Genomic DNA, 56,325 nt, shown 5'->3' with positions numbered 1-56,325 from the left:
GATCAGGATGTTGACGTTCGGCATCTTCACCATGCCGTTGCTGTCGGCGGCCGGATTGCCGGGATCGTACTCGTTGACGAAATCGCCACGGTCGACGCCGAGCTTCTTCACCGTTACGCGCTCCACGCCGCTGACGCGGTCGAGCTCGGAACCGAAAGTGATGGTCTTGCGGCGATAGGGGTCGGCGCCGGGGGTGTCGCCGGTCGATCTGGCGTTGGCGATGTTTTCGGAGACGATGCGCAGTCGCGTGGACTGCACTTCCAGGCCGCTGCCGGCAATCTTGCTCGCCGCACTCAAGGGATCCATGGCTTACCTCTTAACCGTCATCAGCATCATGCGATGGAAGGATTTGACGAGATTGGCGTTCAGCTCGTACTGCCGCTTGATCTCGCCGGTCTTGGTCATTTCTTCCGCAAGCGCGACCGAATTGCCCGATTCCTGCATGCCGATCTCGTTATTGACCGGGTTGTCGCGCACCGCGATATTGTCGCTGAGGGTGCTCTCGCCGAAGTGGGCAGGGTTGGTCCTCGCCATGCCGACCTGCTGGCTGGTGGCCTGCATGACCGCTTCGAAAGGGCTGACATCCTTGGCGCGGAACTTGGGTGTGTTGGCGTTGGCGATGTTGGTCGCCACGACTTCCTGCCGCACGCTCAGCCATTCCGCTTGGCGGGATGCCAGATCGAACAGTTGAATCGGTTGCATAGACTTCTCCATCTCGTATGGCCCGAACCTACGGGGCTAATCTTGCGTCAGACTTGCGGGGAGGGGAGAAGGCGATGGCAAGGGCAGGAAGGGGAGGAAAAATGGCCTGCCGGAAACCCAGAAAGGGAAGCCTCAATCGACACCGCACCCGAAGCCCCTGCGGTGAACGCTTAAATTCCGAGATCACGCCGGCCCAGGGTGGAAACTCAAAGGCATGGGGCGAGGTGCTTGCTGAAGCAGCTTTATATCTCGCCTTGGAGACAGTCCGGTGCTATCGCTACGGTAGAGGGAAATGGAGGAGAGCAATCATGGATTTGGTAATTCCCAGCGCAGCCAATCTCGGCCTGTTCGTCAGCGCCACGCTGGTGCTGCTTCTTGTGCCGGGCCCGGCAGTCCTTTACATCTTTGCGCGTTCGGTCGAGCAGGGCCGTTCTGCCGGCCTCGTTTCAATCCTTGGCATTCATACCGCCACACTTGTTCACGTCGTCGCCGCCGCTGTTGGGCTCTCGGCGCTTTTGGCATCCTCCGCGCTTGCCTTCAGCGTGGTGAAATATGCGGGCGCGGCCTACCTGATCTGGCTTGGCCTCAAGAAGCTCCTCGGGTCGTCGGACATTCCCGACGTCGAGGGCGGTTTGCCGAAGCGAAGCAGCATGCGCATCTTTCGTGAGGGCTTCATCGTCAATCTCCTCAATCCGAAGACCGCATTGTTCTTTCTGGCTTTCCTGCCGCAGTTCGTTGAGGTCGATCGTGGCCATATGGCAATGCAGATCGCCTTTCTCGGAATTCTCTACACGGTGATTGGTGTTCTGACGGATTGCACCTACGCACTTGCTGCCGGCACGGCCGGCAACTGGCTGAAGCGCAGTCCCGCCTATCTGAAGGCTGAACGCTGGGTTAGCGGCTTCGTTTACATCGGCCTTGGTCTGACGGCCGCTTTTGCGGGCAATCAGAAGAAGTAGATCGCCTGACGTCGTTTGAGACGTTTGCGGCCCCCCGGATCCGGCCCTTGGGGGGCACTTTCGTATGCCGAGTTTTCAGCGAAATTCGATGATGACCTCAGGCCCGAGGTCGATCTGACTACTTTTCCGGATAGTAGGTCTTGCCGGAAGAGGTCTCGATCAGCCATTCGCCATTGCGCTGTTCGATCTTCGTCAGCAACGCATTGTCCGGCAGGGTCGAACCGACCCTCACCATATACATGCCCGAACCGTCCTCGATCAGGGCGCGGCCGTTGGAAACATGCAGCAGACGGAAGGAGGTCTGGCCGGGGAAGGGCTGATCCTCGATCCCGGCTGCCAGATTGTTCTGTTTTTCCTTGCCGCCAGCGTTCACGGTCGCCGTCGTCAGCATGTCGGGCAGATCCGCCGGCGGCGGGGTGTCTTCCTTGTTGCGGTTGGTCATGGCCATCGGCGAGACGCTGAAGACTTCCCGCGGGCCGGTATGGGGCAGATCGCGGGTGCGGTCGCCGCCCGCCACCTTCATGCCGAATTTTTCCTCGTTGAAGAACACGTACCACGGAAAAAATGCTGCTGCAGCGGCAAGCGTGATGCCTGTCCATGCCAGAATACGGTCGGGCGTGAAGAAAATCGGCCTGGGCAGCACGTCTTCATCGTGGCTATCGTTGTTCCGCTTTTTCTTCACGGGTCAGCCTCTCGCTCTTGGGGTTACCTGCGGCTGACCGTTCTGCGCTCCGTTCCGTAAGGCGGTCGCAAGATCAGCATAGGCGTCCTGTGCCGCCGGTTCGTCCGGCAGCTGCTTCAATGTCTCGTAGATGATTGGAACCTGCTTCACCGCCATGTCGAGATCGGGGTCGGTGCCGGGCCGATAACCGCCGATGAGGCGCAGATCGCGCGTTTCCTCGAAGCGATGCACCAGCGCCTTGAGGCGCGACACCAGCTTCTCCTGATCCGGCGTCCAGGCCTTCTTGGCGAGACGCGAGATCGAGGCGAGCGGATTGATCGGCGGGTAACGGCCTTCTTCGGCAAGGCTGCGGTCGAGCACGATATGGCCATCGAGAATACCGCGGGTCGAATCCGCAATCGGGTCGTTGTGATTGTCGCCATCCACCAGAATGGAGACGATGGCGGTGATGGTGCCGGTGCCTTCCGCGCCCGGTCCCGCCCGCTCCAGAAGGCGCGGCAATTCGGTGAAGACCGAGGCGGGATAGCCGCGCGCCACCGGCGGCTCGCCCGAAGCGACCGCCACTTCGCGGATGGCATGGGCAAAGCGCGTCACGCTGTCGATGATGAGGAGGACATTGTCGCCCTGATCGCGAAAATGTTCGGCGATGGTGACGGCGGAAAGCGGCGCCATCTTGCGCAGCATCGGGCTCTCATCGCTTGTCGCAACGACGGCGATGGACTTGCTCATATTCTCGCCCATCGTGTCTTCGATGAATTCGCGCACTTCACGGCCGCGTTCGCCGACAAGCGCAATCACCACCTTGTCGAAGGCGTCTGCCTTGGCGAGCATCGACAGCAGCGTGGATTTGCCCACACCGGAACCGGCGAAAATGCCGAGGCGCTGGCCCAGGCAAAGCGGCGAGAAGATATCGATTGCCCGCACACCCGTCTTGAAAGGCGTCTCCACCCTTTTGCGCGTCATTGAGGGCGGCGCATTGTTGGAAATCGAACGGCGCTCGATGCCGGAGGCCAGCGGACCCTGGCCGTCGATAGGTTCGCCGAGCGCATTGATGGTGCGTCCGCACCAGCTGTCGTCGGGCGAGACGCGGAAGGCGCCCTTGCGGATGACGGTGTCGTGAATGCCGATCGGCTCGCCGGGCTCGATGGGGCAGACATAGCAGATATCCGGTTCCACGCGCACCACTTCACCGAGATGAATACCGGTCGCGCTGCGATGGGCGACGAATTCTCCGAGCCGCACATGCCGTGACAGGCCGGAAACCGTATAGTGCCCGGCGGCGATGGTGCGGACATGGCCTCCATGCGCCACCGAAAACTCCGGATCGGCATAATGCCCGGCAAGGCTGGCGAGCTGTGCAAGCTTCGGTGAAATGGCGTCAGCCGAGAGCATGGATTCCGGCATTGTCATTACTCAGTTCCTCAACGCGCGCCGCCAAGCGTCTTGATGCCTTCGCCGAAGGTCGATTCGGTATCGCGCATCAGCGAGGAGATGCTTTCAAAGGCGCGGTTGACCTGGATGAGCTGCGTCATCTGGGAAATGCCGTTGACGTTAGACTGTTCGAGATAACCCTGAACGACGCCGACTTCATGATTGTTGACCACCGGAACCGGCTGGGCCACCGGCTTCACGCCGCTATTGGGATGACGCAGGAACCCTTGCGAGAAATCCGCCTGGAAGATGCCGAGGGTAGCGACGATGTTTTCGTTCTGCCGGATGGCTCCGTCGAGACCGACGGTGATCGGGCCGCCATTCGGATTGAGCTGGATCGGACCGCCGCCGGCATCGAGAACGGGATAACCGTTCGAGGAGATGAGCGCGCCGTCCGGACGCATGGTGAAACGGCCGTCGCGGGTCAGAATCTGGCCGTCGGGCGTATCCAGCGAGAACCAGGCATCGCCCTTGATGGCGAAATCGAAGGAATTGCCGGTCTGTTCGAAAGCGCCCTGACGGGTGGAAAGGTAGTCGTTGCCCTGCGAAACGAAGGCCACCCGGGCATTCATGTCATTGTGGTTCTTGGCGACCATTTCGTCGAATTTCACTTCGGAGCCGCGGAAGCCGACCGTGTTCACATTCGCCATATTGTCGGAAATGGTGGTGAGACGGCGCTCCAGCGCGATCTGCGAGGACAGGGCGACGTATAGTCCGGATTGCATATCATTTGCCTCCGAGTTTCAGGGAGTTGATGGAGATCAGCAGGTCGGGGGAAATGCCGTAGCCGCTGGAGGAGCCGAAAACGGCGAGAGGGTCATAGGTCGTCGAGGGGTTTTGCATTTCCCACATGATGGTGAAACGCTCGAGCAGCTTGCCGACCTTTTCGGGATCCTGCAGATCCTTGATATCGATGGTTTTTTCGATGAGCGCCGCCTGTTTGTCGACATCGGCGGCGGCAAACTCGTCGGGAAGGTTGTAGGCCGTGCGAAACACCTGCGCGAGCGCATCGTCCGCCAGAAAGTCGAGGCCGGATGTGATGGTTGACGCCTTGCGTTCGAAATAAAGGGCGAGCCGGACGCCGTTATTGTCGTCGCCCGCCTCCTGTTCCAGCGTCTGGCGGGTGTATTTGCCGATGACGCCCGATTTGGCGGCGTCGGTGGAGGTTGCCGCGGCCCCCAGGCCGGCAAAATCCAGCGACTTCGCAAAATCCGCGTAACGGCTGTCGGAAAGCTTGTTGGCGAAGGCGTCCTTGTCCGAGGTGCCTTCCGTCAGCACCTTGCGGATGAAGGCCTTCGCATAGGCCATGTCCTCGAGCCCGTGGGCCTTCAGTGCGTAATTGTAAAGGCGCGTATCGGCCATGAAGTCGTCGATGGATTTCACATCGCCGATCTTTGCGCGATAATATTCGGTCTCGCGCGCCACGTCGGGCTGCTCCGACACCCGCTCAAGCGATTTGCCGATATCCTGACTGATCAGTCTGTAGCTGGTGTAGGTGGAAGTCACTGAACCGCCGCTCTCGTTTGATCCCGATCTCAAGGCGCACGTCCGCCTTTGCCGGCATAGTGCCGTGGCTTGCTTGTGCGAAACTGGCTGGAGGCGGGAGCGCGGGAGAGGCTTTGCGGACAGGTTCACGCAAGCCACATTTTCTAGACATGGCGGCATGGAACACTGTTCGGGCGTGGTCGATCAATGAATATTGTAATTGGACTTATAATCACCTTCGGCTGCATCATCGGCGGCTATATGGCGATGGGCGGTCATCTGGACGTGCTGATTCAGCCGTTCGAATTGATGATCATCGGCGGCGCCGGTCTCGGCGGCTTCATCATGGCGAACCCCATGAAGGTCGTGAAGGATTCGGGCAAGGCGCTCGGCGAGGCCTTCAAGCATTCGGTCCCGAAGGAGCGAAACTATCTCGACGTGCTCGGCGTGCTTTATTCGCTGATGCGCGATCTGCGCACGAAATCGCGCAACGAGATCGAGGCCCATATCGACAATCCGGAAGAATCCTCGATCTTCCAGAGCGCGCCCTCGGTTCTGAAAAACAAGGAACTGACCTCGTTCATCTGTGACTATGTCCGCCTCATCATCATCGGCAACGCCCGCAGCCACGAAATCGAGGCGCTGATGGATGAGGAAATCGAGACCATCCTGAACGACAAGCTGAAACCTTACCACGCGATCACCACCATGGGCGATTCCTTCCCCGCCATCGGTATCGTCGCGGCGGTTCTCGGCGTCATCAAGGCCATGGGCAAGATCAACGAATCGCCGGAAGTGCTGGGCGGCCTGATCGGCGCCGCACTTGTCGGCACCATGCTCGGCATCATCCTGTCCTATTCGATCTGCAATCCGCTCGCCTCGCAGGTCAAGATCGTCCGCACCAAGCAGCACCGCCTCTACATCATCGTCAAGCAGACGCTGATCGCCTACATGAACGGCTCGGTGCCGCAGGTCGCGCTCGAATACGGCCGCAAGACCATCTCCAACTACGAGCGGCCGTCGATTGACGCCGTCGAACAGGAGATGATGAACCCCGGCGGCGAAAACAAGGCGGCATGACGATGGCAAAAGCTGCAGCGCAACAAGCACCCGCCATCGACACCGCCCTGCTCGCAAAATTGACGGGAGGGTTGTCCGACCGCAAGACGATCGCCAGGATCGGCTCCGATATCGGCCATCTCTACAGCGAATTCCTGCCTGATATCTTCCACAGCGAGACCGGCATCGCGATCGACGTCGAATATGTCGGTTCCGAATCGGGACTGATGACCGATCTCATCGCCAATGTCGGGAAGAATGTCGCGGTTGCCGATTGTTCCCTGCGCAACTGGTGCCCCAATTTCATGATGACGGTCGGCAACGGCTTTGTCATCGCGCTCATGGAGCGCATGCTGGGCGCGTCGCCGGACATGATCGGCGAACCGGACGAGCGCAGCCTGTCCCATATCGAGCTCGACCTCGCGGCCATGGTTCTTGGCCGCATCGCCGGGGTTTTGCGCTCCGGTGTCAACGCGCCGGGCGGTTTTGAGGCGGCCATCGATCCGCCCTTCAATTCCAACGGTAAAAGCGCCTTCGACGAGATGATCGCCGGCCTTTACGGCGTGACCATCCGCCTGAAGATCGATATCGGCAAGGTATCGTCGGAATTCTCGCTGATCGTGCCGCAGCGACCCCTGCTCAAGACTTCCATCGTTGCCCCCAAGGCTTCAGCCCAGGCGCTGAAGAAGCAGGAGGAATGGATGGAGATGATTTCGGAGCAGGTGAAGCGATCGCAGGTCACGCTCGAGGCGCGCATCAAGCTCGAAACGCTGACGCTGCGGACGATCTCGAAGCTGGTGGCCGGCGATGTCATTCCGTTCCAGTCTCTGAAGCAGGACGATATCGGCGTCGAGGTCAGCGCCAACGGTTCCAAGCTCTATAATTGCGAATTCGGCAAGTCCGGGGACCGCTACATGGTTCGGGTGAAGAACAATGTCAGCACGGACGACGAGATCTTACGACATTTGATGGGTTAAAATCCTGCCCGGCCTTCGGGGATTTGGGCAGGCTGACGCAAGTTTCAAAGGGAATAATCAGCGCATGGCTACGAAGAAAACACCTGTGACCGATGATGCGGCGCTGCCGTCGTTTGAAGACGGCGGCGACCTCGACCAGGCTATCGGCGATCTGCGTGGCGTCCTCAAGACGGATGCGGAAGGTTCGCTCTCCGATTTCGGCGACTTCGGCGATTTCGGAAGCACGGACGAGGTTTCGACGGATACCGACCTTTCCGCTTTCGGTGGCGGAACGGCCGATTTCGGGATGGATGATTTTGCCGCCGCCCCGCAGGTTGCGGGCGTGAAGGCGCCGCTTGGCAGCGGATTGTCCGAAAACATGGAAATGATCATGGACATCCCGATCGATGTCCAGATCGTTCTCGGCACCAGCAGAATGCTCGTTTCGGGGCTGATGAGCCTTGAAGAAGGAGCGACGATCGCACTCGACCGCAAGATCGGCGAGCCGGTCGAAATCATGGTGAATGGCCGCCGTATTGCGCGCGGTGAAATAACGGTTCTGGAAGACGATGATACGCGCTTCGGCGTAAAATTGATTGAAGTACTGAGTACGCGAAAAGCCTGATCCCTGTGGGGACGGAGAGGAAAGACCATGATGGACTTCGAGGATTTCGGTAACCCCCTGGCAGGGAAACCGTTGTCTCAGGCCGACAAGGCGGCCGCGGTGCTTCTTGCCATGGGCAAGGGCGTCGCCGGCAAGCTGCTCAAATTTTTCACGCAGCACGAATTGCAGATGATCATTTCCTCGGCCCAGACCCTGCGCGTCATTCCTCCCGATGAGCTTGCCCAGATCGTAGCCGAGTTCGAAGACCTGTTCACCGAAGGAACGGGTCTGATGGACAATGCCAAGGCAATCGAAAGCATTCTCGAAGAGGGCCTGACCCCTGAAGAGGTGGATAGCCTTCTCGGGCGTCGCGCCGCCTTCCAGGCCTATGAAGCATCCATCTGGGACCGCCTGCAGGAAGCCGAGCCGGAATTCGTCGGCAAGTTCCTGCTGCGCGAACATCCGCAGACCATCGCTTATATTCTTTCCATGCTGCCCTCGTCCTTCGGTGCCAAGGTTCTCCTGACCATTCCGGAAGAGCAGCGCGCCGATATCATGAACCGCACTGTCAACATGAAGGAAGTCAGCCCCACGGCTGCCCAGATCATCGAGAAGCGTGTGGTCAACCTCATCAACGAAATCGAAGCCGAGCGTAATGCCGGCGGTTCCACGAAGGTTGCCGATCTGATGAACGAACTGGACAAGCCGCAGGTCGATACGCTGCTCAGCTCGCTCGAGACGCTCAGCAAGGAAGCCGCAAACAAGGTCAAGCCGAAGATCTTCCTCTTCGACGACCTCATGTTCATGCCGCAGCGCAGCCGCGTCCTGCTGCTCAACGATGTTTCGGCGGATGTTCTGACGATGGCGCTGCGCGGCGCCACGATGGAAATCAAGGAATGCGTGCTCTCCAGCATCAGCCCGCGCCAGCGCCGCATGATCGAATCGGACCTTGCGGTGCCGCAGGCCTCGATCAACACCCGCGAAGTGGCGATCGCACGCCGCGCCGTCGCGCAGGAAGCGATCCGGCTCGCCAATTCCGGCCAGATCCAGCTGAAGGAAGCCTCCGCGGAGGAACAACCGGCCGCCGCTTGAGCGGAAGCCGGTTGATAACCCGCCCTTGCGGCGGAAGCGGCCATTGCGATGGCCGGTCACGGACGCTAGTTTCGGGAATGACGGCCTGCCGGGATCGGCGGGCCTTTTTTTTGATCCCGGGGACGTGCCTTGGCAGACGATCAGGACAAGGACAGTAAAACAGAAGCCCCGACGGAGAAAAAACTCCGCGATGCGGCGGAAAAGGGCAATCTTCCCTTTTCCCGCGAAGTGCCGATCTTTGCCTCGTCGCTTGCCTTTTATTGTTACCTGGTCTTCTTCCTGCCCGATGGCGCCGGTCGGCTTGGCGTCACATTGAAGGACCTGTTCGGCCAGCCCGAACAGTGGGACCTCAGCACCCGGCCGGATGCCCTGTCGCTGTTGTATTTTCTCGGCACCTCGATGGCCTATCTGCTCATGCCGGCGATGATCATGTTCATCGTCTTCGGGCTTGCCTCGTCGTTTTTCCAGAACCTGCCGTCGCCGGTGCTTGAGCGCGTGCGTCCGCAATGGTCGCGCGTCTCGCCGGCGAAGGGCTTCACGCGCATCTACAGCAAGCAGGGTTTCGTGGAATTCGGCAAATCCGTATTCAAGATCATGATCGTTTCGGTCATCATGTTCTTTGCCCTGCGTGGCGATTTTTACAGTCTCATCGATCTGATGTTCTCCGATCCGCAGGTGATTTTCGTCCGGGTGGTCGAGATCGTCAAAAAGATGATGGTCGTGATTCTGCTTTCGACCGCGCTGCTTGCCGCCGTCGACGTTTTGTGGACGCGCCACCACTGGTTCAGCCAGCTGAAAATGACGAAGCATGAGGTGAAGGAAGAATACAAGCAGTCGCAGGGCGACCCCGTGGTCAAATCCCGGCAGCGCTCCATCGCCCGCGACCGTGCCCGCCGCCGCATGATCAACAATGTACCGCGCGCCACACTTGTCATCGCCAATCCGACACACTTTGCGGTGGCGCTGCGTTATGTTCGCGAAGAAGGCGACGCACCTGTTGTCGTCGCCAAAGGTCAGGACCTTATCGCATTGAAAATCCGCGAGATTGCGGAAGAAAACAATATCCCCGTTTTTGAAGACCCGCCGCTTGCACGCTCCATGTTTGCGCAAGTCTCGGTAGATAGTGTGATTCCACCAGTCTTTTACAAGGCTGTGGCTGAGCTCGTTCACCGGGTTTACGCCATGAAGTCATCGAAAATACGGGTTCAATAAAACCAATGAAAAAATCCGCCTATTCCGAACAGCGGGAAATGATCGTCGCAGAGGCGATCAACCCGATCGCCACCGAACTTCGATTGTTAGACCCGGCCGACCTGATTTCGCTGCTCCGATTCGAGTGCTACGGCAGTATCGCCGATCTCGTTTCCTCGGCTGCGGAGCTTTATTATCATCCCGGTACGATCAATTTCGGCGCCGGCGGCGAATACAAGCTCGAATGGGAAGGCGCGCCGGAGATCGTCCTCGATCTCGAACTGAAGCCGAAGGGCGCCACGGTCTATGCGCGATTGACGCTCGCCAACGAACATGCGGCGATCGAGATCAATCACGTCTCGTTTCAGAACCCTTCCGAAAATCCGGACGAAAACACCGAGTTTCTTCGGAAAAGCCTGTCGGCTGCCCGATTCGTGCCCACCCGTCAGGGCGAAGCGGCTTAACCGGATCACCCGCTGCCTATTCCGTCATGTCCGTTGCGCGCGCCGAAATCGCGGGCGCAACGGCCTCGTTCCGGTGCGTTTTAACCCGAGCTTGCCTGAAGCCTGCCGGTTTATGCGAAACCCGGCTGCGAAAGCGAGGAACGCCTTGCAAATCAGTCCCGTTGTTTGTTACCTATCGCATTAACGATTTGTTAACGAACGGCAGGTCGCGGTGGTCGGTTCAGGCCATTGCCGATGCGCATGATGCCCCTGCTCGTTGTCGGCACAGCGCCGGATTTTTTCTTAAATTTTGAGTTGGGTGGACCCCATGACCAGCATTTTGACCAATGCGGCGGCGATGGCCGCGCTGCAAACCCTGCGGATGATCGACAAGAATCTGGAAACGACGCAGGCGCGCGTGTCCTCCGGCTATCGTGTCGAGACTGCGGCGGACAATGCGGCCTACTGGTCCATTGCGACGACGATGCGCTCCGACAATAATGCGCTTTCGGCTGTGCAGGATGCTTTGGGTCTGGGCGCCGCCAAAGTCGATACCGCCTATGACGCGCTTGAAAGCACGATCGAGGTCGTCAAGCAGATCAAGGCCAAGCTCGTCGCCGCCTATGGCGTGGGCGCTGACCGCAGCAAGATTCAGGATGAAATCAAGCAGCTTCAGGAACAGCTGAAGAGCATCTCCGAATCGGCCTCCTTCTCGGGTGAAAACTGGCTGCAGGCCAGTATCAGCAACGGTGGCACGCCGCCGGTTGAAGAATCGATCACCAAAAAGGTTGTTGCATCCTTCACCCGCACAGGCTCGGGCAATGTCGGGGTCACGACCGTTGACTACACGCTCGACAGCAGCACCGTGCTTTTCGACCTCAGTGGCGGAAAGCTCGGTATTCTCGACAAAAACGCCGTTTTCGTCAGCAAGACGGAATATGAAGTCACCCAGACGTCGACGACCGCCGGCACGGCGACGGAGGCGGGTTTTGTCGTACCGAAGCTCACCGACGCAGAAATCGGCGCGCTGAATGCCGCGACGACGGATACGAATACCGATCCGAATGTCTATAGCGACGGCACCGCCAATTATCTCCGCCTTGCCGAAAATGTGTGGGTCAAGGTGACGGGGACGGATCCGTCGAGCGGCGGCACCACCGTTTCTCCCGCCTATCGCGACACCAGCAGCAACGACTGGTTTTACGATACCAGCAGCGGAGCGGCGTCCGCCGATCGTTCCCTCGGTTTTTCCGTCTCCACCCTCGATCTCGGCAATCTCGATATCGTTGCCGCGGCCATGGGCGGTTTTGCCGGCGGCGGAACGACCTATACCGACGCAGACGCCATCGACATGATGATGTCCTTCGTCGACGGGCAGCTTGAGGCGATGACCAGCACGGCTTCCAGCCTGGGTTCGCTGCAGAGCCGCATCAGCATGCAGGACAACTTCGTTTCCAGCCTGATGGATGTGATCGACAAGGGCATCGGCCGTCTCGTCGATGCTGACATGAACGAGGAATCGACCAGGCTGAAAGCGCTGCAGACGCAGCAGCAGCTCGGCATCCAGGCGCTCTCCATCGCCAACGCCAATGCGGAAAATATCCTCCAGCTCTTCAAGTAACGGGTCTGGCCGGCGTGGGCGCGCGGGGATGAATGGGCGCAGGCTTCCTGATCGAGCCCGCCTTCATCCTCGCACAAGTTTGAACACCTAACGTCGGGTCAATATGGGGCGGATCGCATGGCGTGATCCGGCCGGGAAACGTGGAAGAGACGGGCAGGGTAGCAAGGATGACGGTGGTGCCGCCAAACGGCTTAGAGCATTTCCAGGAAAAGTGGACCCCGGTTTTCCGTCCGGAAATGCGGCGAGGCTTTTGCGATTCGCGCGGGCAACGAAACATGTCTGGCCCCTTTCGCCTGTTTTGCCGGGGGCAGGCATGAGCGCGTCCATTGCACGGTTTCTCAAGGACTTCGGTGAAGCGCAACCGCAACCGGCGGCGCAGGCCTTCGGCGACCCGTTGGCCGACACAGATTTCTTGTCCGGTTTTGCCGATGGCGCTTCCGGTTTCGACGAATTTGCTCCCGTCGATGTGGAGAGCGAGAAACAGGCGGCCTATGACCGCGGCCGCGAAGATGCTACCCGCGAGATCACCGAGAAGATGCAGACGGAGCGGGAAGAGCTGATCGCTGCCCATGCGGCCGAGCTGGAGGCCCTGCGTTCGGGGCACCTCGAAGAAATCGCGGCTACCCTGTCCCATGGTCTGCGCGAGGGCATTGATGCGATCGCGGCCAATCTCAGCGAACAGACCGCCAATATCCTTGCTCCGGTCCTGACGGAAAAGTTGTCGCTCAAGGCGGTCTCGGCGCTGGCGGATGTGGTGCGGAGCGCCATGCCTGATGGAGAAGGGGTCACACTTGTCGTGAAAGGCCCGAAAGATTTGTTCGAGCGTCTGAAGACGCAGCCGGGCTTTGAAGAAGAAACGATGAAATTTACCGAGACCACCGATATCGATCTTTCCGTCGAGTTGGGTGAAAGCGTGTTCGTGACGCGCATGTCCGCCTGGGCGTCCAGTCTTCGCAAGGTGATGAAATGAGTGAAGGCGAAAATCACCACCACGGTAAAAACGAGATCATCATCGTCAAGCGCCACAAGGGCGGGCATGACGGCGCCCATGGCGGTGCGTGGAAAATCGCCTATGCCGACTTCATGACGGCGATGATGGCGTTCTTCCTCGTCATGTGGCTGGTCAATGCCGCCAATGAGGAAACCAAGGCCTCGGTCGCCAGCTACTTCAACCCGATCAAGCTGTCCGATGAGAAACCCTCGTCCAAGGGGCTGGAAAAGCCGGTGGACAAGGAAGAGGGCGTCCAGAAGAAGGACCAGTCCAACATCCAGGCGGAAAAGGTCACCAAAGGCTCCGCCGCGGCGACGGGCGAAGACCTTACCTCGCAGACCGGTGAGCAGTCGAACTTCTCCGAAGCGGACTTTTTCGAAAATCCCTATTCTGTGCTGGCGGAAATCGCCCAGCAGGTGGGCCAGCAGGCCAATGTCAGCGCCAAGGGCGAGGGCGGCGCCGCCGATTCCGGCCCGGCGACGGGCGCTAGCGGCGGTGAAGCCTATCGCGATCCGTTCGATCCTGATTTCTGGACCCAGCAGGTGAAAATCACCCGCGCCGATCAGCCGCAGAAACCGGTTGAACAGCAGCAAGTCGTCGAGAACAAGCAGGAGGATGCGGCCGAAAACGCCCAGGCGGTCGCACTAAAGGCGTCCGAGACACCGGCCGACAAGGCGGAAGACGGCAAACCGATGGAAATCGCCGCCGTTGTGCCGCAGCAGCGTCCGGATGCCGCCGAGCAGGCAGCGCTTGCGCAGCCAAAGCCGGATGAGCCGCGCCAGGCGAGCGATGCACAGCAAAAGGCCAGCGACGCCGAGTGGGAAAAGGCCGACACGCTGCGCGAGGAGATCGAGAAGCAGATATCGGGCATTACCGGCAAGCTTTCCGAAGGTCTGGTGGTGACGCCGGCCGAAGGCGGATTGCTGCTCACCATTTCCGACCAGACGGAAACGCCGATGTTCAATATCGGATCGGCCGTTCCCCGGCGTGAAATGGTTCTGGCCATGGAAAAAATCGGCAAACTGCTTCAGGAGCGCGGTGGCAGCGTGGTGATACGCGGCCATACCGACGGACGGCAGTTCAAGGGCGAGGCCAATGACAACTGGCGGCTTTCCATGGATCGCGCTCACAGCGCCTATTACATGCTGGTGCGCGGCGGCCTGTCGGAAGAGCGGGTAAAGCAGGTCTCGGGTTTTGCGGACCGCAGATTGCAGGTGCCGGCGGACCCTCTGGCGGACGCCAACCGCCGCATCGAAATTCTGCTTGAGGCCGATCGGGGGTGAGTGTGACGAAAACCTCGAAACGCTGGCTTCTTCTTGCGGCGACGCTTTGCGGTCTCGGCTCCGAGCCGGCCAGGGCGTTTTCGCAGTCGCAAGACAATCTCATGCCCTATGCCATGCTCCGCTCACTGCAATTCGTGCAGGATTCAGTCGCCATGGGCGACCATTCCGCTTCGGAAATGCAGCGGTTTCTACTCCAGACCATCGACGAGCGGCTGAAGAGCGCGCCTTCGGCGATCTTCAAGGATCCGCGCAATGTCGATGCGGCGCTCATCTATGCGATGAGTGGCGGCAATCCGGCCACGCTGGAACTGCTGGTCGCGCGCGATGTGGATGGCAATTTCGACAGCCGCGTTGCCGATATCCTGCGCAAATACCTCTCCGGCAAGGGAACGCTTGTCGCGCAGAGCATTGCGGCCATGGTGCCGGAATATCGCGGCAAGCGGATTGGCGCTTATCTGGCGCTGATCGGCGGCAATGTGACGATCCCGCGCGATCCGCTGGCGGCACTCGGTTTTTACGATATCGCCCGGCTCGAAGCGCCGGGCACCATCGTCGAGGAGGCTGCATTGCGCCGTTCGCTCGCCATCGCGGTTGAAGACGGCGATGCGGCACGCGGCGTCGATTATGCGCAGCGTTATGCGCGGCGGTTCCTGCATTCGCCCTATGCCAGCCAGTTCGCGGACCTTCTGGTCTCGCTGGTGGTCAAGCGCGCCGATTCCATCGGCGAGGAGGCGATACAGGAAACCTTCGCCATGATGGATACCGAGAGGCAGAAGGAAGCCTATCTGCGGCTTTCCCGCCTCGCGGCGATCAGCGGCAAGGATTCGCTGGCGCGCATGGCGGCTTTGAAGGCGAAGGCGCTGTCTCCTGCGCTGCCGGGTGAGCCGGAAGTACAGGCAAATCTCTATGAAAGCCTTTCCAACATCGGCACGCCCGATGTGGTGAGCGCGATCGAAACAATAGGGCAGATTCCCGAAGCGCAGCTTTCGGATCGGGACAGGGCCTTGCGGGAGGCGGCAAGGGCGATTGCCGAGCAGGTGGTTCGTCCCCCTTCCCCGCAGTCCGGTGTCGAGGCCGACACTGCGGCCATGAAGGACACCGGGCGGAATGCGCCCGAAAACGAGGCGGCCGCTGCCGATGCAAGGAGCATCTGGCGGGTCGAAACCCAGAAGGCTGACGACGAGGGCGACAACGTGCGGCAACTCGTGACGAGCGGTCGCAGCAAGCTCGATGAAATCGACAGCCTGTTGAAGAAAGGCGAGGGGGCACCATGATCGACGCAACCATCAACGCGATAATGAATGCGCCGCCATCCGATCCGCGCGCCGGCAGCGCCAATGCCAGGGACGACGCCAAGGGCGGCAGTTTCGGCGATGCCCTTTCCACGGTTCGGGACGAGCGCCCGCCACAGGCGCTGCATTCGCGGCACCAGCAGGACGAGAACCCGGCTGAAGAACAGCAGGCGCAGCCCGATGGCGAGGCGGAAAAGATGGATGTCCCGGTCAAGCGGCCCGCAACATTTCTCAATGTGATCGTCAACGAGCATGCCGGCGAAGGTCGTGCCCAGGAGACGGTGGCCGAGTTTCAGAGCGCGGTGAAAACGGCCCGCACCACGCCGGAAAATGGCAAGACCGGCAAGAAGCTCAAGGACGACGCCGACAAGGACGCCAAGGTGACGGACGATACGATCGATCCGAAGCTGGCGGAACTGCAGCTGGTGACGGCCAATACCGCCGATATGGCGACGGCCAAGACACCGCTTGAGGAAATTGCACAGGCGATTGCCGGCAAGGCCGACACGGTGAAATCGGACCGTGCTGAATCTGTCCGGGGCAAGGTCGAGCATTCGGTCAAGGACATGCCGACAGGGATCGCACCAGCCGGTAACGAGGCGGGTTCGGCTTCGGAAAATGAGGGCGATGCCTCGGCATTCCGTTTTTCGTCTCCGCGCTCAGGCGCGGCCCGGGCTCTGGACATGAGCACCGTTCAGCGTGAAGGCCGTGTCGAGTTCGATGCACGCGAAAGCACCGGCAAGGCGGCTGACACCATAACGGTTCTCGATTCGCGGCGCTTTATCGGCCTGGCGCCCTCGACCAACGCTTCGGCCCTGACCGGCCTGATCGTCAATGATCCGGAATGGGTGAGCGCCATGCAGCCCGGTTCGTCGCTCTCCAATGCGGCGGCCCAGAGCAGCACCGGCAAGGTCGTCCATACGCTGAAGCTGCACATGACGCCGATCGAGCTTGGATCGGTGACAATGTCGCTGCGTCTTGCCGGTGACGAGCTTGCCGTTCACATGACGGTGGAGAGTGTTGCGGCCTATAAAAAGCTCCAGGAAGACAGCAAGAGCATCCTCGATGGCCTCAAGGCGCAGGGTCTGACGGTCGATAACATCACCATCAGCATCGCTTCTTCCGACAAGAGTGACCAAACGGGCACACAAGGCAACAATCAGCAAAATCAGCAGGCGCAGCAGCAGGGTCAGCAGGCCGCCGCCGGGCGCAACCGTGACGAGTCCGCAGCACGGGGCGACCGGCAAGGCAATGGCGATAATTTGGGGGTGCATAATGAAGGCATGGATGGCGCTCCTGGCTCTGCCCGCTCTTCTGCTGACAATGGCGTCTACCTCTGAGAACGCGTCCGCTTCGGCAACGTCAGGTGTCTGTGAAAGAGAGATCCAGTCGGCGGCCCGCAAATATGGCGTGCCGGAGGGAATTCTCTATTCGGTGGGGCTGACCGAAACGGGCCGCAAGGGGCGGCTCGACCCCAATGCCATGAATATCGAGGGAAAACCGGTATTTGCCTCCTCCAGGGAGGAGGCTTTGGCCACTTTTGAGGCAGCGAAACGCAACGGCGCAAAGCTGATCGACCTCGGATGCATGCAGATAAATCATTATTTCCATGGCGAAAACTTCGCATCCGCGCGGGAAATGTTCGATCCGCGCCGCAATGTGGAATATGCCGCCATGTTTCTGCGCAACCTTCACAACAGACATGAAACCTGGACCATGGCGGTCGCCCGTTATCATGCCGGTCCCAACAATGACCCGGCGCAGAAGAAATATGTCTGCCGTGTCATCGCCAATCTGGTGGCGACGGGCTACGGAAAATGGACCGCCAACGCGAAAAATTTCTGCGACGGTTGACAACCTGAAATTGCTTTAAAGGGCCGCAGGACTCGTATTTCGAAATGTGGCGATAGATTGATCGAAAAAAGGCATTTCAAGCGGTTTTTTCGGAATTTTGAAATTTCTACACAAAAATTTTGTGCCATATATGGTTAATACCCACTATATATAGATCAAATCGGCACAAAATGGTTAATCAATTATTAATATCTATCGATGATTTCCTACAGTTGTCCGTGAATCGCCCGATTCGTACCAATGCCACATTGGAAAACACCACACTGATTCGGAGGCGGACGAATGATCGTAGTGGTTGATGAGCGCGAGCTCGTTAAAGACGGCTATACATCTCTATTTGGGCGTGAGGGCATTCCCTCGACCGGGTTCGATCCGGTCGAATTCGGGGAGTGGGTCTCGACGGCGGCGGAAAGCGATCTTGCGGCTGTGGAAGCCTTCCTGATCGGCCAGGGCGACCGGAGCTTTTCTTTGCCGAAGGCGATCAGGGATCGCACGACGGCCCCGGTGATCGCGGTCAGCGACCAGCCCTCGCTGGAATCGACGCTGGCGCTTTTCGACAGCGGCGTCGACGATGTCGTGCGCAAGCCGGTGCACCCCCGTGAAATCCTTGCACGTGCGGCGGCGATCCGTCGCCGATTGCAGGTCATCTCGAACTTCACCGATGCCGGGCCGATCCGGGTTTTCTCCGACGGCCGCGACCCGGAAGTGGGTGGTGAAGTGTTCCCCCTGCCGCGCCGTGAGCGCCGCATCCTCGAATATTTGATCGCCAATCGCGGACGCCGCGTTTCCAAGGCGCAGATTTTCAATGCCATCTACGGCATCTTCGATGACGACGTCGAAGAAAACGTCGTTGAAAGCCACATCAGCAAGCTGCGCAAGAAGCTGCGCAAGAAGCTTGGTTACGATCCGGTCGATTCCAAACGGTTCCTCGGCTACAGCATTGATTGGCAATGATTTTCATTGACCCGCGTGGTCTTTTTCAAACGCGGTATTTCCGACAGCTTCACGCAAGCCAAACGCTTTACCTTCTCCCTGAAAGATGACCACGAGGGTTTTTGAATGAGTATTTTCGGCACTATGCGAACCGGTGTGTCCGGCATGAATGCGCAGGCGAACAAGCTGGGCACCGTGGGCGACAACATCGCCAACGCAAGCACCACCGGCTACAAGCGCGCATCGACGTCGTTCTCCTCGCTCGTTCTGCCCTCCTCGTCGGGCAGCTACGCGTCCGGCGGCGTGCAGTCCAACGTTCGCTACAGCATTTCGGAGCAGGGCAACCTCTCCTACACCACCTCGAGCACCGACCTTGCCATTCAGGGCAACGGCTTCTTCGTGGTTCAGGATGGTGCAGGCACGCCTTACCTCACCCGCGCCGGTTCCTTTGTGAAGAACGCGGAAGGATATCTGGAGAATGCGGCGGGCTTCCAGCTGATGGGTTACCCTTACGGCGCCAACCCGCCGGCCGCGGTCGTCAACGGATTTACGGGTCTCGAGGCAATTAACGTCAACAACTTCGGACTGACGGCATCGCCTTCCACGCAGGGCAGCTTCCCGGCCAACCTTAATCGTGATGAGGCAATCGTTGCTGCGGGATCGCGTCCAAGTGACAACGTCGCGACGTCGACGGTGGGCAGCAAGACGTCGCTGACGGCGTTCGACAGCGGCGGTGCCAAGGTTCTTTACGACTTCTATTACACGCGCATTGACAACGATGCGTCTGGCAATCCGCAGTGGGAAGTGTCGGTTTATCGTCAGGATCAGTCAACGGATGGCGGCTTCCCCTATACGGCAACCGCACCGGCTACGCTCGTCAAGGAAACGGTCACCCTGACCTTCGATCCTGCGACCAACAAGCTCACCAGCGGATCGGATAGCTCGATCACGATTAACGACAGTAACAGCGGCGTGGCGCAGGCGATCGAGATCGACCTGTCGCAGATGACCCAGTTCTCCTCGAAGTTCACGCCTGGCACCGCTGTTCTGAACGGTAACGGCCCAAGCCAGATCAAGGACGTCGAAATCGGCAAGGATGGCCTGGTGACGGCGGTCTATCAGGATGGCGGTCGCCGCAACATTTACCAGCTGGCGCTGGCCACGGTGCCGAGCGTCGACAATCTCAGCCCGCAGAACGGTAACGTCTATCTGCCGAGCAACGAGTCGGGTGTCGTCACCATCGGCTTTGCGCAGACGGGTAGCTTCGGCTACATCCAGAAGGGTGCGCTGGAAGGCTCGAACGTCGATATCGCCAGCGAACTCACCGACATGATTGAATCCCAGCGTATCTACACAGCGAATTCGAAAGTCTTCCAGACTGGATCGGATTTGATGGACGTCCTGATCAATCTGAAGAGATAATACTTCTCACGAGGACAGATGAATGTCGCTCACGTCAGCAATGAATACTGCGCAGTCGATTTTCAATAATACAGGTAAGCAGACGGACGTTACCTCCAAGAACATTGCCAATGTCGGCAATGCGAACTACGTCAAGCGAACCGCCATTCTCGGCACGACCATGGCTGGAGCGAGTATCGTCTCCAACGGCCGTGCCCAGAATGAAAGTCTTCTCAGGCAGACGATTTCCAGCTCTTCTCTTGCTTCCGGCCAGAGCACGGTTCTGACCGGCCTTGAGGAAATGAAGAGCATTTTCGGCGGCAACGATTATGAGAGTTCGCCGGCCACCTACATGAAGGAACTGCTGAAGAGCCTGGACGCTTACGCTGCCAAGCCGAGCGATGCCGCTCTGGCCGCAACGGCGGTCACCTCGGCTACCGATGTCGCCAGTTCCCTGAACAAGGCCTCTAGCGAATTGCAGGCGATGCGTCTGCGCGCCGACAAGGAAATCGCCCTTCAGGTCGACAAGCTGAACGGGCTGCTTGCGAAGTTCGAGGAAGCCAATAACGAGGTCAAGGCGCAGACGGCGATCGGCGGCGATCCAAGCGACGCTCTCGATCAGCGCGAGACGCTTCTGAAGGATATTTCCTCCATCATCGGCATCAATGTCGTCAATCGTCCCAACAACGATGTGGCGCTTTATACGACGGATGGCGCGACGCTGTTCGAAATCGTGCCGCGCAGCGTCACCTTCAAGACGCAGCCGGGCTATGATGCGACGACCACGGGCAACGCAATCTATGTCGATGGCGTAGCGCTGAAGGCAGGAAGCGGCAGCAACACGACGTCTGAGGGGTCGCTTCAGGGCCTGATGCAGGTTCGTGACGATCTGGCGCCGACAATGCAGAGCCAGCTCGACGAAATCGCCCGCGGCCTCATCACCATGTTTGCGGAAAAGCCGGCCGACGCGACCAGCGGCCTGCCGGATATGCCGGGTCTCTTCACCTACGGCTCGCCGGCGGCGACGACCATTCCGGCAGACGGGATTGTCTCTCCCGGGCTCGCGGCCAGCATTACCGTCAACCCGGCGTTAATTATTTCCAAAGGTGGCAATCCGGAATTGTTGCGCGACGGCGGTATCAACGGTACCGATTACGTGATCAATACCGCAGCGTCGGGGGGAACCGGTTTCTCCGAGCTGATCCGCAGCTATGTTACTGCTTTCGACGCGCCCATGAATTTTGCCGCGTCGACACGTATCGATACGAATACCAGCATCCTGAAATACGGCACCAACTCGATGGGGTGGCTCGAACAGGAACGTTCCGGCGCGACTTCTGCGAACGAAGCGAAAAGCGCGCTTTATGAGCGCTCCGCCACGTCCTATTCGAACAATACGGCGGTCAGCCTGGACGAGGAACTGTCGCTGCTCATGGATATCGAGCAATCCTACAAGGCCGCGACCAAACTGGTGACGACCGTTGACGAAATGCTCAAGTCCCTGATGGACATGGTGAGGTAAACGATGAAAACGTCATTCATTTCATCGCTGGCGATGCAGAACAGCATGCGCAGCACCATCCTCAAGGCTCAGCTCGAGATGACCAATCTCAATACCGAGCTGACGACGGGCAAGCATGCCGATCTCGGCGTGACGCTGGGCGCCAACACCGCCCGCAGCCTCGATCTCAATCGCGATATCGACCGCATCTCTTCGCTGGTCAGCGTCAATTCGATTGCAACGCAACGCCTCAAATCTTCGCAGACGGCGCTGGACGGCATGGCGCAGGCCGCACAGGAAATTCAGAAGGTTCTTGTCCCCAATACCAGCAGCGAAGCGCCGACGCTGACGACGGTTGCCAAAACCATTTCGAATGCCTTCAACAATTTCACCAGCTTCGCCAACACGGCGGTCAATGGCGAGTTTCTGTTTTCCGGCATCAATACGGATGTGAAGCCCGTCGATGACTATTTCGCTGAAGGGTCTCCCCTGAAGGAAGCCTATGAGACCGAGCTGAACGCATTCATGGCGGCGCAGACGCCGGCGGTTGGCGATATCACCGGTCTGTCCAAGACCCAGGCCGAAGCCTTCATGACCCATATCGAGGGTGTGTTCAACGGCACCACGACGGTAACGAACCCGCCCCACAGCAGCCTGACGGCCGGCCAGAACTACGATTTCTGGACGACTTTCGGCTCCAAGGCGAGCGACACCAACATGACGAGCCGCATCAGCCAGAACGAGGTCGTGGAAACCTCCAGCAACAGCAATTCGCAGGGCATGCGTTATTTTGCACTGACGGCGATGACGTCGATGACCTTCCTCGACGAAAAGGTGGATAGCGGCGTTCGCGAAATGGTGGCGACCAAATCGGTGACCAATATCGGCACCGCCATCAGCGGCCTGAACCAGCAGCAAAGCCAGCTCGGCCTTTCCGAAAGCCGCGTTTCGAAGGCCAATGATTCGCTGGCAGCCCAGAAGAAGATCATCGAAACGCATCTGCTGGATATTGAGGGGATCGATACCTACGAGGCGAAGACCCGCCTCGATCTGCTGCAGCAGCAGATTGAAATCGCATACAGCCTCACGTCGCGTCTGCAAAAAATGAGTCTGGTGAACTACCTCTGATGAACAGGGGTGGCGGCAGATAAAGGATACATGAATGTACCAGTTTTCCTACGCCGAAATCATGGAGGATGGTGTCGCCAACGCGAAGGATCGCGAGCGGCAGGCGTTGACAAAATCGATCGACCTTCTGGTGGAGGCAAGGGATTCCTCTTCGCAGCGCCACACGATCGAAGCGCTTTTTTACACTCGAAGGGTCTGGATCCGCTTCATTGAGGATCTCAAGCAACCCGACAACCAGCTTGCCATGGAGCTCAGGGCCAATCTGATTTCCATCGCTATCTGGATATTGAAAGAGTGCGAACTGATCCGGAAACGTCAGTCGACGAATTTCCAGGGCATAATTGACGTGACAACCATCATCAGGGATGGACTGAAATGAAAAGTACACTTCGGATTTCGCTGAAATCGGGCGAAAAGATTTTTATCAACGGCGCGGTTCTGCGTGTGGATCGCAAGGTGGCGCTCGAATTCCTGAACGATGTCACGTTCCTGCTTGAAAACCACGTTCTGCAGCCCGATCAGGCGACGACGCCTCTCAGGCAGCTTTATTTCATCGCGCAGATGATCCTCATCAACCCGGAAGGGCGCGAACAGTCCACCAACATGTTCCGCAAGTCGGTCAGCATGCTGCTGAACTGCTTCCAGCATGACGAGGTTCTGGCGGAACTCAAGCGGATCGACGGGCTGGTTGCCTCGGGCAAGGCTTTCGAAGCGCTGAAGGCCATTCGCGGTCTCTACCCGATCGAGGAAAAAATCCTCAACAATCAGGAAATGACCCCCGCAACGATCGAACAGATTCGCAAGGAGATCGCACCATGGCGGTAGATGCAGTCACTTCGGCAGCGTCAAATCCCTGGGCCAATGCCGGGGCAAGCAGCTCCGACAGCAGCGCGGCGTCGCTGAACTACGACAGCTTCCTGAAGCTCCTCATCGCCCAGATGAAGAACCAGGATCCGACCAGCCCGATGGATGCCGGCGAGCAGATGTCGCAGCTCGCAAGCTTCTCGCAGGTCGAGCAGACCATCAAGACCAACACCCATCTGAAGAGCATGCTGCAGGCGGAAGCCCTGACGCGCGCCTCCGATCTGGTCGGCAAGACAGTCAAGAGCGCCGACGACACCGTCACCGGCGTGGTGAAGGAAGTCGAGGTCTATTCGGACGGCGTTGTCGCCATCACCGAAGCTGGTGACAAGGTGCTGCTGCAGGCCGGCGTGACCTTCTCCAACGGCCCGATTACGAGTACATCTGATAGCGGAACCGATTCGGATAGCGCGACCGGTTCCTGACATTGAAGAGGCGGCATGACGCCGCCTTTCCGGATTGAGGATGCGACGATGAACGAGGCCGATGCGCTTGACATCATGCAGGCGGCTGTCTGGACGGTTCTCGTCGCGGCTGGTCCCGCGGTTCTCGCCGCCATGATCGTCGGTGTCGTCATCGCCTTCATTCAGGCCCTGACCCAGGTTCAGGAAATGACGCTGACCTTCGTTCCCAAGATCGTCACGATCATGCTCGTGCTCGGCGTTGCCGCCCCCTTCGTGGGCGCGCAGATATCGCTCTTTTCCAATCTCGTCTTTTCCCGCATCCAGTCCGGCTTCTGACGCGTCCGCTGTAGATGCCACTTTCGCGCAAGCTTCAGCCGCTAGGGATAGGCTGAAGCATCGGGCCGAATTGCGTGCGCTTTTCGAAAACCGTTGCTACGGAACCGTGCGACGGCTTTTCCGTCGCCCTTCTCATGAAGAGACAGGACGAATTCATGGCGCAACCACCAGTCATCTCCCTGCCCAAGGTCAGTCCGAGCACGCGTGACATCGGCTTCGCACTGGGCATCGTGGCGATCCTCTGCGTTCTCTTCCTGCCCATTCCGGTCATGCTGGTGGATATCGGTCTGGCCTTTTCGATCGCGCTTTCGGTGCTCATCCTCATGGTGGCGCTCTGGATTCAGCGGCCGCTGGATTTCTCGTCCTTCCCGACCGTGCTGCTGATCGCGACGATGATCCGCCTGTCGCTGAACATTGCGACGACGCGCGTTATCCTTTCCCACGGCAATGAAGGGCCGACGGCGGCGGGTGGCGTGATTGCGGGCTTCTCCAGCCTCGTCATGTCCGGCGATTTCGTGATCGGTCTGATCGTCTTCCTGATCCTGATCACCGTCAACTTCATCGTCATCACCAAGGGTGCGACGCGTATCGCCGAAGTCGGCGCCCGTTTCACGCTGGACGCCATTCCCGGCAAGCAGATGTCGATCGATGCGGATCTGTCCGCCGGTATCATCGACGAAAAGGAAGCGCAGCGCCGCCGCCGCGAGCTGGAAGAGGAAAGCTCCTTCTTCGGTTCGATGGACGGCGCCTCGAAATTCGTGCGTGGCGACGCCATTGCCGGCCTCATCATCACCGCGATCAATATTTTCGGCGGCATCATCATCGGTTATTTCCGCCATGGCATGCCCATCGGCGAAGCGGCCGACGTTTTCGTCAAGCTTTCGGTCGGTGACGGCATCGTCTCGCAGATTCCGGCCCTGATCGTATCGCTGGCCGCCGGCCTTCTGGTCTCGCGCGGCGGCACCGCCGGCTCGACGGACCAGGCGGTCGTCAATCAGCTGAGCGGTTATCCGCGCGCGCTGATGGTTTCGGCCATGCTGATGGGACTGCTCGCCATCATTCCGGGCCTTCCTTTCCTGCCCTTCATCTTCCTCGGTGGCATCATGGCCTTCGGCAGCTGGTATATTCCGCGCCAGGCGGAGGCAGAAAGCGCGCTGCGGCGTCAGGAAGAGGAAAACAAGGTTCTCCAGACCACCGAGGCGGAAAAGGATTCGGTCAAGCAGGTGCTGAAGACGGCCGAGATCGAACTGGCGCTCGGCAAGCAGGTTTCCACCCGCCTTCTCGGCGCGCATCAGGAACTGGCCTTCCGCGTCGGCAAGATGCGCAAGAAATTCGCGACCCAATACGGTTTCGTCGTGCCGGAGATCAAGGTCTCCGACGACATCATGATCCCGGAAAAAGCCTATCAGATCCGCGTTCACGGCACGACCATCGCGTCCAGCAACCTGCGCGTCGGCGATGTGCTGGTCGTGACCGGGGCAGGGCGCAAGCCGAGCATTCCCGGCGACGAAATTCGCGAACCCGCTTTCGGCATGCCCGCCGTCTCGATTCTCGAAACCTTCACCGAGGATTTGAAGCGCGAAGGCTTCCATCCGATCGACAACGTCTCAGTGGTGCTGACGCATCTGAGCGAAGTCATCCGCAACAACCTGCCGCAGCTCCTGTCCTACAAGGACGTGAAAATCCTCATCGACAGGCTAGATCCCGAATACAAGAAGCTGGCCGACGAGATTTGCTCGTCGCACATGTCCTATTCCGGCTTGCAGGCGGTGCTGAAACTGTTGCTTGCCGAACGCGTATCGATCCGCAACCTGCATCTCATTCTCGAAGCCGTCGCCGAACTTGCGCCGCATGTGCGCAAGACGGAACAGATCGTTGAGCATGTCCGCGTTCGCATGTCGCAGCAGCTCTGCGGCGATCTGGCTGACAATGGCGTGTTGCGTGTCCTGCGTCTCGGCAACAAGTGGGACATGGTCTTCCATCAGGCGCTGAAGCGCGACCAGAAAGGCGAAATCGTCGAATTCGACATCGATCCGCGCCATCTCGAGGAGTTTTCCGAGCAGGCATCCAAAGTTATCCGTGAATTCATGGATCGCGGCCTGCCCTTTGTCCTTGTAACCTCGCCGGAAACGCGGTCCTATGTGCGCATGATTATCGAGCGACTCTTTGCGACCCTGCCGGTTCTTTCGCATGTGGAACTGGCCAAGGGTCTCGAGATCAAGATTCTGGGCGCCATTTCATGATAACCGACCCGCAGGGGACAATCATTGCATTGTTCCTTGCCATCTGCCGTATCGGCGCATGCTTCATGACCATGCCGGGCTTTTCAAGCTCGCGCATTTCGCCGCAGATTCGCATGCTTCTATGCGTCGCGGTGTCCATGGCGCTTCTGCCCGTGCTGTGGGACACGATTTATCCGAAAGTTTCCGGCGCAAGCCAGGGCACGGTCGTCGGCCTCATCTTTACCGAGGTCGTCATCGGTTCGATGTATGGCCTGATCGCGCGGTTCTACACCCTCGGTTTCCAGTTCACCGGCGCGCTCATCGGCGCTTCCATCGGTCTCAGTGCGCCGGGCGGTGCCGATGTCATCGAAGACGTGCAGGAAAACCAGATATCCAACTTCATCACCTTCGGCGGCCTGCTGGTGCTGTTCATATTCGATTTCCATCACATCGTCCTCAAGGCGCTGGTGGATTCCTACACCGCCACGCCGGTCGGCGCGCTGATCAGCGGCCAGAAGATGCTGATTACGCTGACCGACACGCTCAGGGCCTCCTTTTCGATCATGCTGCGTCTTGCCAGCCCCTTCGTGATTTACGGCTTGATGTTCAACGTCGCGGTCGGTCTCATCAACAAGCTCGCGCCGCAGATTCCGGTCTTCTTTATCTCGACACCCTTCGTTCTCGCGGGTGGTCTTTTCATGCTCTATTTGTCGATTGCGGCCCTCATCCGCCAATTCGTGGATGGTTTCGGCCCGGTCTTCATCGGCTTTTGATCGGGGGAAACGCGATGGCTTCGGACAAGCGCTCGGCCAAACTCAAGCGTCTGGTAACAGTCCAGCGGCACATGGAAAAAATGGCCGAGGTGGAACTGGCCGATACCACCCGCACACGGGCGGAAGTGGCGCAATCCATGGAGAACGTGCTGGAAGCCATGAGTTCCATGGAACCGGTGCACCAGACATTCTCCCGGCACTATTCGGACCGCTACGGCCGTCTCGTCGTCCAGGACCGCCAGCTTGAAGGCGTGCAGCAATTTCAGGAAAACAAGGTCCTGAAGGAAAAGACCAAGGCTGACCGGCTGGAGGACAGGATGCATCTTGCGCGCGATCTTGAGGACCGCGAGGCCGACGATAATGCAATCTATGATTTGTTAGAAATTACGAATGTTTCCCACACACCAGCCTCCAGCAAGGTTGGCGATCCATAGTCTGTCCCATTGTTGCATCGCGGGCGTTTTTGAGGACGTCTCCGGCGATGTTTCTTGATTGAGCGGATGCGCCGGCTTTCTGTGCCGCCCATTCGTCAGCTCGGGAGATCTGGACGTGGCGATATCGGTGATAAGTGATCTGGTGATGGATGTGGTTCGCGCTGCGGACCCCCAGGAAGTTCAGGTCGCCCAGGAAAAACTCAAGGCGAACAAGGCGGCTTTTGCCGCAACCAGCCTTGCCGATGCCGGCAAGGGCTTTGGCGCCGCGGTCGACATGCTGGATGGCGCCTCCTCGAAGGCTGGTCTCGGCGACACCAATATTCGTGCGGCCCGCACCGAAATCCCGGAAACATACCGTAAATATGAAGCCTCGGTGCTCCAGACCTTCGTGGCCAACATGCTGCCGAAAGACAGCGAGGAAGTTTACGGCAAGGGCAATGCCGGCGAGATCTGGAAGAGCATGATGGCCGAACAGTTTGCCGACACGATTTCCAGAAATGGCGGCGTCGGCATCGCGGAACAGGCTTACAAGGATGCGCTTCGGAAAGCTGAAAGCAAAGGCATTACCGACGTATCGATGAATGAAAAAGACAATAATGCTGCAATTCGGATGGTGGCGGAGTTCGAGCGGCAGGTCCTCGGCGTTTCCAATGAGAAAACGGACGAGGCTTGAGAATGAAAAACCTTAACGAGGAGACAAGCATGGACCTTATGTCGAACGACCACCGTATCCAATCCGTTCTCGGCCGCCTTGAAGTCATCATCGACAATGAGAACGAGAATATCGGTAAGGACCCCAAGTTCGACTTCAAGGTCTCCAACGCCCATAAGAGCCGTTGCCTTTATGAGCTGACGATGCTGTTCCGCGATACCCCGCGCGAGGAAATCGCCGCCGGTTACATGGAGCAGGTCAAGGGCATCAAGTCCAAGCTCGCCACCAATGCCAGCCGCGTCGAGGCGCATCTGAATGCGGTTCGCGCGGTCGCGGACCTCTTGAAGAACGCCATCCAGGAAGCCGATACGGACGGCACCTATTCGCAGGAACAGTTCATGTACGGCGCAGCCTCCTGATGTTGAAGCTTCTTCTCACCGGCGTCTGGGTTTGCGCCGTCACGCTCGGCGCGGTGTATTTCTCCGTCCAGTTGGCGACGGCGCCCGCGCCGGATGAGGCGGGGGCAAAAAAGGCCAATCTGCAATTGGTCAAGGGCGAAAGCATCACTATCCCCGTCATCAATGACGGCGGAGTGAACGGCTATTTCCTCAGCCGTATTTCGTTGCGCGTCGACAAGACCAAGATGGCGAAGATCGAGCTGCCGGCAACGCAGTTGATGACCGATGAACTGTTCACGCTGCTTGCGGGTTCTTCCATGGTCAATATCGCCAATATTTCCACCTTCGATCCCGAAGCCTTCAAGCAGCGCATCCGCGAGGGGCTGAACAAGAGGCTCGATGACGAAGTGGTCGAGGATGTGCTGATCGAACAGCTCGATTACCTTTCGAAAGCCGACATCCGCGAACAGAACGGCAATGGCACGCCCCGTTCGGTCAAGCTCGTCGAGGGCGAGAAGGCCGAAGTCGGGAAAGAAGCGGCGCCAAGCCACTGACGACCAGGAGGCGAGGGGCGTCGGCCGGCTGCGGGATGTGGCGCATCCTTCTGGTTAATTGTCTCTTGCCGCATCCCCAGGCATTCTAGAGATTGCTTTCAAGCTAAATTCAACCTGCACCTGTATAACGAACCCATGAACCACCATCCCGCAGGCCATGTGTCGGATCGGTGGCGATGGGTTTGGCATTTGGGGGTTGGCAATGAGTTTCGCGTCAGGTTTCGCGCGGCCGGAATCGCAACGGAATATCCACGGACTGCGCGTCTGTGATCTCGACTGGAATGGGGCGCTGGAATTGGTCAGCGGCAGGGCGTCTGCCTGTGAAGGGCACACGATGCTGTCCTTTCTCACCATCGAGAAGGCAAAGCTTTCGCTCAAGGACAACGCCTACCGACAGATTCTGGAAAGCTGCCTGCTTCTGCCGCAGGGCAAGGCAATGAGGGCCGCCGCGCGCAACGAGAAGGGTGAGCCTCTGCCTGCGCCCATCGATGGCGTCGCTTTCACCATGGCGCTTCTGACCTATATGGCCGTGCCGAAGCGTATCGGTGTGGCGGGAGATGATGCGGCGCAGATCGGCGAGGTTCTCGCCAGGTTGCGGGCGCACGCGCCCTGGCACGATTTCGTCATGCTGAACCGGGATGCATCGGGCGTTAAGGTGGATGTTCTGCTGGCGGGAATGTTGAAGGAAAACCAGGAGACATGGCTGCACCGCACCGTCAGCCGGGAGAATGCGCGGGTCACCATCGCGGTTGGCCCGCTGTTCAAGGTCCTGTCGTCGGAAGTGGCCGGCATGCCGGAAATTTTCCGCAAGCTTCACATGAGCTGGCTTTACAGCCTCTGCGCCGAACCCTGGCACATCGCGCTCGGCAAGAGCTGAGGCCGTTCTCGCAGGCGTTGCGTTAACCATTTGTTTGCCACGATCCTTTAACCTCTCGTAAGGTTTTGACAGTCGCCCGTTGCGGGCGGCACCGAGGGCGGCAGACGGCTTCAGATGGTTGATGACAATCCGGACATGATGGCGATCCGCCCTGACGAGGATGATGTCGCAGCGCCCGTATCGCAATGGCGCAGACATTGCCGGCGGCTGCTGACGTCCGGCTGCATCGCCGCCGCCACCGTTGCCGGGGCTGCCCTTCCGCTTCTGCTCGTCGATTCGGGCTTTCGCGGTTATGTTTCGCAGGCCCGGATCGAGGTCTCCCAGACCGCTTACGATGCCCCCGATGCGGCCCGCTTTCTGGCGATGGCGCGTCGTACCCTGCTTTCACCCTCCGGGCTCGACCGGATAACCGCCGATCTCAAGCTGAAGTCCGCCGATATGGTCGGCGTTCGCAATCAGGGCGAACTTGGCCTGCTTTTCGACCTTCTGACCGGTGCGGATGCGCGTCCGCTATCCGAGCGGGAGGCGCTGAACGGTGCGGTGGGCGAAGCGATCCGGCTGGAACTCACTCCGGATGAAAATACGCTGATCGTGACCGGCAAGGCCGCAACGCCGGAAACCGCCATGCGGCTGACCGATTATCTTTCGATGCGCGTGATCGCGGATGGCAAGGCCGGCACCATGACGCCCGCCATGCGTGAGACGGAGAGGGCGCGGACAAGGCTCGATGAGGCGGAAGCCGCGCTGAACGGTTTCCAGATGCGCCACGGTGACGCCGTGATGGCCGAGGCGCAGCAACTCGAACAGCAGCTGCGCGACGTAAACGACAATCTGGCGCGAACCACCCGGCAGCAATTGTCCATTCAGGCCGATCTGACGGCGGCTTCGGCGCTGAAGCCGAATGATGTTTTTGCGAAGCCTCTGCCGGCCGGCGTGGGTTTTTCGGCGCTTGAGGATATCAGGCAGAAGCATGCGACCGCCAGCATGGCGCTTGCTGCGGTTTCGGTCGATTACGGCCCGAAACACCCCCGCCGCATCGCCGCCCAGAATGCGGTGGATGCCGCACAGGCGCTTGCCGCCCCCGCATTGCGGCAATTGCTGGAAGGCCTGCGGGCGGATGAAAAGCGCATCTCTCAGGAGATCGCGACCGCCAATGGCGAACAAAAGAAATACCTCGACCGCCTGAACGAACTCGGCGTTGCCCCCGGCGAATTCTCCAGATTGCAGGGTGAACTGGAAACGGCGCGAAATGCCTATCTTGAGGCAAGCGAACGCCGCGACCTCTCCGCATCCGCCACGCCCGCGGTCGAAACCCGTTTGGCGAAGAAGGCAGCCCCCGGAGAATTGACCCGCGACCTGACGCAGGCCGCCCTGCTGGCGGGCGGCGGTGCATTGATCGGCCTGCTGGGCAGTCTTTATCTCCTGAGCTATCGTCGCCATGACGAGGAAGAGGAAGGTGCATTGCTCATCGAAGAGGGCGCGCAACCTCCATCTTCCGCCGAGCCGTCGGTTGAGTCTCTGCATATTTCCGAATTCGAACCGATCGAGCCGGCTGTGTTCGACGATCTGCAGGATCTTGCCGCAGAGGGCAACATCGAGCCGGAGGAAGACGGCTTTGCCGACTACTACGGCGAGGCCGTCAATGACGACGACGACATGCCGCTGGACGAGCGCGTGCGGCAGGTCCTGATGGGCAACCGCACGGTCAGGGCGGCTGATCCGGCCTCTTCCGGACTTCCGCCGCTTCTGGCCGAAGCCCTTGCCGGGAATTTCGACCATGCCCAGGCTGAAGCCGAGGAGCTGATGGAATTGCGACGCGAACTGGCGTTCCTGAGAGAGTGTCTTACCGATTACGCCGATCGCCGTGACGACTACCGCAAAACAGCCTGAAAACGCCGCATTTTCGCTTGCATTCCTGCGACGGGGGCACCATACGGAGCCTACGTAACCCAGCAGGAGCAGGACGCATGGCAGTTGTGATTGACGGGAAGGCGAAGGCGGCTTCGGTAACGGAGGCGGTCCGCAAATCGGCAGAAGCGCTTGAGGCGGAAAAGGGCGTAAAGCCCGGTCTCGCGGTCGTCATCGTCGGAAACGATCCGGCCAGCCACGCTTACGTGAACTCCAAGAGCAAGATGGCCAAGCAATGCGGTTTCAACTCCGTCCAGCACACGCTGCCGGAGGAAACCACGCAGGCCGCACTCCTCAAGCTGGTCGGCGAACTGAACGCCGACGCTTCCATTCATGGCATTCTGGTGCAGCTGCCGCTTCCGAAACACCTCAATTCCGATGAGATCATCCAGTCGATCCTGCCTGAAAAGGATGTGGATGGCTTGAGCGTGCTGAATGCCGGTAAGCTCGCGACCGGCGATCTCGCCACCGGTCTCATTTCCTGCACGCCCGCCGGCGCCATGCTTCTGGTGCGCGGCATTCACGGCGAAGACCTTTCCGGCCTCAACGCCGTGGTCATCGGCCGCTCGAACCTGTTCGGCAAGCCGATGGGCCAGCTTCTCCTGAATGCCAATGCTACGGTGACCATGGCGCATTCCCGCACCAAGGATCTGGCCGGCATCTGCAAGACGGCGGATATTCTGGTCGCGGCGGTCGGCCGCGCGGCGATGGTGAAGGGCGACTGGGTGAAATCCGGCGCGACCGTCATCGATGTCGGCATCAACCGTATCCCTGCGCCGGAAAAGGGCGAAGGCAAGTCGAAGCTGGTGGGCGATGTCGCCTATGACGAGGCAAGCGCCGTTGCCGCAGCCATCACGCCTGTTCCCGGCGGTGTCGGCCCGATGACCATCGCCATGCTGATGGCCAACACCGTCATCGCCGCCCATCGCGCGCTGGGTCTGACCGCGCCGAAGTTTTAAGCCTGTCGGGTTCAATCGAACTACACGGCACAGCAATTTTTGTGCGCTGCCCCTCACTGCCGTCATTCCGGCCTTGAGCCGGAATACAGCCGACGCGCGTCTGCGCGGCGCGACGACTCTTTTCAGCCCAAGGACTTGGGCTGGCGGGATACCGGCTCAAGGCCGGTATGACGACCGGGGGATGGAGGCCAGCCTCTACGTTTTCGGAGCCGGCCCCGTCGAAGCGCGCACCACCAGTTCCGCCTTCCAGAGTTCCTGATGCGGTTCCGTCTGGTTCAGCTTGATGCGGTTGATCAGGCGCTGGCCCACGCGCACCCCCGCTGCCCGGAGCGACGAACGGGTGGTGGTCAGCGGCACGGAGAAATTATCCGGCTTCAAAAGCGGCAGCACGTCGTCATGGGCGATCAGCGAAATATCCTTGCCGGGTTTCAAGCCGCGCTGGTTGAGCGAACGGATCGCGCCGAGCGCAAGCGCGGTACTGGCGCAAAGGATGGCGGTCGGCTTTTCCGGGCGTGACAGCAACGCTTCCATGCCGAGATAACCTTCCTCGTCGGTCATGCTGCTGTGTCTTTTGTTGTTCGCATGCAATGTCAGGCCATTTGCCGAAAGCGCCTTTTCCACCCCGAGACAGCGCCGATAGGTGAAATCATAACCCTCCGGGCCGTTCAGTAGCCCGATCCGCGTGTGGCCTAGCTGGAGGAGAAGCTGGGTCGCATCGCGGAAGGCGCCCTCGTTGTCCACGTCGAGATAGGGATAATCCTCCTCCACGCCAACAGAGCGGCCATGCACGAGGAAGGGCAGGGAGAGCGATTGCATCATGGCGATGCGCGGGTCGTTCTTCTTCATATAAGCGAGATAGATGCCATCGACGCTGCCGCTTGCGGCAAGCCCCCGCAGGGCTTCGCGTTCCTTTTCCGGCTCTGTCGGCATGATGACGAGATGAAAGCCGCTGCGCGATGCTTCCTCACCGAGACCGCTCAGGAATTCGCCGAAATGCACGTCGGAACGATGGTGTTCACCAATCGGCATGACAAGCCCGATGGAGCCGACCTTGCCCGTCGCCAGTCGCTGTGCCGCGGCATTCGGGCGATAGCCCGTCTTTTCGGCAGCCTCCATGACGCGGCGGCGCGTGTCGGCGCTGACCTCGGGATAGCCGTTGAGCGCCCTGCTGATGGTCGTCTGCGAAATGCCCAGCAGTTGCGACAACTGTTTCAGGTTCATGTCTCTCATTTCCTCCATGCGTGCGCTCTGGAAACGGTAAAACCTCTCCCCAGGCTTCCAAAGCGCTTTAGATTTTTACCAGCCTCCGCCGCTTTTCTCAATCGAAAACGATAGCCGCCTTTCTAAATAAATATGATTATTCACAAGGCGCTGCAACGTTTCCGCAGAAAGAGCCTCTTGACTCCTTCTTGATGACAATGAGATGAATAGGCAGCCAAAGCGCTTTGATTGAGCGAGGACGCTTTGAGCCTTTTATGTGATGGGAGGTAAATCACATGCAGAAGACTCTTTTGGCGACGGCTGCTGCAATAGCGCTGCTGTCCGGTGCGGCCTCTGCCGCTGACCTGAAATTCGCGCCCGGCGGTGACGCCAAGTTCAACTGGAAAAGCTACGAGGACTTCAAGGCGGCCCATGCCGATCTGAAAGGCCAGACGCTGACGATTTTCGGCCCGTGGCGCGGTGAGGATGAGGCGCTGTTCCAGTCGGTGCTTGCCTATTTCGCCGATGCGACCGGCGTGAACGTCCGTTATTCCTCGTCTGAAAATTACGAGCAGCAGATCGTCATCGATACGCAGGCGGGTTCGCCGCCCAATATCGCCATCCTGCCGCAGCCCGGCCTTCTGGCCGATCTGGCCGCCAAGGGGTTCCTCGTGCCGCTCGGCGACAAGACCGCCGACTGGGTCAAGGAAAATTACGGCGCGGGCCAGTCCTGGGTCGATCTCGGCAGCTACAAGGGCAAGGACGGCAACAAGGCCTATTTCGCCTTCCCCTTCAAGGCGGACGTGAAGTCGCTCGTCTGGTACGTGCCTGAGAACTTCGAAGAAGCGGGCTACAAGGTGCCCGAGAGCATGGAAGATCTGTTCAAGCTGACGGACCAGATCGTTGCCGATGGCGGCACGCCCTGGTGCATCGGTCTCGGTTCCGGCGGGGCAACCGGCTGGCCGGCAACGGACTGGGTGGAAGACCTGATGCTGCGCACGCAGCCGCTCGACGTTTACCAGAAGTGGACGACCAACGAGGTGAAGTTCACCGATCCGGCCGTGGTCGAGGCGATCAACGAGTTCGGCAAATTCGCCAAGAATGAAAAATACGTGAGCGGCGGCGTTGCAGCCGTGGCCTCCACCGACTTCCGCGACAGCCCCAAGGGTCTCTTCGACATTCCGCCGAAATGTTACCTGCACCATCAGGCATCGTTCATTCCGTCCTTCTTCCCTGAAGGCACCAAGGTCGGAACGGATGCGGATTTCTTCTACATGCCGACTTACGCGTCCAAGCCTGACCTCGGGAAACCGGTTCTCGGCGCCGGCACGCTCGTCACGGTAACCAAGGAAGCACCGGCAGCCAAGGCATTCGTCGAATTCCTGAAGACCCCGATCGCCCACGAAGTGTGGATGGCACAGTCCAGCTTCCTGACGCCGTATAAGGGTGTGAATGTCGAGACCTATGCCAACGAGCAGATGAAGCGACAGGGTGAAATCCTCACGACCGCGACAAGCTTTGGTTTCGATGGTTCCGACCTGATGCCCGGCAAGATCGGTGCCGGCGCGTTCTGGACCGGCATGATCGATTTCGTCGGTGGCAAATCCGCCGATCAGGTCGCCGCCGATATCCAGAAGGCCTGGGACGGCCTGAAGTAACAATCGGATCAGGCCCGGCGGCACGCTGCCGGGCCTTTACCAAATGGAACGGATCCGATGACCGCATAAATCAGCGCGGCGCGGAGAGGATCAGGGAGGGAACATGGCTCAACAACTCGTGTCTGCCATCGGCGTCATGGTAGCGGGCGTTTTTGCCTGCGCTGCCTATTACTGGCTATCCGACAAGGCGCTGCAGGTGATCTTTCCCGTCCGATCGGGAGATGTCATTCACGCATCCCGCAATCTAAACCGCCGCGCCGCCGTCCGGCCCTGGCTGTTCATCGGCCCGGCGCTGATCCTTCTGCTGGTCTACCTGGTCTATCCCGTCATCGCCACGCTGATCCTGTCCTTTTATGATCGCACAGGCAGCGAATTCGTCGGCCTCGCCAATTATCGCTGGGCGTTTTTCGACGCGGGTTTCCGCCAGTCGATCTTCAACAACATCCTCTGGCTCGCCGTCGTGCCGGCCGCCTGCACCTTCTTCGGCCTCGTCATTGCCGTCATGACCGACCGCATCTGGTGGGGCAACATCGCCAAATCCATCGTCTTCATGCCGATGGCGATTTCTTTCGTTGGCGCATCGGTCATCTGGAAGTTCATCTATGAGTATCGCGCCGAAGGTCAGGTACAGATCGGCCTCCTGAACGCCATCGTCGAGTTTTTCGGCGGCAGCCCGGAGGTGTGGATTTCCATGCCCTTCTGGAACAATTTCTTCCTGATGGTCATCCTCATCTGGATCCAGACCGGTTTCGCAATGGTCATCCTGTCCGCAGCACTGCGCGGCATTCCGGAAGAAACCATCGAGGCGGCTGTCATCGATGGTGCCAATGGCTGGCAGATCTTCTGGAAGATCATGGTGCCGCAAATCTGGGGCACCATCGCCGTGGTCTGGACGACGATCACCATTCTCGTGCTCAAGGTCTTCGATATCGTGCTGACCATGACCAATGGCCAGTGGAATACCATGGTTCTCGCCAATCTCATGTTCGACTGGATGTTCCGCGGTGGCGGCGACAGCGGCCGAAGTGCTGTTATAGCGCTCATCATCATGGCGGCCGTCACCCCGATCATGGTCTGGAATATCCGCCAGGCGAACCGCGAGATGGAGGGCCGCTGAGATGAATATCGTCAAACGCCTGCGCCGCGTCGGCCTGCCGCGCCTCATCGTCCATGCCAGTGTTCTCGTCGTCGTGCTTCTCTGGCTCTTGCCCACGCTCGGCATTCTCGTCAGCTCGCTGCGCGACAAGGACCAGATTACCGTGTCGGGCTGGTGGACGGCCTTCTCCAGCTCCGAACAGACCTCGGCAGTGCGCCTCGCCGATGCTTCCGTGCAGAAGCAGGACGGAAGCCGCTATGTGATATCAGGCAATGTTTTTGAAAATGGTGCCGGCGGAAAAGTCTCCGCCTTCGGCGTGCGCGTTCAGGAACCGAGAGCATTCAACGCCGGCGAACCGGCCGATATCGGCGATGGCGAAACCCTGCTCGTCAATACGGACGGCACTTACGAATATAGCAAGGCTTCGAGCTTCGAGGGCGCGCGCGGCAAGCGCGTCTATATTTCCGTCGCGACGCCGCCCGTCTTCACGCTCGACAATTACCGCACGGTTCTGACCTCGGAAGGCATCGGCCAGTCCTTCGTCAACTCACTCACCGTGGCCGTGCCGGCAACCGTCATCCCCATCCTCATTGCGGCCTTCGCCGCCTATGCGCTGTCATGGATGAGCTTTTCCGGCCGCAATCTGCTGATTGCCATGGTTGTGGGCCTGATCGTCGTGCCGTTGCAGATGTCGCTGATCCCGCTGCTGCGGCTCTATAATGAAATCGGCACCATCTTCGGTGTGCCGTCCAAGACCTATGCCGGCATCTGGCTGGCGCACACCGCCTTCGGCCTGCCGCTCGCCATCTATCTGCTGCGCAATTATATTTCCGGCCTGCCGAAAGAGATCATCGAAAGCGCCCGCGTGGATGGTGCCAGCGATTTTGAAATCTTCGTCAAGATCATCCTGCCGCTCTCCTTCCCGGCGCTTGCCTCCTTCGCCATCTTCCAGTTCCTGTGGACCTGGAACGACCTGCTCGTCGCCATGGTGTTCCTCGGCACGCAGAAGGACGAACTGGTGTTGACCGGTGCGCTCAACGCGCTGCTCGGTTCGCGCGGCGGCAATTGGGAAATCCTCACCGCCTCGGCCTTCGTCACCATCGTCGTGCCGCTCTGCGTCTTCTTTGCTCTTCAACGTTATCTCGTGCGTGGCCTGCTCGCAGGCTCCGTCAAGGGAGGCTGATCATTCCATGAACGCCCATACCAGACAGGACACTTCCATGACCGCTTCGGTGACTTCCGCTTTGACGCCCAACAAGGACTGGTGGCGCGGCGCTGTTATCTATCAGATCTACCCGCGCTCCTATCAGGACTCCAATGGCGACGGCATTGGCGACCTCAAGGGCATCACCGACCGGCTGGCGCATATTGCCGGCCTCGGTGCCGATGCGATCTGGATTTCACCCTTCTTCACCTCGCCGATGAAGGATTTCGGTTACGACGTCTCGAATTATGTCGATGTCGATCCGATGTTCGGCACGCTTGCCGATTTCGACGGGCTGATTGCGGAGGCCCATCGCCTTGGCATCCGCGTCATGATCGATCTCGTCATGTCGCACACCTCGGACCAGCATCCGTGGTTCGTGGAAAGCCGCGCCAGCCGCAACAATCCGAAATCGGACTGGTACGTCTGGTCGGACAGCAAGCCGGACGGCACACCGCCCAATAACTGGCTGTCGATCTTCGGCGGTTCCGCCTGGCAGTGGGATCCGACCCGCATGCAATATTACATGCACAACTTCCTGACCCAGCAGCCGGACCTCAACCTGCATAACCCTGAAGTGCAGGAAGAACTGCTGAACATCACCCGTTTCTGGCTGAAGCGCGGCGTCGATGGTTTCCGCCTCGACACCATCAACTTCTATTTCCATGACCTTGAGCTGCGCGATAACCCGGCGCTCGCGCCGGAGCGCCGCAATGCCTCCACGGCACCTGCGGTCAATCCCTATAACTTCCAGGAACATCTCTACGACAAGAACCGCCCGGAAAACATCGCCTTCCTGAAGCGCTTCCGCGCGGTGCTGGACGAGTTTCCAGACATCGCCGCTGTCGGCGAAGTCGGCGATAGCCAGCGCGGCCTCGAAATCGTCGGTGAATATACTTCCGGCGACGACAAGATGCAGATGTGCTATGCCTTCGAATTCCTGGCACCCGATGCGCTGACCCCGCAGCGCGTCGCCGATGTGCAGGCGGATTTTGCGAGAGCCGCACCGGAAGGCTGGGCCTGCTGGGCTTTCTCCAACCATGATGTCGTGCGCCATGTCAGCCGCTGGGGCGAGCATGTCGAGGATAAGGACGCTTTCGCCAAGGTTCTTTCGGCGCTGCTGATGACGCAGCGCGGCTCCGTCTGCATCTATGAGGGCGAAGAACTCGGCCTCACCGAGGCCGATATCGCGTTCGAGGATTTGCAGGATCCATACGGCATCCAGTTCTGGCCGGAATTCAAGGGCCGCGACGGTTGCCGCACGCCGATGGTGTGGGATGCCGGCCACGCACAAGCCGGTTTCTCGACAGCCGACAAGACATGGCTGCCCATTCCGGCCGAGCACAAGCAGCGCGCCGTCAGCGCCCAGCAGGGCAATGAAGCTTCGGTGCTGGAACATTACCGCCGCTTCCTCGCTTTCCGCAGGCAGCACCCGGCCTTCGCAAAGGGCGGTATCGAATTCCAGCCGGTGCAGGGTGAGGTGCTGAGCTATACCCGCAAGCTGGGTAACGAAACCGTGCTTTGCCTCTTCAACTTGTCCGCAACGCCGGCAAAGACCACGCTGCCGGACGGGAACTGGGAGGTTCTCGAAGGCCACGGCTTTGCAAGCGGCCTTGAAGGCAGAAGCGTAGAACTTCCGGCATGGGGCGCTTTCTTCGCCCGTTACGCCTGACAGAATAGGGAGGAACACCCATGACAAGTCTCGTTCTCAAGGATATCCGCAAATCATACGGGCAGGTGAAGGTCCTGCACGGCATCGATCTTCAGATCGAACAGGGCGAATTCATCGTTTTCGTCGGTCCCTCGGGATGCGGAAAATCGACGCTTCTGCGCATGATCGCCGGTCTGGAGGAAATCACCGGCGGCGAGATGTTCATTGATGGCCAGCTCGTCAATGAAATCCCGCCCTCGCGCCGGGGCATCGCCATGGTGTTCCAGTCCTATGCGCTTTATCCGCATATGACTGTCTATGACAACATGGCCTTCGGCATGAAGATCGCGAAAGAGAACAAACAGGAGATCGACCGCCGCGTTCGTGCCGCTGCCGAAATCCTGCAACTGACGCAATATCTGGAGCGGCTGCCCAAGGCGCTCTCCGGCGGCCAGCGCCAGCGCGTCGCCATCGGCCGCGCCATTTGCCGCAATCCGAAAGTCTTCCTGTTCGATGAGCCCTTGTCGAACCTCGATGCGGCGCTGCGTGTCGCCACCCGCATCGAGATCGCCAAGCTCAACGAGCAGATGGCCGATACGACGATGATCTACGTCACCCACGACCAGGTGGAGGCGATGACGCTGGCGGATCGTATCGTCGTTTTGAATGCCGGTCGTGTGGAGCAGGTGGGTGCGCCGCTCGAACTTTACGAAAGGCCGGCCAATCTTTTCGTGGCGCGCTTCATCGGCTCGCCCGCCATGAACATCATCGCTGCAAAAATTACGGGAACCGGTGAGAGGACCTCCATCGAACTTGCCGGCGGTAAAACGCTCGCCGTTTATGTTCCCACGCCCGCAACCGAAAAGGGCGAGGCGGCAAGCTTTGGCGTCCGGCCGGAAGATCTGAGCATCGTCACCGGGGACGATTATCTTTTCGAGGGAAAAGTCGCGATCGTCGAAGCGCTCGGCGAAGTGACGCTGCTTTATCTCGAAGCGCCCAAGGGGCAGGAGCCGATCATCGTCAAGGTGCCGGGCATTGTTTCCGTCGGCAAGGGCGAAACCCTGCGTTTTGCGGCACCGCAGGAAAAGCTTCATCTCTTCGACGCCGAGGGCAAGACCTATCGCAGCTAACTGCCGTCGATACCGAGACCGTGCCCCGGAACCTCCTCGTTCCGGGGTTTTTGCTGACCTTTTTGCCGCTGTGGAAAAATGTCGGAAATGTCCCGCTTCCGGTCTGTTTAAGCCTGCGCTGATATGAATTGTTAAAGACTATGACCTAGTCTCAATCCATTGATCGAGCATGGGAGTCTGGGCGTGCAGAGCGGTACGGGTGTCATCAGGAACCATTACCTGAGCAAGGAAGAATCCTTCATGTATGACCGCGAAAGCCGGTTCCGCATGGAAGATACCATGAACGCCGCACGCATCGAATATACCGAAAAGGCCGTGATGCACATGGCGGCGCGGCGCTGCGATGTCATCCGCATCTCCCAGACCGAAGCGGTGCTGGCGCTGCTGACGAAATATAACCTGCCCAACCAGTTCTATCTCGATATTCCCGACGCCCGGATCACCAAGATCGGCTGCGTGATGTTGCGCGTCAACGCCAACAATACCATCCACGTCCGCTTCCTGCGCATGCTGACGCAGAAGGAACTGGACCGCATTTTCGTGTTCAGCACGCATCCGGCGCATAGGGACCGGAAGCTCGATATCCGGTCGTTCTGAAAATCGGATGATCGGCGAGGGACTTAAGAAAGCCCACCCAGAACCGTCTGCTTCAGCTTCACATCCGGCACCTCGGTGAACGCAAGGTCGCTGCGGCCGAAATAGGATTTCTGGTTGGTGGCTGACCAGTCGTTGCAGACCAGCTTGTAGCGCTCTTTGTTTTCCGGCTTTTCCGGCATGGCGTAGAGATAGTCGCCGGTGCGCGCGGTGAGCGGAATGTCGCCATCCTGATTGCAGCGCTTGAGGATTTGGGCGAGAGCCTCGCCATCCACTTCCGCCACCATCAGCCTGCCGTCGAAACGCAGCGAGGCGTTGAAATCGTAGCGGCGAATATCGCCCTGCGGCAGGCCCGCGCCGAAGGAGGTGTGGCCGATGAAGCCGACATCCGCACCGGTTTTTGCGGCGATGAGCTGCGCCACGCGACGGCCCGCCTCATCGACGGTCATCGCGTTGGCGGATTTGCCGACGATGGCCCGTTCTTCGGCCGTGAGGTGCTTTTCGAGCGTCTGCTCGATCAGGGTCTTGAGAGCCGGTGAGCTGGGAGCGCTGCGATCGATTGTGACGGTCTCGATGGCAGCAGCCTTGCCGGGAGCCGTAATCGTCGCCACCGTCATGGAGGTGCACCATGAACCGGTATGGACATAGCGGGTGGCGCCCTGTTCATGCACGAAGTTCAGATGGTCATGGCCACCGACCAAGAGGGTGCCATCCGGCAGGAGCGGCAGTATATCGCGGTCGGCGACGACGCCGGCATGGCTGAGAACGATGTTGATCGCATCCGGTTTGACGATATCGGGAAGGTTGGCCTTGGCCCATTCGACCGGCTGCGGAATGTCCAGCATTTCGCGCGTGGCCTTGGGATAGGTGTTGATCGCATTGGTGGCGAGACCTGCCAGAACGACCTTCCGCCCGCCGACGCTTACTTCGGCGCTGGCGGCGGCATAGGGCTTGCCGCTGCGCTTGTCGATGATATTGGAAAGCACCGTGATGCCGAGCGCCTGCGCGCGACTGACGAAATTGGCGAGATCGTTGTCGATATCAGGCTCATGATTGCCGATATTGACGACGGTGGGGGCGAGCTTTGCGAGCGCCGCCAGGAAGGTCCATTCAATCTCGCCGGCCGAACGTGCGGCCACCGCATTGCCGATTTCGAACAAGTCGCCGTTCAGCAAGATGATATGGGGCGCCCTGTCGGCGGCGATGCGCGTTTCGATGGCCGCTAGAAGCTGGCCGATGCGCTCATAGGCCGAATGCAGGTCGGAGATGACGATTGCACGCAGCGCCACGTCCTGCGCCATAGCCGGCGTTGCCGCCGCCATCAGCGGCAGCAGGGCGGTGCCGGCCATGAGCTTCAGCACATCGCGGCGTTTGCTTGAGAATATCGTCATGTCAGGCCCCATCATCCGAAACTGCGCCGCCGTCCCGCGGCCGGCTGAGAAGGCCCTAAAGGGCGATCATCACAGCCGCATGACAAGTCTGACGTTTAAGACATGGGAAATAAAGCGGTTTCTGCGCCAGCTCTCGGCTATGAGGGGTGCACTCAGGCGATGCCGCAAAGTGGGGTTGAAAGGCGAAAGCCGCATCCGGCCTTCGCCTTTCAAAAATCAATGGAACAGGACGCTGGCGCCCTGATCGGCCGGACCGGCATTGCGGCGGAAGGGGGCGAACAATTCGCGGCCCATGCCCCATTCATTGCCGGAAAGATCGGCGCGCGCCGGTTCGCGTTTCGCCAGTTCGGCGGCGGAAACCAGCACTTCCAGCGTTCCCGAGATAGCATCGAGGCGGATGATGTCGCCATCGCGGATGAGCGAGATCGGGCCACAATCGGAAGCCTCCGGCGTGACGTGGATAGCGGCGGGCACCTTGCCTGATGCGCCGGACATTCGCCCATCTGTCACCAGCGCCACCTTAAAGCCGCGATCCTGCAAAACGCCGAGCGGCGGCGTCAGGCGGTGCAGTTCCGGCATGCCATTGGCCTTCGGCCCCTGGAAGCGGACGACGGCGATGAAGTCACGGTTGAGCTTGCCGTCCTTGAACGCGTCCTGAAGCTCCTGCTGATCATGAAACACGATTGCCGGCGCTTCGATGATGTGGCGTTCCGGCTTGACGGCGGAAATCTTGATAACCGATTTGCCGAGATTGCCGGTCAGCATCTTCAGACCACCGGTCGGCTGGAACGGGGTCTCGATGCTGGAAAGCACCTTCGGGTCGTGGCTCTGCTCGGGGGAGGGCTGGCGGACAACCGCGCCCTTCTCGTCAAGCTTGGCATCCACGGTATAAGCCTCGAGGCCCTGGCCGAAGACGGTGCGCACATCGTCATGCACGAAGCCCTGCTTCAAAAGCTGCTTGATGAGGAAGCCCATGCCGCCGGCGGCGTGGAAATGGTTCACATCGGCAAGACCGTTGGGATAAACGCGGGCGAGCAGCGGCACGATGTCGGAGAGATCGGAAATATCCTGCCAGGTGAGGATGATGCCAGCCGCACGCGCCATGGCGATCAGATGCATGGTGTGGTTGGTGGAACCACCCGTTGCATGCAGACCGACGACGCCGTTGACGACGGATCTCTCGTCGATCATCTCGCCCGCCGGGGTGAACTCGTTGCCCTGTGCCGTAATCGCCAGCGCGCGCTTGGCAGCTTCACGCGTCAGCGCATCGCGCAGCGGCGTGCCGGGATTGATGAAGGAGGAACCGGGCATATGGAAGCCCATGATCTCCATCAGCATCTGGTTGGAGTTCGCCGTGCCGTAGAAGGTGCAGGTGCCGGGACCGTGATAGGATTTCGATTCCGCTTCCAGAAGCTCGGCGCGGCCGACCTTGCCTTCGGCATAAAGCTGGCGGATGCGCGACTTCTCGTCATTCGGCAGGCCTGATGTCATCGGACCGGCGGGAACGAAGACGGCGGGCAGATGGCCGAAGGCGAGGGCCGCGATGACGAGGCCGGGCACGATCTTATCGCAGACACCGAGATAGACGGCGGCGTCGAACATGTTGTGCGACAGGCCGATGCCGGCAGCCATGGCGATGGCATCGCGGGAAAACAGCGAAAGCTCCATACCCGGCTGGCCTTGCGTCACGCCGTCGCACATGGCGGGAACCGCGCCCGCCACCTGCGCTATGCCGCCCGCTTCCTTGGCCGCATCGCGGATGATCGCGGGAAAGGTTTCATAGGGCTGGTGCGCCGAGAGCATGTCGTTATAGGCGGTGATGATGCCGAGATTGGGAACCCGGTCGCCGGCAAGGATGTCCTTGTCGGCGGGGGAACAGACGGCAAATCCATGCGCAAGATTGCCGCAGGAAAGCACGGAACGGTGAACGCCTTTTGAGACCTGCAGCCGCAACCGCTCGAGATAGGTCTCGCGGTAGGGCTTGGAACGTTCGACGATGCGGGCGGTGATGGCCTGAATGCGGGAATCGGCGGACATGGGCGTTCATCCTGTTCGTTGGTCGGCAACCGGCGTTCCGGGAGGTGAACGGCCGGTTGTCGTGTTTCTGTCTTCATGTCTTCGGGGCGCTTGTCGCCGGGCCGCAATCGCGGCGGTGGCGTTTGGCTTATGGCGCCCAGTATATATCCACGGGCGTTTCTGCCCGGTTCAGCACGGCGCGGATCGGCATTTCATCCTCATCCTCGCCCGATTGTGCCTTCTCCAGCGTCGCCTTCTTGGCCGCACCTTCGATATGCAGCACCAGAAACTCGGCATCGTGCAGGCTGGAGAAGTTGAAGGTCAACCGCTCCTCTCCCGCATTCTCCGCCGCCATGGTCAAAACGCCGCGCGGTTCATCGAGGTCCAGCGCTTCGTAAAGATTGTCTCCACCGGGGAAGAACGATGCCGTGTGGCCATCCGTTCCCATGCCGAGAATGACGACATCGAAGGGATCGCAGATCGCCTCGGTCTTGACGGTCGCAAGCGTCGCCGCATCCTCCGGCGAGGCCGCCGGCTGGAACAGCGGCACGAAATAAGCCGACTTCGCCTTGTCCTGCAAAAGGTTCTCGGCAACGAGGCGGTGGTTCGAACGGTCGCTTTCCGGCGGCACGAAACGCTCGTCCACCAGCGTCACGCTAATATTGGGCCAGTCGAGATCGTGTTTCGAAAGCGCCTGAAAGAACAGCTTGGGCGTCGAACCGCCGGAGACGGCAATGCTTGCCGCACCGCGGTCCTTCGTTGCCGCATCAAGGCGTTTGGCGACCTCCGCCGAAAGAGCGGTTGCCAGTTCGGCGGCGGTGTCGAAGACGTGGATCGTTTCGCTCATCGCCGGGCCCTCAATCGGCATCGTGCCAGGTGCGGCCATCGCGCTCGATCAGCGCGATAGAACCGCTCGGACCCCAGGTGCCGGCGGTATAACCCTGCACGCCTTGTCCCAGATCTTCCCAGCTCTTGAGAATGGGGTCGATCCAGTCCCATGCGGCCTCGACCTCGTCGCGGCGCATGAACAGCGTCTGGTTGGAGCGGATCGTATCCATCAACAGCCGCTCATAGGCATCGGGGCTGCGCACGTTGAAGGCTTCGGCAAAGCTCATGTCCAGCGAGACCTGACGCAGGCGCATGCCGCCCGGGCCGGGGTCCTTGATGAGCAGAGACTGCTTGACGCCTTCATCCGGCTGCAGGCGAATGACCAGCTTGTTGGCTTCGATCTTGCCGGCCGCATCGTCGAAGATCGAATGCGGGATCTGCTTGAAGGTGACAACGATTTCCGAAACGCGGGTCGCGAGGCGTTTTCCCGTGCGGATGTAGAAGGGAACGCCGGCCCAGCGCCAGTTGGCGATTTCAGCCTTGATGGCGACGAAGGTTTCGGTGTTGGAAACGCCGCCTTCCAGCTCTTCCAGATAGCCCTTGACCGGGCCACCGGCGGAAGCGCCGGCGCGATACTGGCCGCGAACCGTCTGCTTTTCCACATTGCTGGTGTCGATCGGCTTCAGCGAGCGCAGAACCTTGAGCTTTTCGTCACGCACGGCTTCCGCATTCATGGATGCCGGCGGCTCCATGGCGACAAGGCAAAGCAGCTGCAGGATATGGTTCTGAACCATGTCGCGCAGCGCACCGGCCTTGTCGTAATAACCTGCGCGGCCCTCGAGACCGACCGCTTCGGCAACGGTGATCTGCACATGGTCGATATGGGCGGAATTCCACAGCGGCTCATAAAGCGCGTTGGCGAAACGCAGCGCCATCAGGTTCTGCACCGTCTCTTTGCCGAGATAGTGGTCGATGCGGAAGATCTGCTCTTCCTTGAAGACGTGGCCGATGGTGTCGTTCAGTTCCTGTGCGGAAGCGAGATCGCGGCCAATCGGCTTTTCAACGACGATGCGGGTCGAGCGGGTGATGAGCTTGTGCTCGCGGATCTTGTCGGCGATATCGCCGAAAATGCCGGGCGCGACGGCCAGATAGAAGGCGCGGACGCGCTCCTTGCCCTCGTCCAGCAGCTTCTTCAGCACGTCCCAGCCATTATTGCCCTTGGCATCGACTGGCACGTAGAAAAGCCTGTTCAGGAAGATGGCGACCTGCGCGTCGTCATATTCGCCGGCCTTCAGGTGCTCCTTCAGCGCGTCCTGCGCGAATTTGCGATATTCCTCGTGGGTCATGACCGAGCGCGACGCACCGATGATGCGGGTCGGCTCCGTGAACTGGCCTTCGACCTGCCGGTGATAAAGGGCCGGCAGAAGCTTGCGCTCGGCAAGATCGCCCGTGCCGCCGAAAACGACACAATCAAAAGGTTCAACAGGAATGATCTGACTGCTCATATCGATTCTCTCGATCTTCAAAGGTTGGGGCATCAATAATCTAATCGATTTAAAAATGCCAGACTCAGTTATGTGAAATTATGAATTTTGCTTCCGGCAACTCGTCCGCCGCCGGCAACAGACTGTAAACATTGGCCTAAAACCTGTCTCGCAACGCGTACCAGGAGAGCGCGAGGAAAAGCAGCGGCGCGCGCAGCGACGCCCCGCCGGGGAAAGAGGGCACCTTCAGCTGGGCGAAGGGCGCCAGCATGTCTTTTTTGCCGAGAACGAGATCGGCATAGAGCTTGCCGCAATAATTCGACAGCATCACCCCATGGCCGGAATAACCGCCGATGGAGGTGACGCCGGGCATGACCTCGCGCACGAAGACTTTGCGCGGCAGGGTAATGCCGACGGAGCCGCCCCAGGAATGGGTAATCTCTATATCTTTCAGCGCAGGATAGATTTCCGCGATCTGCCGGCGGATGTGGCTGGAAATATCGCGCGGCGCATCGGCCGTATAGGCTTCCCGCCCGCCGAACAGCAGCCGGTTATCGGCCGTCTTGCGGAAATAGCGCACCACGAACCGCGAATCCGCCACGGCCTCCCGGTCGGGAATGATGTCGGGAAACGCATCCAGCGGCACGGTTGCGCCGATGAAGGAACGGATCGGCATGATATGGGCGGCCGTCACCGGTTCCAGATTGCCGATATAGGCATTGGTCGCGATCAGAACCCGCGGCGCGGTGATCGTACCGAAAGGCGTTTCGATGATGGTCTTGCCGCCCACTTGCCGGATGGATTTCGCAGGCGTCATTTCATAAATGCCGGCACCCGCCGCTTTCGCCGCCTTCGCCAGCCCGACCAGCAGCTTCAGCGGATGGATATGGCCGGTGCCGGTATCGCGCGTGCCGCCGAAATAATGGGTGGAGCCGACGCGTTTGCGTGCTTCTGCGCGTTCCATGTAGGAAATATGCGGATAGCCATAACGGTTGTTCATCGCATCGACACTGCGGCGATAATCGTCCTCGTAAGCGGCTTTATGCGCCACATAGAGCTGCCCGGGAAGATATTCCATGTCGATGCCGCGGCTGACGGCGAAGCCGCGCAGGTAGTTTTTGGCGTCCTCGGCAATGTCGAACAGCAGCTTCGATTGCTCGAAACCGATCTCTTCTTCCATCTCGTCGGGGAAAGAACGCTGGCCGGTGCCGAATTGCCCACCGTTGCGGCCGGAAGCGCCATCGCCGAAACGATGCGCTTCGATGAGGGCGACGGAGACGCCGTTTTCGGCGAGGTTACAGGCGGCCTGAAGGCCGGTATAACCGCCGCCGATAATCGCGACGTCCACCTCTTTCGAGCCGTCGAGAGCGGGATAGTCCGGCCGCTCGCCAACGGTTGCCTGATACCAGGAAATTCCGGGCGCAATCGGGCTTTGCCATGTCATGCTCGGGGTTCCTCACACGTTGAGAAGCAGGAATTCCCGCTCCCAGGGGCTGATGACCTGCATGAAGGTCTCGAACTCCCCGCGTTTCAGACCGGCATAGAGGCCCACGAATTCATGGCCGAACACCCGATCGAACTGCTCTTCGCCTTCCAGCAGCGCCACGGCTTCCAGAAGACCGCGCGGCAGTTCGATGGAGCCTTCATTGGCCGTATCGGCGGTGGGTTCGGTTGGCTCGATATTGTTGACGATGCCGAGCCAGCCGCAGCCGAGCGAGGCGGCAAGCGCCAGATAGGGATTGGCGTCCGAACTCGGCAGGCGGTTTTCGACACGCCGCGCCTGCGGGCCGGAAATCGGCACGCGGAAGGCAGTCGTGCGGTTGTCGTAACCCCAGGCATTGTTGACCGGGCAGGCCATGTCGGGCGTCAGGCGGCGATAGGAGTTCACATAGGGCGCCAGCATGACAAGCGCGTTCGGAACATAACGCTGCATGCCGCCCACGAAGGAGAAGAATTCCTTCGAAGGGCTGCCATCGGCATTGGAGAAGATATTGCGGCCGCTGTCGATCTCCACCACCGACTGGTGGATGTGCATGGCCGAACCCGGCTGGCCCTGCATGGGCTTGGCCATGAAGGTGGCGTAGATGCCGTGCTTCAGCGCCGCTTCGCGGATGGTGCGCTTGAACAGGAACACCTGGTCGGCAAGCTCGATCGGATCGCCGTGGCGGAGGTTGATCTCAAGCTGCGCCGGGCCTTCCTCATGGATCAGCGTATCGATCTCGAGGCCCTGCTTTTCGGAGAAATGGTAGATGTCGTCGATCAGCTCGTCGAATTCGTTGATGCCGGCGATGGAATAGCTCTGCCCGCCGACGATGGAGCGGCCGGACCGGCCCTTCGGCGGATGCAGCGGATAATCCGGGTCGTCATTCATGGCGACGAGGTAGAATTCGATCTCAGGTGCGACGACCGGCTTCCAGCCCTTTTCGGTATAGAGCGAAAGCACATTCTTCAGCACGTTGCGCGGCGTGTAGGGCACGAAATTGCCTTCCGCATCCACCACGTCGCAGATCACCTGCGCGGTCGGGTCGGTTTCCCACGGCACGACGGAGAGCGTGGAAAGATCGGGCACGAGCTTCAGGTCGCTGTCGCGCGGTTCGTAGCGGAAATTGGCAGTCTCGTCGGGATATTCGCCGGAGATTGTATGGCGGTAGAGCGCGGATGGCAGGGCCAGCGAGGTGTCGCCCGTGAACTTCGCCGTCGGCATCATCTTGCCGCGCGGAACCCCGGCAAGGTCGGGCGTGATGCATTCTATGTCTTCGATCCCGCGCGCCCTCAGCCATTGGGCGGCTTCGCGCCAGGAGGAAACGCCACGGGTGGAGGAAAGGTCGAGGGGAGGGGTCTTCTTTGCCATGGTTGCCTGTTTCTTCGGGCGGAGCATGGTTTTCTTGGCGGGCATGTATCACCGGGTCTGTGTTTCGACTGGCGCCATCATAACCGTAGTTTGGCAATTGGCGAGGGGGAAAGCGCCATTGACAAGCGGCGGCACTTCGAAAAGAGGAAAGGAAACGGATCGGATGGAATGATGACAGAGAAATGTGACGTGCTGATTTTGGGGGCGGGCGCCGCCGGCATGATGTGCGCCATCCGCGCCGGCCAGCGCGGCCGCTCCGTCGTCATTCTCGACCATGCGAAAGCGCCGGGCGAAAAGATCCGCATCTCCGGCGGCGGCCGCTGCAACTTCACCAATATCCACGCCGGGCCAAAGAATTATCTCTCCGCCAATCCGCATTTCGCCAAATCCGCGCTCGCCCGTTATACGCCGCGCGATTTCATCGCCCTTGTCGAAAAACACCGCATCGCCTGGCACGAAAAGACGCTCGGCCAGCTCTTTTGCGATGACAGCGCCAAGGACATCATCCGCATGCTGCTTGGCGAAATGCAGGCGGTGAATGCGAAGCTGCGGCTGGAAACGTCCGTCTCGGCCGTCACCCATGATGGCGCCCGTTTCCGCGTCACGACATCCGGCGGCGTCATCGAGGCGGAAAGCCTCATCGTGGCGACGGGCGGCAAGTCGATCCCGAAAATGGGCGCGACCGGTTTCGCCTACCAGATCGCCGAACAATTCGGCCTCAAGCTCATCGAGACTCGTCCGGGCCTCGTGCCGCTGACGCTCGATCCCGCCTTGCTGGAAAAGCTGAGCCCGCTCGCCGGCGTCGCGGTTCCGGCCGAGGTTTTCCATGGCAAGGCCTCGTTTGAGGAAGCGCTGCTCTTCACGCATCGAGGTTTAAGCGGCCCTTCCATCCTGCAAATCTCATCCTACTGGCGCGAGGGGGACGTGGTTCGCCTGAAGCTCGAGCCGCATCGCGATATAGCCGCGTTGCTGAAGCAGGCGAAGCAGAAGAACGGCCGCCAGTCGCCCCAGACGGCTCTGTCGGAAATCCTGCCAAAACGGCTGGCCCAGCACGTCGTCGAACAATCCGGCCTCACCGGCCATCTGGCGGATATGTCCGACAAGGCGCTGGCGAAGCTGGCGGGCGAGGTGCAGGACTGGCAGATCAAGCCCGCCGGGTCCGAAGGCTATCGCACGGCGGAAGTCACGCTCGGCGGCGTGGACACGACCGGTCTCGATTCCCGCAGCATGGCGGCGAAATCCGTACCCGGCCTCTATTTCATCGGTGAATGTGTTGATGTGACCGGTTGGCTCGGCGGTTATAATTTCCAGTGGGCATGGGCCTCCGGGCAAGCGGCGGGTGAATTCGCGTGAGACCACGCCCGTTAATGCCTTGTTAATGGGCGTGGAGTCATCCTGACCAAATGCCAGCAAAGCCGGATCGCTCAATGATCCCGCTGCACATGATGTCCTGCTGGAGGCCCTCAACAGGGCATGGGTCGGTTGAGTTTTTCGTCAGGAACCCGCGCATGAACAGATCTGCACATCGCCGCCCTCGCGCCATTGCCATCGCCCGCACTGACAACGAGAGCCGTCAACTGGCTTTTCGCCTGAGCCTCATCGCAGCCGGTGCTCTGGCAGCTCTGATCGCTCTGTTTCACTGATCCGCGGCTCTTTGCCTTCATCCGGCTTATAAGCGCGCTGAAAAGCCGCCACGGCCGAGATGCCTCGGCCATATCGGCATAAAATTTCTCTTCTTGTAGAATGGCTTCGCGCCGTGTGCGCGGCTGCTGGTTTTCGATGATAGTCCGGGCTGCAAAAATCGCGTGCATGTCGCTCTCCTTCTAATGCGGAGGGCCATGATGCGCGCCGTTTTTTGATTTATCTGCGCAAGAAAATGCGCTACGTTTTTCACCCATGAAAAACGTCACCTGGGATTCCTATCAGCTTTTCCTCGATGTGTCACGCAGCGGCGGCCTGACGGGTGCTGCCGCATTGACGGGTTTGAGCCCGGCCACCATCGGGCGGCGCATGGTCGAGCTGGAGGAGCGTATCGGCAAGGCGCTGTTCCAGCGCAGCCAGACGGGATACGCCCTGACCGCAGACGGCCGTACGCTGTTCGACCGGCTTCAGGCGATGGAGAGTGCGGCAAGGGACATCGAGGGATGGCAGAAGGCGTCGTCGGCCTCGTCTGTCGTGCGCATTGCCGTCGGCACCTGGAACGCCTGGCTGCTAACCGGGAATTTCTCCGCCATCTGCACCGACCGCGATGATTTCCGCATCGATCTTTTCATTGCCGAACAGAGGGCGTCTCTGGCCCATCGCGAAAACGACATCGGCATCCGCGCTTTCGAGCCGCAGGAAAAGAACCTTGCCGCCATCAAGACAGGGGAGGTGGCCTATGCGCCCTACAGGCTGCGCAACGCCGCTACTTCCGTTGCTGATCGGTGGCTGGCGGTGGCGGAGGAAAACGCCATTTCAACCTATCTACGCTGGCCGCACGAAAATCGTAACAACGGGATCGTGGTAACGGTGAACCGGCCGACGGCGCTTCTCGATCTGGTGCTGGCCGGGGCGGGGGTGGCGGTGCTTCCCTGTTTTGTGGGCGATGCCGATGCGCGGCTCGCTCGGGAAGGCGAAGAGCTGGAGAGCCTTCGCCACAATCAATGGATCGTCATGAACAATGACGATCGCCACCGCCGTGATATCAGGACGGTGGCGGATCGGATGACCCGTCTGATCAAGAGCCATTCCGATCTATATGCCGGGCGCAAAAGCCGCCCCGCATAGGTGAAATTACCCTTAGTTGCATAAATAGCTTTAAATAATTTATAGTTGCGTGTGCGTCAAAATATCCCTAGGTTGCTTTTTGTAAGTTTAACCCCTTTAGGTTGAGGTCGCCATGATAATTTCAGCATCATATGTAAATGCGATGTCCGCAGCAGGAACGCCGGAAGAAGCAGCAAAGCTCTTTTATGCAGCAGTCAGCAAGGGTCTCGCGGCAGTCGTTGCCGATGCTCTTTCGCAATCTGTCACGGCAATTGCGCCGGCAGCCGAAGGCACCAAGATCGCAGGCTGGGAAAAGCTCGTTGGGGGTGTGGCGATGCATCTCGCGTGGGAATCGCCGGCCGTTCTGAACCCGATTCCCCTTACGCAGCTTGCCTGCTTCGCTCCCTATGCGCCTCAACTCCAGGGCAACGTCGAGGCGATGGGCGTCAATGTAAGCATAGGTGTTTCCGTGTCGGCGAGCTTCTGAGGCGGCCACGTCCGACGTTTGCATTGAAGACCGGAGCATCGTTATGATGTTCCGGTCTTTCGTTTCAGGCGGCGTCACGCCCCTGCGCGACGATGACGGGGATAAGCAGATCCCCCCAGTTGCCGCCGCCGCCATGGTGGCGGGCCGAGCGGACCAGCTCGACGGAAACACCGGCCTCGACGGCTTTCATGACGGCCTGGTTGAGGCGGTGCAGATCGTTGGCCAGCATGCGGATGGCGGCCTGCTGATCCTGCGTCATGGCGGAGGATTGTTCCTCGGCGCGTTCCTTGACGTGGGTCTTGATGGGGTTATGGGCATTCATGGCATTTCTCCTCTCATTATTGGTTGGGGTTCTTGATCCGGTTTGCAAGCCCTTCCCGTCACCGGGAAGGGCAGTTTTTCGATTTTATTCGGCCGCCGGGCGGAACTGGTCGTGCTCGGTGGATTCCTTCATGGCTGTCGTGGACGACGTGCCGCCCGAGATCGCCAGAGACACGGCGTCGAAATAGCCGGTGCCGACTTCGCGCTGGTGCTTGGTGGCGGTGTAACCATTGGCCTCGGCCGCGAATTCCGCTTCCTGAAGCTCGGAATAGGCCGCCATCTGCCGGTCCTTGTAACCGCGTGCCAGTTCGAACATGCCGAAATTCAGCTGGTGGAAACCGGCGAGCGTAATGAACTGGAATTTGTAGCCCATCGCGCCCAGCTCGCGCTGGAACTTGGCAATCGTCGCGTCGTCGAGGTTCTTTTTCCAGTTGAACGACGGCGAGCAATTGTAAGCGAGCTTCTTGCCCGGATGCACCTTATGCACCCCTTCCGCAAACCTGCGCGCCTGCTCGAGATCGGGCTTTGATGTCTCGCACCAGATCAGGTCGCAATAGGGCGCATAGGCAACGGCGCGGGCGATGCAGGGCTCAAGACCGTTCTTGACCTGATAGAAGCCCTCAACGGTGCGGCCGGCATCGTAATCCACGAAGGGCTGGTCGCGCTCGTCGATGTCGGAGGTCAGAAGCTTGGCGGCTTCCGCATCCGTGCGGGCGATAACCAGCGTCGGTACACCCATGACGTCAGCCGCAAGCCGTGCCGCTGTCAGGTTGCGGATATGCGCCGCCGTCGGGATCAGAACCTTGCCGCCGAGATGGCCGCATTTTTTTTCCGATGCCAGCTGGTCTTCATAGTGAACACCCGCAGCACCTGCCTCGATAAAGGCCTTCATGATTTCGAAGGCGTTGAGCGGCCCGCCGAAACCGGCCTCCGCATCAGCGACGATCGGTGCGAACCAGGTGTCGACCGAAAGGCCCTTGCCTTCCGCCGTCTCGATCTGGTCGGCGCGCTGCAGGGTGCGGTTGATGCGCTTTGCGAGTTCCGGTGCGGCATTGGCCGGATAAAGCGACTGGTCCGGATACATGGCCGACGCCGTGTTGGCATCCGCCGCAACCTGCCAGCCGGACAGATAGATCGCCTTCAGCCCGGCGCGAACCATCTGCATGGCCTGGTTACCGGAGAGCGCGCCGAGCGCATTGACGAAATTCTCCTCGTTGATCAGCTTCCACAGCCGGTTCGCGCCCATTTCGGCCAGCGAATGGCGGATTTCGACGGAGCCGCGCAGCCGCTCCACGTCGGCAGCGGTGTAGGTGCGCTCGATGCCATCGAAACGTCCCTGCGCAGCACCCGGAACAAGTTTGTAAAAATCCGTCATACTTCTCTCTCCCATGATAAATGCGGTTTCCGTAACGGGCCGTCTTCAACATCATATGGCGCCGTTTGATGTGACTACATTTACATTTTTCGAGATTTGAGCGCCAGAACAAACATAAAAACAGTGACTTGAAAGAAGTTATCCTGTAGGGTGCATGACAGGGTGGAGCTGTGAAATTGTAAATTTTGTAAAAGTCTTTTGCCTGCAAAGTTTGTAACAGGTTTGTATGAGTCGCAGGCACGGGGAGGTGAGGCGGTGTCGGAAAACAAGATTTTTGCAGGCCCGCGCGTGCGCCGCATTCGCAACGGTCTCGCGCTGACGCAGACGGCCATGGCCGAGGCGCTGGCGATTTCGCCGTCCTATCTCAATCTCATCGAGCGCAACCAGCGGCCGCTGACGGTGCAGCTGCTTTTGAAGCTTGCCTCCGTCTACAAGGTCGATCTGGACGACCTGCAGGGCGAAAGCGCCGGTTCCGCCGGGCAGCTGCGCGAGGTCTTCGCCGATCCGCTGCTTGCCGGTGAAGTGCCGTCGCCGCAGGAGCTGATCGAGGTTGCCGATGCCGCGCCCAATGCAGCAAGCGGTGTCCTCAAGCTTTACCGGGCCTATAGGGAGCAGGCGCAGCGCCTTTCCGATCTTTCCGATCTTCTGGCGCGGGAAGGGCACGAGACGGCGCTCTCCTCCACCCGCCTGCCGATTGACGAGGTGCGCCACGTCTTTGAAGACCGGCCGGCCTATTTCCATGCCATCGACGCGGCGGCGGAAGAACTTCACAAACACCTGTCGGCGGGCGACGATCTCGCCTCCGGCCTTCGTGCATGGCTTCAGAAAAACCACGGCATCGTGGTTCGCACCCTGCCGGTTCATGCCATGCCGAACCTCAGGCGGCGTTATGACCGCCATTCGATGCGGCTGTTTTTATCCGAACGCCTGTCGCAGCCGGACCAATTGCGGGAAATGGCGATGGAGACCTGTCTTCTGGCGCTTCGCGAAGAAATCGGCACGGAGCTTGAAGGGCTCGGCCTGAAAGGGGAGGAGGCAAGGCGCATCGCCCGCTTCGAACTGGCGCGTTACGCCGCCCATGCGTTGATGATGCCCTATGGCGCATTCCTGAGCGCCGCCCAGCGGGCGAAATACGATCTCGAGGTTTTGCGGTCGCGCTTCAACGTTTCTTTCGAACAGGCAGCCAACCGCCTCGTCAGCCTGCAACGGCCGTCAGCCGCGGCGATCCCGTTTTTCCTGATGGAAATCGACAATGCCGGCAACCGTTTCCGCCTTGCGGGGGCCGGCGGTTTTCCAAGGGCGCGT

General features: G+C 59.7%; 56 protein-coding genes (2 of these 56 running past the window's edge). 40 read left to right on the top strand and 16 right to left on the bottom strand.

What is annotated here, in order from left to right; translation table 11 throughout:
• Positions 1-306 carry the 5' portion of a flagellar basal body rod protein FlgC gene (flgC, locus tag EM858_RS08015; protein WP_004432501.1) on the bottom strand. It extends 114 nt beyond the left edge of the window, so only the first 306 of its 420 coding nucleotides appear in the window; the start codon lies at positions 304-306; its stop codon lies beyond the left edge, outside the window.
• A 3-nt stretch (positions 307-309) separates the two neighbouring features.
• Positions 310-702, bottom strand: coding sequence for a flagellar basal body rod protein FlgB (gene flgB / locus EM858_RS08010; RefSeq protein ID WP_004432502.1), 393 nt, complete (start codon positions 700-702; stop codon positions 310-312).
• Positions 703-1,010: 308 nt separating this feature from the next.
• Between flgB and EM858_RS08005 the strand changes: the two genes are divergently transcribed.
• Complete coding sequence (locus EM858_RS08005; RefSeq protein WP_127756371.1) at positions 1,011-1,661, top strand: LysE family translocator; 651 nt, start codon at positions 1,011-1,013, stop codon at positions 1,659-1,661.
• A 118-nt stretch (positions 1,662-1,779) separates the two neighbouring features.
• Here EM858_RS08005 and EM858_RS08000 read toward each other — a convergent pair whose 3' ends face one another.
• Genes EM858_RS08000 through EM858_RS07985 form a run of 4 tightly spaced genes read right to left on the bottom strand, consistent with a single transcriptional unit; the run spans position 1,780 to position 5,280 of the window.
• Positions 1,780-2,343: a hypothetical protein gene (locus EM858_RS08000; protein ID WP_127756370.1), complete on the bottom strand. Its 564-nt coding sequence runs from the start codon at positions 2,341-2,343 to the stop codon at positions 1,780-1,782.
• Positions 2,344-2,346: 3 nt separating this feature from the next.
• A complete protein-coding gene (fliI, locus tag EM858_RS07995) occupies positions 2,347-3,753 on the bottom strand; it encodes a flagellar protein export ATPase FliI (RefSeq protein ID WP_080817846.1) in 1,407 nt (468 codons plus the stop codon).
• Positions 3,754-3,764: 11 nt separating this feature from the next.
• A complete protein-coding gene (gene flgF / locus EM858_RS07990) occupies positions 3,765-4,499 on the bottom strand; it encodes a flagellar basal-body rod protein FlgF (RefSeq protein ID WP_004432506.1) in 735 nt (244 codons plus the stop codon).
• A 1-nt stretch (position 4,500) separates the two neighbouring features.
• On the bottom strand, positions 4,501-5,280 hold the full coding sequence (locus EM858_RS07985) for a DUF1217 domain-containing protein (protein ID WP_004432508.1): 780 nt from the start codon (positions 5,278-5,280) through the stop codon (positions 4,501-4,503).
• A gap of 186 nt (positions 5,281-5,466) precedes the next feature.
• On the opposite strand from EM858_RS07985, the gene motA reads away from it, so the two are divergent.
• The 29 genes from motA to EM858_RS07835 all read left to right on the top strand — a co-directional run bounded on the left by motA (position 5,467) and on the right by EM858_RS07835 (position 32,986).
• Positions 5,467-6,339: a flagellar motor stator protein MotA gene (gene motA / locus EM858_RS07980; RefSeq protein ID WP_004432509.1), complete on the top strand. Its 873-nt coding sequence runs from the start codon at positions 5,467-5,469 to the stop codon at positions 6,337-6,339.
• A complete protein-coding gene (locus EM858_RS07975; RefSeq protein ID WP_164865357.1) occupies positions 6,336-7,295 on the top strand; it encodes a FliM/FliN family flagellar motor switch protein in 960 nt (319 codons plus the stop codon). The genes motA and EM858_RS07975 overlap by 4 nt, the downstream gene beginning before the upstream one ends.
• 64 nt (positions 7,296-7,359) lie before the next feature.
• The gene (gene fliN / locus EM858_RS07970; RefSeq protein WP_035263929.1) at positions 7,360-7,899 is read left to right on the top strand and encodes a flagellar motor switch protein FliN; all 540 of its coding nucleotides are present in this window, start codon (positions 7,360-7,362) and stop codon (positions 7,897-7,899) included.
• A gap of 27 nt (positions 7,900-7,926) precedes the next feature.
• Positions 7,927-8,970 carry a flagellar motor switch protein FliG gene (gene fliG / locus EM858_RS07965; RefSeq protein WP_020811423.1) on the top strand — a complete coding sequence of 348 codons (1,044 nt, stop codon included), beginning with the start codon at positions 7,927-7,929 and terminating at the stop codon, positions 8,968-8,970.
• Between the two features lie 129 nt (positions 8,971-9,099).
• Positions 9,100-10,182 carry a flagellar biosynthesis protein FlhB gene (gene flhB / locus EM858_RS07960; RefSeq protein ID WP_127756368.1) on the top strand — a complete coding sequence of 361 codons (1,083 nt, stop codon included), beginning with the start codon at positions 9,100-9,102 and terminating at the stop codon, positions 10,180-10,182.
• A gap of 5 nt (positions 10,183-10,187) precedes the next feature.
• Positions 10,188-10,625, top strand: coding sequence for a hypothetical protein (locus EM858_RS07955; RefSeq protein WP_080817838.1), 438 nt, complete (start codon positions 10,188-10,190; stop codon positions 10,623-10,625).
• Positions 10,626-10,932: 307 nt separating this feature from the next.
• Positions 10,933-12,225 (top strand): flagellin, encoded by a 1,293-nt coding sequence (locus EM858_RS07945; protein WP_020811422.1) that lies wholly within the window; start codon positions 10,933-10,935, stop codon positions 12,223-12,225.
• Positions 12,226-12,538: 313 nt separating this feature from the next.
• Positions 12,539-13,195, top strand: coding sequence for a hypothetical protein (locus EM858_RS07940; RefSeq protein ID WP_127756367.1), 657 nt, complete (start codon positions 12,539-12,541; stop codon positions 13,193-13,195).
• Positions 13,192-14,499 (top strand): MotB family protein, encoded by a 1,308-nt coding sequence (locus EM858_RS07935; protein ID WP_127756366.1) that lies wholly within the window; start codon positions 13,192-13,194, stop codon positions 14,497-14,499. The genes EM858_RS07940 and EM858_RS07935 overlap by 4 nt, the downstream gene beginning before the upstream one ends.
• Positions 14,496-15,773 (top strand): chemotaxis protein MotC, encoded by a 1,278-nt coding sequence (gene motC, locus EM858_RS07930; RefSeq protein ID WP_127756365.1) that lies wholly within the window; start codon positions 14,496-14,498, stop codon positions 15,771-15,773. Before EM858_RS07935 ends, motC begins: the two co-directional genes overlap by 4 nt.
• Positions 15,770-17,131, top strand: coding sequence for a flagellar hook-length control protein FliK (locus tag EM858_RS07925; RefSeq protein WP_127756364.1), 1,362 nt, complete (start codon positions 15,770-15,772; stop codon positions 17,129-17,131). The genes motC and EM858_RS07925 overlap by 4 nt, the downstream gene beginning before the upstream one ends.
• Positions 17,079-17,645 (top strand): lytic transglycosylase domain-containing protein, encoded by a 567-nt coding sequence (locus tag EM858_RS07920; protein ID WP_164865356.1) that lies wholly within the window; start codon positions 17,079-17,081, stop codon positions 17,643-17,645. Before EM858_RS07925 ends, EM858_RS07920 begins: the two co-directional genes overlap by 53 nt.
• 282 nt (positions 17,646-17,927) lie before the next feature.
• Positions 17,928-18,599 (top strand): response regulator transcription factor, encoded by a 672-nt coding sequence (locus tag EM858_RS07915; RefSeq protein ID WP_004432529.1) that lies wholly within the window; start codon positions 17,928-17,930, stop codon positions 18,597-18,599.
• A gap of 105 nt (positions 18,600-18,704) precedes the next feature.
• Positions 18,705-20,000 (top strand): flagellar hook protein FlgE, encoded by a 1,296-nt coding sequence (locus EM858_RS07910; protein ID WP_127756363.1) that lies wholly within the window; start codon positions 18,705-18,707, stop codon positions 19,998-20,000.
• 22 nt (positions 20,001-20,022) lie between these two features.
• Complete coding sequence (gene flgK / locus EM858_RS07905; protein WP_127756362.1) at positions 20,023-21,501, top strand: flagellar hook-associated protein FlgK; 1,479 nt, start codon at positions 20,023-20,025, stop codon at positions 21,499-21,501.
• Positions 21,502-21,504: 3 nt separating this feature from the next.
• Positions 21,505-22,608, top strand: a complete 1,104-nt coding sequence (locus tag EM858_RS07900; protein ID WP_127756361.1) for a flagellar hook-associated family protein — start codon at positions 21,505-21,507, stop codon at positions 22,606-22,608.
• Between the two features lie 34 nt (positions 22,609-22,642).
• Positions 22,643-22,987, top strand: a complete 345-nt coding sequence (flaF, locus tag EM858_RS07895) for a flagellar biosynthesis regulator FlaF (RefSeq protein ID WP_004432537.1) — start codon at positions 22,643-22,645, stop codon at positions 22,985-22,987.
• Positions 22,984-23,433: a flagellar biosynthesis repressor FlbT gene (gene flbT / locus EM858_RS07890; RefSeq protein ID WP_004432543.1), complete on the top strand. Its 450-nt coding sequence runs from the start codon at positions 22,984-22,986 to the stop codon at positions 23,431-23,433. Before flaF ends, flbT begins: the two co-directional genes overlap by 4 nt.
• The gene (flgD, locus tag EM858_RS07885; RefSeq protein WP_020812913.1) at positions 23,424-23,894 is read left to right on the top strand and encodes a flagellar hook assembly protein FlgD; all 471 of its coding nucleotides are present in this window, start codon (positions 23,424-23,426) and stop codon (positions 23,892-23,894) included. The genes flbT and flgD overlap by 10 nt, the downstream gene beginning before the upstream one ends.
• 48 nt (positions 23,895-23,942) lie before the next feature.
• Positions 23,943-24,209 carry a flagellar biosynthesis protein FliQ gene (gene fliQ, locus EM858_RS07880; protein WP_003503352.1) on the top strand — a complete coding sequence of 89 codons (267 nt, stop codon included), beginning with the start codon at positions 23,943-23,945 and terminating at the stop codon, positions 24,207-24,209.
• Between the two features lie 155 nt (positions 24,210-24,364).
• Positions 24,365-26,452: a flagellar biosynthesis protein FlhA gene (gene flhA, locus EM858_RS07875; protein ID WP_004432552.1), complete on the top strand. Its 2,088-nt coding sequence runs from the start codon at positions 24,365-24,367 to the stop codon at positions 26,450-26,452.
• Positions 26,449-27,204 carry a flagellar biosynthetic protein FliR gene (gene fliR / locus EM858_RS07870; RefSeq protein WP_004432553.1) on the top strand — a complete coding sequence of 252 codons (756 nt, stop codon included), beginning with the start codon at positions 26,449-26,451 and terminating at the stop codon, positions 27,202-27,204. The genes flhA and fliR overlap by 4 nt, the downstream gene beginning before the upstream one ends.
• A gap of 14 nt (positions 27,205-27,218) precedes the next feature.
• The gene (locus EM858_RS07865; protein WP_004432556.1) at positions 27,219-27,638 is read left to right on the top strand and encodes a hypothetical protein; all 420 of its coding nucleotides are present in this window, start codon (positions 27,219-27,221) and stop codon (positions 27,636-27,638) included.
• 115 nt (positions 27,639-27,753) lie between these two features.
• Entirely contained in the window at positions 27,754-28,311 is a 558-nt protein-coding gene (locus EM858_RS07860) for a rod-binding protein (protein WP_065654443.1), read from the top strand.
• Between the two features lie 29 nt (positions 28,312-28,340).
• Entirely contained in the window at positions 28,341-28,709 is a 369-nt protein-coding gene (locus EM858_RS07855; RefSeq protein ID WP_080818818.1) for a hypothetical protein, read from the top strand.
• Positions 28,709-29,242: a flagellar basal body-associated FliL family protein gene (locus tag EM858_RS07850; RefSeq protein WP_127756360.1), complete on the top strand. Its 534-nt coding sequence runs from the start codon at positions 28,709-28,711 to the stop codon at positions 29,240-29,242. Before EM858_RS07855 ends, EM858_RS07850 begins: the two co-directional genes overlap by 1 nt.
• 202 nt (positions 29,243-29,444) lie before the next feature.
• The gene (locus tag EM858_RS07845) at positions 29,445-30,119 is read left to right on the top strand and encodes a WecB/TagA/CpsF family glycosyltransferase (RefSeq protein ID WP_080817823.1); all 675 of its coding nucleotides are present in this window, start codon (positions 29,445-29,447) and stop codon (positions 30,117-30,119) included.
• A gap of 114 nt (positions 30,120-30,233) precedes the next feature.
• Entirely contained in the window at positions 30,234-32,009 is a 1,776-nt protein-coding gene (locus tag EM858_RS07840; protein ID WP_127756359.1) for a hypothetical protein, read from the top strand.
• 77 nt (positions 32,010-32,086) lie between these two features.
• Positions 32,087-32,986, top strand: coding sequence for a bifunctional methylenetetrahydrofolate dehydrogenase/methenyltetrahydrofolate cyclohydrolase (locus EM858_RS07835; RefSeq protein WP_127756358.1), 900 nt, complete (start codon positions 32,087-32,089; stop codon positions 32,984-32,986).
• A gap of 195 nt (positions 32,987-33,181) precedes the next feature.
• Here the strand turns inward: EM858_RS07835 and EM858_RS07830 are convergent, their stop codons facing one another.
• Positions 33,182-34,207 (bottom strand): LacI family DNA-binding transcriptional regulator, encoded by a 1,026-nt coding sequence (locus tag EM858_RS07830; RefSeq protein WP_127756357.1) that lies wholly within the window; start codon positions 34,205-34,207, stop codon positions 33,182-33,184.
• A gap of 275 nt (positions 34,208-34,482) precedes the next feature.
• Here EM858_RS07830 and EM858_RS07825 point away from each other — a divergent pair, with 275 nt between their 5' ends.
• The 6 genes from EM858_RS07825 to EM858_RS07800 all read left to right on the top strand — a co-directional run bounded on the left by EM858_RS07825 (position 34,483) and on the right by EM858_RS07800 (position 41,522).
• Complete coding sequence (locus EM858_RS07825; protein WP_127756356.1) at positions 34,483-35,844, top strand: ABC transporter substrate-binding protein; 1,362 nt, start codon at positions 34,483-34,485, stop codon at positions 35,842-35,844.
• Positions 35,845-35,947: 103 nt separating this feature from the next.
• Positions 35,948-36,961, top strand: coding sequence for a sugar ABC transporter permease (locus tag EM858_RS07820; protein WP_046800613.1), 1,014 nt, complete (start codon positions 35,948-35,950; stop codon positions 36,959-36,961).
• Position 36,962: 1 nt separating this feature from the next.
• Entirely contained in the window at positions 36,963-38,123 is a 1,161-nt protein-coding gene (locus EM858_RS07815) for a carbohydrate ABC transporter permease (RefSeq protein WP_127756355.1), read from the top strand.
• 37 nt (positions 38,124-38,160) lie between these two features.
• Positions 38,161-39,816, top strand: coding sequence for an alpha-glucosidase family protein (locus EM858_RS07810; protein WP_127756354.1), 1,656 nt, complete (start codon positions 38,161-38,163; stop codon positions 39,814-39,816).
• Between the two features lie 20 nt (positions 39,817-39,836).
• Positions 39,837-40,925: a sn-glycerol-3-phosphate ABC transporter ATP-binding protein UgpC gene (gene ugpC / locus EM858_RS07805; protein ID WP_127756353.1), complete on the top strand. Its 1,089-nt coding sequence runs from the start codon at positions 39,837-39,839 to the stop codon at positions 40,923-40,925.
• A 240-nt stretch (positions 40,926-41,165) separates the two neighbouring features.
• On the top strand, positions 41,166-41,522 hold the full coding sequence (locus EM858_RS07800) for a hypothetical protein (RefSeq protein WP_035236048.1): 357 nt from the start codon (positions 41,166-41,168) through the stop codon (positions 41,520-41,522).
• Between the two features lie 23 nt (positions 41,523-41,545).
• Here EM858_RS07800 and EM858_RS07795 read toward each other — a convergent pair whose 3' ends face one another.
• The 6 genes from EM858_RS07795 to EM858_RS07770 all read right to left on the bottom strand — a co-directional run bounded on the left by EM858_RS07795 (position 41,546) and on the right by EM858_RS07770 (position 50,134).
• Positions 41,546-42,910: a metallophosphoesterase gene (locus EM858_RS07795; RefSeq protein WP_127756352.1), complete on the bottom strand. Its 1,365-nt coding sequence runs from the start codon at positions 42,908-42,910 to the stop codon at positions 41,546-41,548.
• Between the two features lie 216 nt (positions 42,911-43,126).
• Positions 43,127-44,947: a phosphogluconate dehydratase gene (gene edd / locus EM858_RS07790; protein WP_080817812.1), complete on the bottom strand. Its 1,821-nt coding sequence runs from the start codon at positions 44,945-44,947 to the stop codon at positions 43,127-43,129.
• A gap of 127 nt (positions 44,948-45,074) precedes the next feature.
• A complete protein-coding gene (gene pgl, locus EM858_RS07785; RefSeq protein ID WP_020812896.1) occupies positions 45,075-45,773 on the bottom strand; it encodes a 6-phosphogluconolactonase in 699 nt (232 codons plus the stop codon).
• 10 nt (positions 45,774-45,783) lie between these two features.
• Complete coding sequence (gene zwf, locus EM858_RS07780) at positions 45,784-47,259, bottom strand: glucose-6-phosphate dehydrogenase (protein WP_035260679.1); 1,476 nt, start codon at positions 47,257-47,259, stop codon at positions 45,784-45,786.
• Positions 47,260-47,395: 136 nt separating this feature from the next.
• Positions 47,396-48,682, bottom strand: a complete 1,287-nt coding sequence (locus tag EM858_RS07775) for an FAD-binding oxidoreductase (protein ID WP_080817811.1) — start codon at positions 48,680-48,682, stop codon at positions 47,396-47,398.
• Between the two features lie 12 nt (positions 48,683-48,694).
• On the bottom strand, positions 48,695-50,134 hold the full coding sequence (locus EM858_RS07770) for a glutamine synthetase family protein (RefSeq protein ID WP_080817810.1): 1,440 nt from the start codon (positions 50,132-50,134) through the stop codon (positions 48,695-48,697).
• 123 nt (positions 50,135-50,257) lie between these two features.
• Here EM858_RS07770 and EM858_RS07765 point away from each other — a divergent pair, with 123 nt between their 5' ends.
• Positions 50,258-51,442: an NAD(P)/FAD-dependent oxidoreductase gene (locus EM858_RS07765; protein ID WP_127756351.1), complete on the top strand. Its 1,185-nt coding sequence runs from the start codon at positions 50,258-50,260 to the stop codon at positions 51,440-51,442.
• Between the two features lie 110 nt (positions 51,443-51,552).
• Here EM858_RS07765 and EM858_RS07760 read toward each other — a convergent pair whose 3' ends face one another.
• Positions 51,553-51,900 (bottom strand): hypothetical protein, encoded by a 348-nt coding sequence (locus tag EM858_RS07760; RefSeq protein ID WP_127756350.1) that lies wholly within the window; start codon positions 51,898-51,900, stop codon positions 51,553-51,555.
• A gap of 85 nt (positions 51,901-51,985) precedes the next feature.
• Here EM858_RS07760 and EM858_RS07755 point away from each other — a divergent pair, with 85 nt between their 5' ends.
• The gene (locus EM858_RS07755; RefSeq protein ID WP_127756349.1) at positions 51,986-52,858 is read left to right on the top strand and encodes a LysR family transcriptional regulator; all 873 of its coding nucleotides are present in this window, start codon (positions 51,986-51,988) and stop codon (positions 52,856-52,858) included.
• Positions 52,859-53,000: 142 nt separating this feature from the next.
• Entirely contained in the window at positions 53,001-53,324 is a 324-nt protein-coding gene (locus EM858_RS07750) for a hypothetical protein (RefSeq protein WP_127756348.1), read from the top strand.
• Between the two features lie 64 nt (positions 53,325-53,388).
• On the opposite strand, the gene EM858_RS07745 is transcribed toward EM858_RS07750, so the two are convergent.
• Both EM858_RS07745 and aceA read right to left on the bottom strand, forming a co-directional pair.
• On the bottom strand, positions 53,389-53,646 hold the full coding sequence (locus EM858_RS07745; RefSeq protein WP_004432604.1) for a hypothetical protein: 258 nt from the start codon (positions 53,644-53,646) through the stop codon (positions 53,389-53,391).
• Positions 53,647-53,730: 84 nt separating this feature from the next.
• Positions 53,731-55,020: an isocitrate lyase gene (gene aceA / locus EM858_RS07740; RefSeq protein ID WP_127756347.1), complete on the bottom strand. Its 1,290-nt coding sequence runs from the start codon at positions 55,018-55,020 to the stop codon at positions 53,731-53,733.
• A gap of 255 nt (positions 55,021-55,275) precedes the next feature.
• On the opposite strand from aceA, the gene EM858_RS07735 reads away from it, so the two are divergent.
• Positions 55,276-56,325, top strand: partial view of a helix-turn-helix domain-containing protein gene (locus EM858_RS07735; protein ID WP_127756346.1) — the 5' portion only. Its footprint extends 366 nt past the window's final position; only the first 1,050 of its 1,416 coding nucleotides appear in the window; its start codon is at positions 55,276-55,278; its stop codon lies beyond the right edge, outside the window.

This window comes from Agrobacterium sp. CNPSo 2736 (genome assembly GCF_004005385.1).
In the GTDB taxonomy this organism is placed as follows: domain Bacteria; phylum Pseudomonadota; class Alphaproteobacteria; order Rhizobiales; family Rhizobiaceae; genus Agrobacterium; species Agrobacterium leguminum.
The sequence above is the reverse complement of the archived record's forward strand: the minus strand, read 5'-3'. Positions and strand labels throughout refer to the sequence as shown.

Coding starts and splice junctions, on each gene's coding strand:
- flgB (WP_004432502.1), bottom strand. CDS start 702: ATGCAACCGATTCAACTGTTCGATCTGGCATCCCGCCAAGCGGAATGG.
- EM858_RS08005 (WP_127756371.1), top strand. CDS start 1,011: ATGGATTTGGTAATTCCCAGCGCAGCCAATCTCGGCCTGTTCGTCAGC.
- fliI (WP_080817846.1), bottom strand. CDS start 3,753: ATGACAATGCCGGAATCCATGCTCTCGGCTGACGCCATTTCACCGAAG.
- flgF (WP_004432506.1), bottom strand. CDS start 4,499: ATGCAATCCGGACTATACGTCGCCCTGTCCTCGCAGATCGCGCTGGAG.
- motA (WP_004432509.1), top strand. CDS start 5,467: ATGAATATTGTAATTGGACTTATAATCACCTTCGGCTGCATCATCGGC.
- EM858_RS07975 (WP_164865357.1), top strand. CDS start 6,336: ATGACGATGGCAAAAGCTGCAGCGCAACAAGCACCCGCCATCGACACC.
- fliN (WP_035263929.1), top strand. CDS start 7,360: ATGGCTACGAAGAAAACACCTGTGACCGATGATGCGGCGCTGCCGTCG.
- fliG (WP_020811423.1), top strand. CDS start 7,927: ATGATGGACTTCGAGGATTTCGGTAACCCCCTGGCAGGGAAACCGTTG.
- EM858_RS07955 (WP_080817838.1), top strand. CDS start 10,188: ATGAAAAAATCCGCCTATTCCGAACAGCGGGAAATGATCGTCGCAGAG.
- EM858_RS07945 (WP_020811422.1), top strand. CDS start 10,933: ATGACCAGCATTTTGACCAATGCGGCGGCGATGGCCGCGCTGCAAACC.
- EM858_RS07940 (WP_127756367.1), top strand. CDS start 12,539: ATGAGCGCGTCCATTGCACGGTTTCTCAAGGACTTCGGTGAAGCGCAA.
- EM858_RS07935 (WP_127756366.1), top strand. CDS start 13,192: ATGAGTGAAGGCGAAAATCACCACCACGGTAAAAACGAGATCATCATC.
- EM858_RS07925 (WP_127756364.1), top strand. CDS start 15,770: ATGATCGACGCAACCATCAACGCGATAATGAATGCGCCGCCATCCGAT.
- EM858_RS07920 (WP_164865356.1), top strand. CDS start 17,079: ATGGCGCTCCTGGCTCTGCCCGCTCTTCTGCTGACAATGGCGTCTACC.
- EM858_RS07915 (WP_004432529.1), top strand. CDS start 17,928: ATGATCGTAGTGGTTGATGAGCGCGAGCTCGTTAAAGACGGCTATACA.
- EM858_RS07910 (WP_127756363.1), top strand. CDS start 18,705: ATGAGTATTTTCGGCACTATGCGAACCGGTGTGTCCGGCATGAATGCG.
- flgK (WP_127756362.1), top strand. CDS start 20,023: ATGTCGCTCACGTCAGCAATGAATACTGCGCAGTCGATTTTCAATAAT.
- EM858_RS07900 (WP_127756361.1), top strand. CDS start 21,505: ATGAAAACGTCATTCATTTCATCGCTGGCGATGCAGAACAGCATGCGC.
- flaF (WP_004432537.1), top strand. CDS start 22,643: ATGTACCAGTTTTCCTACGCCGAAATCATGGAGGATGGTGTCGCCAAC.
- flbT (WP_004432543.1), top strand. CDS start 22,984: ATGAAAAGTACACTTCGGATTTCGCTGAAATCGGGCGAAAAGATTTTT.
- flgD (WP_020812913.1), top strand. CDS start 23,424: ATGGCGGTAGATGCAGTCACTTCGGCAGCGTCAAATCCCTGGGCCAAT.
- fliQ (WP_003503352.1), top strand. CDS start 23,943: ATGAACGAGGCCGATGCGCTTGACATCATGCAGGCGGCTGTCTGGACG.
- flhA (WP_004432552.1), top strand. CDS start 24,365: ATGGCGCAACCACCAGTCATCTCCCTGCCCAAGGTCAGTCCGAGCACG.
- fliR (WP_004432553.1), top strand. CDS start 26,449: ATGATAACCGACCCGCAGGGGACAATCATTGCATTGTTCCTTGCCATC.
- EM858_RS07865 (WP_004432556.1), top strand. CDS start 27,219: ATGGCTTCGGACAAGCGCTCGGCCAAACTCAAGCGTCTGGTAACAGTC.
- EM858_RS07855 (WP_080818818.1), top strand. CDS start 28,341: ATGGACCTTATGTCGAACGACCACCGTATCCAATCCGTTCTCGGCCGC.
- EM858_RS07850 (WP_127756360.1), top strand. CDS start 28,709: ATGTTGAAGCTTCTTCTCACCGGCGTCTGGGTTTGCGCCGTCACGCTC.
- EM858_RS07845 (WP_080817823.1), top strand. CDS start 29,445: ATGAGTTTCGCGTCAGGTTTCGCGCGGCCGGAATCGCAACGGAATATC.
- EM858_RS07840 (WP_127756359.1), top strand. CDS start 30,234: ATGGTTGATGACAATCCGGACATGATGGCGATCCGCCCTGACGAGGAT.
- EM858_RS07835 (WP_127756358.1), top strand. CDS start 32,087: ATGGCAGTTGTGATTGACGGGAAGGCGAAGGCGGCTTCGGTAACGGAG.
- EM858_RS07830 (WP_127756357.1), bottom strand. CDS start 34,207: ATGAACCTGAAACAGTTGTCGCAACTGCTGGGCATTTCGCAGACGACC.
- EM858_RS07825 (WP_127756356.1), top strand. CDS start 34,483: ATGCAGAAGACTCTTTTGGCGACGGCTGCTGCAATAGCGCTGCTGTCC.
- EM858_RS07820 (WP_046800613.1), top strand. CDS start 35,948: ATGGCTCAACAACTCGTGTCTGCCATCGGCGTCATGGTAGCGGGCGTT.
- EM858_RS07815 (WP_127756355.1), top strand. CDS start 36,963: ATGAATATCGTCAAACGCCTGCGCCGCGTCGGCCTGCCGCGCCTCATC.
- EM858_RS07810 (WP_127756354.1), top strand. CDS start 38,161: ATGACCGCTTCGGTGACTTCCGCTTTGACGCCCAACAAGGACTGGTGG.
- ugpC (WP_127756353.1), top strand. CDS start 39,837: ATGACAAGTCTCGTTCTCAAGGATATCCGCAAATCATACGGGCAGGTG.
- EM858_RS07800 (WP_035236048.1), top strand. CDS start 41,166: ATGTATGACCGCGAAAGCCGGTTCCGCATGGAAGATACCATGAACGCC.
- EM858_RS07795 (WP_127756352.1), bottom strand. CDS start 42,910: ATGACGATATTCTCAAGCAAACGCCGCGATGTGCTGAAGCTCATGGCC.
- edd (WP_080817812.1), bottom strand. CDS start 44,947: ATGTCCGCCGATTCCCGCATTCAGGCCATCACCGCCCGCATCGTCGAA.
- pgl (WP_020812896.1), bottom strand. CDS start 45,773: ATGAGCGAAACGATCCACGTCTTCGACACCGCCGCCGAACTGGCAACC.
- zwf (WP_035260679.1), bottom strand. CDS start 47,259: ATGAGCAGTCAGATCATTCCTGTTGAACCTTTTGATTGTGTCGTTTTC.
- EM858_RS07775 (WP_080817811.1), bottom strand. CDS start 48,682: ATGACATGGCAAAGCCCGATTGCGCCCGGAATTTCCTGGTATCAGGCA.
- EM858_RS07770 (WP_080817810.1), bottom strand. CDS start 50,134: ATGCCCGCCAAGAAAACCATGCTCCGCCCGAAGAAACAGGCAACCATG.
- EM858_RS07765 (WP_127756351.1), top strand. CDS start 50,258: ATGATGACAGAGAAATGTGACGTGCTGATTTTGGGGGCGGGCGCCGCC.
- EM858_RS07760 (WP_127756350.1), bottom strand. CDS start 51,900: ATGCACGCGATTTTTGCAGCCCGGACTATCATCGAAAACCAGCAGCCG.
- EM858_RS07755 (WP_127756349.1), top strand. CDS start 51,986: ATGAAAAACGTCACCTGGGATTCCTATCAGCTTTTCCTCGATGTGTCA.
- EM858_RS07750 (WP_127756348.1), top strand. CDS start 53,001: ATGTCCGCAGCAGGAACGCCGGAAGAAGCAGCAAAGCTCTTTTATGCA.
- EM858_RS07745 (WP_004432604.1), bottom strand. CDS start 53,646: ATGAATGCCCATAACCCCATCAAGACCCACGTCAAGGAACGCGCCGAG.
- aceA (WP_127756347.1), bottom strand. CDS start 55,020: ATGACGGATTTTTACAAACTTGTTCCGGGTGCTGCGCAGGGACGTTTC.